Origin of the sequence: Lactobacillus sp. UMNPBX16, from assembly GCF_002553775.1 — a bacterium.
GTDB lineage: Bacteria > Bacillota > Bacilli > Lactobacillales > Lactobacillaceae > Lactobacillus > Lactobacillus crispatus.
In genome coordinates this window covers 1-50,178 of record NZ_PCYU01000036.1, presented here as the reverse complement: position 1 = coordinate 50,178, position 50,178 = coordinate 1, and the positions used below count along the sequence as shown (strand labels likewise).

44 protein-coding genes, 2 pseudogenes and 1 CRISPR repeat array are annotated in these 50,178 nt (G+C 36.7%); of the genes and pseudogenes, 40 read left to right on the top strand and 6 right to left on the bottom strand.

Annotated features, from left to right (window positions below; translation table 11 throughout):
* Nucleotides 1-157: 157 nt before the first annotated feature.
* On the bottom strand, nucleotides 158-1,333 hold the full coding sequence (locus CP367_RS08495) for a cyclopropane-fatty-acyl-phospholipid synthase family protein (RefSeq protein ID WP_089145799.1): 1,176 nt from the start codon (nucleotides 1,331-1,333) through the stop codon (nucleotides 158-160).
* A 123-nt stretch (nucleotides 1,334-1,456) separates the two neighbouring features.
* Nucleotides 1,457-2,071, bottom strand: coding sequence for a 1-acyl-sn-glycerol-3-phosphate acyltransferase (locus CP367_RS08490; RefSeq protein WP_057726517.1), 615 nt, complete (start codon nucleotides 2,069-2,071; stop codon nucleotides 1,457-1,459).
* Between the two features lie 64 nt (nucleotides 2,072-2,135).
* Here CP367_RS08490 and CP367_RS08485 point away from each other — a divergent pair, with 64 nt between their 5' ends.
* From CP367_RS08485 to CP367_RS08360, 26 genes are all read left to right on the top strand, one after another.
* On the top strand, nucleotides 2,136-3,167 hold the full coding sequence (locus CP367_RS08485) for a GIY-YIG nuclease family protein (RefSeq protein ID WP_089145798.1): 1,032 nt from the start codon (nucleotides 2,136-2,138) through the stop codon (nucleotides 3,165-3,167).
* A 164-nt stretch (nucleotides 3,168-3,331) separates the two neighbouring features.
* The gene (gene rpsB, locus CP367_RS08480) at nucleotides 3,332-4,105 is read left to right on the top strand and encodes a 30S ribosomal protein S2 (protein ID WP_005719291.1); all 774 of its coding nucleotides are present in this window, start codon (nucleotides 3,332-3,334) and stop codon (nucleotides 4,103-4,105) included.
* Nucleotides 4,106-4,138: 33 nt separating this feature from the next.
* Nucleotides 4,139-5,164, top strand: coding sequence for a translation elongation factor Ts (tsf, locus tag CP367_RS08475; protein ID WP_013086499.1), 1,026 nt, complete (start codon nucleotides 4,139-4,141; stop codon nucleotides 5,162-5,164).
* Between the two features lie 144 nt (nucleotides 5,165-5,308).
* Nucleotides 5,309-6,034, top strand: coding sequence for a UMP kinase (gene pyrH, locus CP367_RS08470; protein WP_005719286.1), 726 nt, complete (start codon nucleotides 5,309-5,311; stop codon nucleotides 6,032-6,034).
* Nucleotides 6,034-6,591 (top strand): ribosome recycling factor, encoded by a 558-nt coding sequence (gene frr, locus CP367_RS08465; RefSeq protein ID WP_023488788.1) that lies wholly within the window; start codon nucleotides 6,034-6,036, stop codon nucleotides 6,589-6,591. The genes pyrH and frr overlap by 1 nt, the downstream gene beginning before the upstream one ends.
* A 2-nt stretch (nucleotides 6,592-6,593) precedes the next feature.
* The gene (locus CP367_RS08460; RefSeq protein ID WP_057726514.1) at nucleotides 6,594-7,328 is read left to right on the top strand and encodes an isoprenyl transferase; all 735 of its coding nucleotides are present in this window, start codon (nucleotides 6,594-6,596) and stop codon (nucleotides 7,326-7,328) included.
* Between the two features lie 2 nt (nucleotides 7,329-7,330).
* Nucleotides 7,331-8,146 carry a phosphatidate cytidylyltransferase gene (locus CP367_RS08455; protein WP_023488787.1) on the top strand — a complete coding sequence of 272 codons (816 nt, stop codon included), beginning with the start codon at nucleotides 7,331-7,333 and terminating at the stop codon, nucleotides 8,144-8,146.
* Between the two features lie 12 nt (nucleotides 8,147-8,158).
* Nucleotides 8,159-9,415, top strand: a complete 1,257-nt coding sequence (gene rseP / locus CP367_RS08450; RefSeq protein WP_057726513.1) for an RIP metalloprotease RseP — start codon at nucleotides 8,159-8,161, stop codon at nucleotides 9,413-9,415.
* Between the two features lie 27 nt (nucleotides 9,416-9,442).
* On the top strand, nucleotides 9,443-11,140 hold the full coding sequence (locus CP367_RS08445) for a proline--tRNA ligase (protein WP_089145797.1): 1,698 nt from the start codon (nucleotides 9,443-9,445) through the stop codon (nucleotides 11,138-11,140).
* 5 nt (nucleotides 11,141-11,145) lie between these two features.
* Nucleotides 11,146-15,456: a PolC-type DNA polymerase III gene (locus tag CP367_RS08440; protein WP_089145796.1), complete on the top strand. Its 4,311-nt coding sequence runs from the start codon at nucleotides 11,146-11,148 to the stop codon at nucleotides 15,454-15,456.
* 110 nt (nucleotides 15,457-15,566) lie between these two features.
* Nucleotides 15,567-16,043 carry a ribosome maturation factor RimP gene (gene rimP, locus CP367_RS08435; protein ID WP_005722018.1) on the top strand — a complete coding sequence of 159 codons (477 nt, stop codon included), beginning with the start codon at nucleotides 15,567-15,569 and terminating at the stop codon, nucleotides 16,041-16,043.
* Between the two features lie 19 nt (nucleotides 16,044-16,062).
* Nucleotides 16,063-17,256 carry a transcription termination factor NusA gene (gene nusA, locus CP367_RS08430; RefSeq protein WP_089145795.1) on the top strand — a complete coding sequence of 398 codons (1,194 nt, stop codon included), beginning with the start codon at nucleotides 16,063-16,065 and terminating at the stop codon, nucleotides 17,254-17,256.
* A gap of 9 nt (nucleotides 17,257-17,265) precedes the next feature.
* Nucleotides 17,266-17,562, top strand: a complete 297-nt coding sequence (gene rnpM / locus CP367_RS08425; RefSeq protein WP_005719270.1) for an RNase P modulator RnpM — start codon at nucleotides 17,266-17,268, stop codon at nucleotides 17,560-17,562.
* 2 nt (nucleotides 17,563-17,564) lie between these two features.
* The gene (locus CP367_RS08420) at nucleotides 17,565-17,876 is read left to right on the top strand and encodes a ribosomal L7Ae/L30e/S12e/Gadd45 family protein (RefSeq protein WP_005719268.1); all 312 of its coding nucleotides are present in this window, start codon (nucleotides 17,565-17,567) and stop codon (nucleotides 17,874-17,876) included.
* A gap of 4 nt (nucleotides 17,877-17,880) precedes the next feature.
* Nucleotides 17,881-20,484: a translation initiation factor IF-2 gene (infB, locus tag CP367_RS08415; protein WP_061204775.1), complete on the top strand. Its 2,604-nt coding sequence runs from the start codon at nucleotides 17,881-17,883 to the stop codon at nucleotides 20,482-20,484.
* Nucleotides 20,485-20,503: 19 nt separating this feature from the next.
* A complete protein-coding gene (locus tag CP367_RS08410; protein ID WP_013086491.1) occupies nucleotides 20,504-20,869 on the top strand; it encodes a ribosome-binding factor A in 366 nt (121 codons plus the stop codon).
* Between the two features lie 55 nt (nucleotides 20,870-20,924).
* On the top strand, nucleotides 20,925-21,818 hold the full coding sequence (truB, locus tag CP367_RS08405) for a tRNA pseudouridine(55) synthase TruB (RefSeq protein ID WP_089145794.1): 894 nt from the start codon (nucleotides 20,925-20,927) through the stop codon (nucleotides 21,816-21,818).
* Between the two features lie 5 nt (nucleotides 21,819-21,823).
* Nucleotides 21,824-22,774, top strand: a complete 951-nt coding sequence (gene ribF, locus CP367_RS08400) for a riboflavin biosynthesis protein RibF (protein ID WP_023488778.1) — start codon at nucleotides 21,824-21,826, stop codon at nucleotides 22,772-22,774.
* Between the two features lie 137 nt (nucleotides 22,775-22,911).
* Complete coding sequence (hrcA, locus tag CP367_RS08395; protein WP_005719259.1) at nucleotides 22,912-23,961, top strand: heat-inducible transcriptional repressor HrcA; 1,050 nt, start codon at nucleotides 22,912-22,914, stop codon at nucleotides 23,959-23,961.
* A gap of 12 nt (nucleotides 23,962-23,973) precedes the next feature.
* Nucleotides 23,974-24,558: a nucleotide exchange factor GrpE gene (gene grpE / locus CP367_RS08390; RefSeq protein ID WP_005719257.1), complete on the top strand. Its 585-nt coding sequence runs from the start codon at nucleotides 23,974-23,976 to the stop codon at nucleotides 24,556-24,558.
* A gap of 16 nt (nucleotides 24,559-24,574) precedes the next feature.
* A complete protein-coding gene (dnaK, locus tag CP367_RS08385) occupies nucleotides 24,575-26,428 on the top strand; it encodes a molecular chaperone DnaK (protein WP_013086488.1) in 1,854 nt (617 codons plus the stop codon).
* An 82-nt stretch (nucleotides 26,429-26,510) separates the two neighbouring features.
* Nucleotides 26,511-27,662 (top strand): molecular chaperone DnaJ, encoded by a 1,152-nt coding sequence (gene dnaJ, locus CP367_RS08380; RefSeq protein ID WP_005719254.1) that lies wholly within the window; start codon nucleotides 26,511-26,513, stop codon nucleotides 27,660-27,662.
* Between the two features lie 217 nt (nucleotides 27,663-27,879).
* Nucleotides 27,880-29,718, top strand: coding sequence for a translation elongation factor 4 (lepA, locus tag CP367_RS08375; protein WP_023488776.1), 1,839 nt, complete (start codon nucleotides 27,880-27,882; stop codon nucleotides 29,716-29,718).
* A gap of 2 nt (nucleotides 29,719-29,720) precedes the next feature.
* Entirely contained in the window at nucleotides 29,721-30,407 is a 687-nt protein-coding gene (locus tag CP367_RS08370; protein WP_068813264.1) for a class A sortase, read from the top strand.
* A 123-nt stretch (nucleotides 30,408-30,530) separates the two neighbouring features.
* A complete protein-coding gene (gene recJ, locus CP367_RS08365) occupies nucleotides 30,531-32,804 on the top strand; it encodes a single-stranded-DNA-specific exonuclease RecJ (protein WP_089145793.1) in 2,274 nt (757 codons plus the stop codon).
* A 104-nt stretch (nucleotides 32,805-32,908) separates the two neighbouring features.
* Nucleotides 32,909-33,436, top strand: a complete 528-nt coding sequence (locus tag CP367_RS08360; protein WP_065989775.1) for an adenine phosphoribosyltransferase — start codon at nucleotides 32,909-32,911, stop codon at nucleotides 33,434-33,436.
* A gap of 82 nt (nucleotides 33,437-33,518) precedes the next feature.
* Here the strand turns inward: CP367_RS08360 and CP367_RS08355 are convergent.
* A pseudogene (locus tag CP367_RS08355) lies at nucleotides 33,519-34,310 on the bottom strand (ABC transporter substrate-binding protein); the annotation flags it as partial.
* A gap of 165 nt (nucleotides 34,311-34,475) precedes the next feature.
* Between CP367_RS08355 and CP367_RS08350 the strand changes: the two are divergent.
* A complete protein-coding gene (locus tag CP367_RS08350; RefSeq protein WP_089145791.1) occupies nucleotides 34,476-34,715 on the top strand; it encodes a hypothetical protein in 240 nt (79 codons plus the stop codon).
* Nucleotides 34,716-34,808: 93 nt separating this feature from the next.
* A CRISPR array of direct repeats spans nucleotides 34,809-36,060; the repeat unit is 28 nt; unit sequence GTATTCTCCACGTATGTGGAGGTGATCC.
* A 289-nt stretch (nucleotides 36,061-36,349) separates the two neighbouring features.
* Nucleotides 36,350-37,669 carry an FAD-dependent oxidoreductase gene (locus tag CP367_RS08345; protein WP_089145804.1) on the top strand — a complete coding sequence of 440 codons (1,320 nt, stop codon included), beginning with the start codon at nucleotides 36,350-36,352 and terminating at the stop codon, nucleotides 37,667-37,669.
* A 44-nt stretch (nucleotides 37,670-37,713) separates the two neighbouring features.
* Here CP367_RS08345 and CP367_RS08340 read toward each other — a convergent pair whose 3' ends face one another.
* Nucleotides 37,714-38,805 carry a DUF871 domain-containing protein gene (locus tag CP367_RS08340; protein WP_065989786.1) on the bottom strand — a complete coding sequence of 364 codons (1,092 nt, stop codon included), beginning with the start codon at nucleotides 38,803-38,805 and terminating at the stop codon, nucleotides 37,714-37,716.
* A gap of 199 nt (nucleotides 38,806-39,004) precedes the next feature.
* Here CP367_RS08340 and CP367_RS08335 point away from each other — a divergent pair.
* From CP367_RS08335 to CP367_RS11025, 3 genes and pseudogenes are all read left to right on the top strand, one after another.
* Nucleotides 39,005-39,692 (top strand): annotated as a pseudogene (locus tag CP367_RS08335) (Bax inhibitor-1 family protein).
* Between the two features lie 92 nt (nucleotides 39,693-39,784).
* Nucleotides 39,785-39,958, top strand: a complete 174-nt coding sequence (locus CP367_RS11030; protein ID WP_233186471.1) for a hypothetical protein — start codon at nucleotides 39,785-39,787, stop codon at nucleotides 39,956-39,958.
* On the top strand, nucleotides 39,922-40,056 hold the full coding sequence (locus CP367_RS11025; RefSeq protein ID WP_308197601.1) for an Ada metal-binding domain-containing protein: 135 nt from the start codon (nucleotides 39,922-39,924) through the stop codon (nucleotides 40,054-40,056). The genes CP367_RS11030 and CP367_RS11025 overlap by 37 nt, the downstream gene beginning before the upstream one ends.
* Nucleotides 40,057-40,123: 67 nt before the next feature.
* Here the strand turns inward: CP367_RS11025 and CP367_RS08325 are convergent, their stop codons facing one another.
* Nucleotides 40,124-42,397: an HAD-IC family P-type ATPase gene (locus CP367_RS08325; RefSeq protein WP_089145790.1), complete on the bottom strand. Its 2,274-nt coding sequence runs from the start codon at nucleotides 42,395-42,397 to the stop codon at nucleotides 40,124-40,126.
* Nucleotides 42,398-42,525: 128 nt separating this feature from the next.
* Between CP367_RS08325 and CP367_RS08320 the strand changes: the two genes are divergently transcribed.
* The 9 genes from CP367_RS08320 to CP367_RS08280 all read left to right on the top strand — a co-directional run bounded on the left by CP367_RS08320 (nucleotide 42,526) and on the right by CP367_RS08280 (nucleotide 49,860).
* Entirely contained in the window at nucleotides 42,526-43,374 is an 849-nt protein-coding gene (locus CP367_RS08320) for a LysR family transcriptional regulator (RefSeq protein WP_005723104.1), read from the top strand.
* Between the two features lie 73 nt (nucleotides 43,375-43,447).
* Nucleotides 43,448-44,677: an arginine deiminase gene (gene arcA / locus CP367_RS08315; protein ID WP_089145789.1), complete on the top strand. Its 1,230-nt coding sequence runs from the start codon at nucleotides 43,448-43,450 to the stop codon at nucleotides 44,675-44,677.
* A gap of 10 nt (nucleotides 44,678-44,687) precedes the next feature.
* Nucleotides 44,688-45,848 carry a peptide transporter gene (locus CP367_RS08310; protein WP_089145788.1) on the top strand — a complete coding sequence of 387 codons (1,161 nt, stop codon included), beginning with the start codon at nucleotides 44,688-44,690 and terminating at the stop codon, nucleotides 45,846-45,848.
* A 13-nt stretch (nucleotides 45,849-45,861) separates the two neighbouring features.
* Nucleotides 45,862-46,398, top strand: coding sequence for a citrate lyase holo-[acyl-carrier protein] synthase (gene citX, locus CP367_RS08305; RefSeq protein ID WP_013086469.1), 537 nt, complete (start codon nucleotides 45,862-45,864; stop codon nucleotides 46,396-46,398).
* A 115-nt stretch (nucleotides 46,399-46,513) separates the two neighbouring features.
* Nucleotides 46,514-47,680 (top strand): enhanced intracellular survival protein Eis, encoded by a 1,167-nt coding sequence (gene eis / locus CP367_RS08300; protein ID WP_089145787.1) that lies wholly within the window; start codon nucleotides 46,514-46,516, stop codon nucleotides 47,678-47,680.
* A 15-nt stretch (nucleotides 47,681-47,695) separates the two neighbouring features.
* The gene (locus CP367_RS10885; RefSeq protein ID WP_005719234.1) at nucleotides 47,696-47,857 is read left to right on the top strand and encodes a hypothetical protein; all 162 of its coding nucleotides are present in this window, start codon (nucleotides 47,696-47,698) and stop codon (nucleotides 47,855-47,857) included.
* On the top strand, nucleotides 47,847-48,464 hold the full coding sequence (locus CP367_RS08290) for a LysR family transcriptional regulator substrate-binding protein (protein WP_089145786.1): 618 nt from the start codon (nucleotides 47,847-47,849) through the stop codon (nucleotides 48,462-48,464). The genes CP367_RS10885 and CP367_RS08290 overlap by 11 nt, the downstream gene beginning before the upstream one ends.
* A gap of 89 nt (nucleotides 48,465-48,553) precedes the next feature.
* The gene (locus CP367_RS08285) at nucleotides 48,554-49,102 is read left to right on the top strand and encodes a hypothetical protein (protein ID WP_005719232.1); all 549 of its coding nucleotides are present in this window, start codon (nucleotides 48,554-48,556) and stop codon (nucleotides 49,100-49,102) included.
* Between the two features lie 95 nt (nucleotides 49,103-49,197).
* Nucleotides 49,198-49,860, top strand: a complete 663-nt coding sequence (locus tag CP367_RS08280; RefSeq protein WP_089145785.1) for a putative quinol monooxygenase — start codon at nucleotides 49,198-49,200, stop codon at nucleotides 49,858-49,860.
* Between the two features lie 98 nt (nucleotides 49,861-49,958).
* Here CP367_RS08280 and CP367_RS11135 read toward each other — a convergent pair whose 3' ends face one another.
* On the bottom strand, nucleotides 49,959-50,087 hold the full coding sequence (locus tag CP367_RS11135) for a hypothetical protein (protein ID WP_005719230.1): 129 nt from the start codon (nucleotides 50,085-50,087) through the stop codon (nucleotides 49,959-49,961).
* Nucleotides 50,088-50,178 lie beyond the last annotated feature (91 nt).

The following is a 50,178-nucleotide window of genomic DNA, read 5'->3' as shown; positions in this document are numbered from 1 at the left end:
AAGAACTTAAATAACCGTCTAAGTATAACAGTAACTGGGACGGTTTTTAAGTACACTATTTTATTTGACGCTTACTTTTAAACTTTAGATTAGAATGATTTTTACTTTAAATAGAAAACAGACCTGCATCTAATGCAGGTCTGTTAATATTTTTAAATTACTTAAGCATGTAATCTCTAGTCATTGGTAAGTTCTTGCCAGAAGGACCTTTGGTAAGCAAGTATTGGTTGACATCGATATTGCCCGATTCAAATGAAGCAGCACAAGCATTTAAGTACATGTCCCACATACGAGTGAAACGTTCCCCCATTTTATCTTCAACTTGATTACGAACAGCATTGAAGTTCTTGTCCCAAATTTCAAGAGTTCTTTGGTAGTGACGACGAAGAGCTTCCATATCAGTGATTTGCAAGCCACTGTCAACGATGTCGCCGACAATTTCTTGCAAACCTGGAATGTAACCACCTGGGAAGATGTATTTGTTGATCCAAGCATTAGTAGCACCGCCTTGTTGACGAGTAATACCGTGGATCAAAGCAATACCATCTTTGTTTAAGTACTTGTAAACATCTTGGAAGTACTTAGGTAAGTTTTCTGAACCAACGTGTTCAAACATACCAACTGAAGTTACGTAATCCCAGGTTTGATCACCAAGTTCACGGTAGTCTTCAAGTCTAACTTCTGCTACATCTTCTAAGCCTTCATCGTAAATACGCTTTTGAACTAGTTTATATTGTTCTTCACTAAGTGTAACGCCAGTAACTTTGAGACCGTATTCCTTAGCAGCGGTGAGCATCAATGTACCCCAACCACAACCGATATCGAGTAAAGTCTTGCCTTTTTGTGGGTCTAATTTATTTAAAATGTGGTGAACTTTAGCAATTTGCGCTTGTTCAAGATCGTTTTCGTTGCCATTTTCAAAATAAGCACAAGAATAAGTCATAGTAGGATCAAGCCATAACTTGTAGAAGTCGTTACCAATGTCATAGTGACTTTGCACGTCTTCTTCACTTTGCTTTTCAGTGTGCTTTTGTTTTGGCAAGAATTTGCGGAACTTTGAAGAACGCATGAAACTGTCGGCACTTTCGTAAGCACCAAAAATTAATTTTTGAATATCCCCATAGATTTCAATCTTTTTATCCATGTATCCTTCACCAAGTGCGAGTGAAGCATTTCTAGTAATATCGCCCATAGGGATCTTTTCGTTAAAGACAATTTCGATTTCAGGAGTACCATTACCGTAGACTTCGCTTTTACCGTCCCAGTAGGTTACTTTAACGGGAAAAGGGAAGGACTTGCTAAGCATCATTTTGTAAAATGTTTTTTCTAACAATTATCTTTCCTCCAATAATTATTAAACCTAATTATTTATTTTAACACTAAAAAATTTATGCAATAAAAAATACTCAGCTAATGATCATAGTTTAAAAATTTAACCATTAACTGAGCATTGATGTTATTTAGCTACATAGTGGAAATTAGGGTCTAGTTCATCATCCAGTTTATTCCAAGCATCTTCTAATTGCTTATAAATAATTTGTTCATTTTCGTGAGTTAACTTAGTCTTTTTATCAATCGTAATTGGATTGCCGAAGTTAACTTCCATTGGCTTTCTTTTCAATAAACCTTTAAAAGTTAATGGACCCTGGTAAACTACTGGAACCATTGGCTTTTGCGACATTTTAGAAATTAAAAGTGCACCACCTTTTAATTCAGCAGAGTGTCTTGTGCCCGATGGAAAAATGATTAATGATAATTCCCCTTTTCTTAATCCTTTTACTGGGATTTTTAATGCAGATGGTCCTGGATTTTTTCGATCGACAGGAAAGGCATGGGCATGATCTAAAATAAAACGTAAAACCGGATTTTTGAATAGTTCGATTTTAGCCATGAACATAAATTCCATTGGACTAGCACCTAAGGCAAACAAGATAGGTTCCCACCAGGTACGGTGAGGTGCAACTAAGATATAGTTACCTTTAGGTAAACGATTCTTGTGATGAATATGTAAGTGTCCATTTAGTACCCATACGATAAAGCGGGCAATCGGACGAATTATTTTATAAAACATCTTTTTGTTCCTCCAATTGTTGTAATATTATAAAAATAGATAGACGAGAAAGGCAAATATTTTTATGGTTGAGCTTAAAGATAATGAACGAATCGATTATATGTACAGTGATAATTTGCGAATTATCCAAGATAAAACAGCCTTTAGTTTTTCAATGGATACCTTATTATTAGCATATTGGGCTAAAGGATTAATTCGCGATAAGGATAAAGTAGCAGATTTATGTGCGGGTAACTGTGCCGCAACTATTTATATGGCATATTTTAACCGAGCACATTACGATGCAATTGAAATTCAAGATGAAATTTATTCTCAAGCGGTGCGTTCGATTGAATTAAACGATATGGAGAATCGAATTTCAGTTTATCAAGATAATGTGTTAAATGCTCCGCATTTTTTGCGTAAAGATAGTTATGATGTGGTGACGGTAAATCCACCGTATTTTAAAGCTCCAGAAGGTCATGAAGTTAATCCAGATCGCAAAAAGGCAATCGCTCGCCATGAACTTTTGATTAATTTAGAGCAAATAATTGAAGTGGCTAGTGGCTTGCTTAAGATGAAGGGCAAGATGTTCATGGTACATCGACCAGAGCGACTAAGTGAGATTGCTTACTACTGTATAAAGCATGATTTGAGTATTAAAATGGTGCAGCCTTTTGTGCCACATCGCGGTGAAGATGCCAATTTAGTGATCGTTGAAGCTGTTAAACATACAGGGACTGACGGAACTGTTTTAAAAGATGCAGTTGAAGTTCATGAAGCAAACGGTGATTTTACGCCATTAGTTCAGCGAATCTCTCGAGAAACTGAAGAAGATGAGGCTAAGCATGAAGCACAAGGCAAATACTATTTTTATGTATTATTGTGCAATGATGGCAGTTTTTATGGTGGCTTTACCAATGACTTAGAGCATCGCTTAAAAATGCATAATTCTGGGAAGGGTGCTAAGTATACCAAAACGCGGCGTCCTGTACGGATGATTTATCATGAACAGTTTGACGATAAGCGTTTAGCTTTGAAACGAGAATATTGGTTTAAACATCATTCACGTGCTTGGAAGGAAAAATTTTTGCATGAGCATAATATAAAGTTTTAATCCTTGCATACTGTAATCTTTTCTTGTAGAATATTTGAGTATGCTGTGTCAGCATATGAAACTTAAAACACATCAAGAGCGATCATCATCGTGGTGCCCAGGGTAGTGGTTAGATGATGAAATGAACGCTTGAGAGGATATAAAACCATAGGAGGAATTTAAATATGGCAGACGTTGTTACAATGAAGCAATTGCTTGAAGCTGGTGTCCACTTTGGTCACCAAACTAGAAGATGGAACCCAAAGATGGCTCCTTACATTTTCACTCAAAGAAATGGTATCTACATCATTGATTTGCAAAAGACTATCAAGATGTTAGATGATGCTTACAACTTCATGAAGGCTGTTGCCCAAGACGGTGGCGTTTTCTTATTTGTAGGTACTAAGAAGCAAGCTCAAGATTCAATTGCTGAAGAAGCAACTCGTGCAGGTCAATACTACGTAAACCAACGTTGGTTGGGTGGTACTTTGACTAACTGGTCAACTATGCAAAGCCGTATTAAGAGATTAAAGCAATTAAAGCAAATGTCAGAAGATGGTACTTTTGATGTTCTTCCAAAGAAGGAAGTTGCTCTCTTAACTAAGGAAATGGACAAGCTTGAAAAATTCTTTGGTGGTATTGAAGATATGCCAAGAATTCCAGATGTATTGTTCGTAGTAGACCCTAAGAAAGAAAAGATTGCTGTTCACGAAGCTAACATTTTGGGTATCCCAGTTGTAGCTATGGTTGATACCAACACTGATCCAGACCCAATCGACGTAGTTATTCCATCAAACGATGACGCTATTCGTGCTATTCGTTTGATTGCTGGTGCTATGGCTGATGCTGTTGTTGAAGGTCAACAAGGTCAAGATGATGAATCAGTTGAAGTTGACTTCAAGGAAAATGCAGACGGTTCAGAAGAAATCGTTAGCGCTGAAGAAAACCCAGAAGACTAGATTTTACTATTAGTTCCGTAGGAGGATCTATTAATGGCACAAATTACTGCAAAATTAGTTAAAGAATTACGTGAACGTACTGGTGCTGGCGTTATGGACGCTAAGAAGGCATTAGTAGAAGTTGACGGTGACATGGATAAGGCTGTTCAATACCTTCGTGATAAAGGTATGGCTAAGGCAGCTAAGAAGGCTGACCGTGTTGCAGCTGAAGGTTTAACTGGCGTTTACGTTAATGGTAATGTGGCAGCTATTACTGAAGTTAACTCAGAAACTGACTTTGTTTCTCAAAACGACAAGTTTGTTAACTTGGTAAATGAAGCTACTAAGACTATTGCTGAAGGTAAGCCAGCTGATATGGAAGCAGCTAAGGAATTGAAGATGACTGATGGTACTACTTTAGACCAATCATTCGTTAACGCAACTGCTACAATTGGTGAAAAGATTGTTTTACGTCGTTTTGCTTTAGAAGAAAAGAATGACGACCAAGAATTTGGTGCTTACCAACACAATGGTGGTCAAATTGGTGTTATCACTGTTTTAGAAGGTGCAGATGCTGCAACTGCTAAGCACTTGGCTATGCACATCGCTGCTATGAGCCCTAAGGTTATTTCACCAGACGAATTAGATGATCAATTTATCACTGATCAATTAGCTGTGATGAACCACAAGATTGACCAAGACAATGAAAGTCGTGCATTGGTACATAAGAAACCATTACCTCACCTTGTTTACGGTTCAGCTAAGCAATTAACTGATGATGTTTTGGCTAAGGCTAAGGAAGACATCAAGGCTGAACTTAAAGAAGAAGGTAAGCCAGAAAAGATTTGGGACAGAATTATTCCTGGTAAGATGCAACGCTTTATTGACGATAATACTCAAGTTGACAAGCAATTTGCAGTGTTATCACAAGACTACATTATGGACGATAGCAAGACTGTTGGCGAATTTTTGAAGGAAAAAGGTGCTAAGTTAGTTGCTTTCCAACGTTACGAAGTTGGCGAAGGTATCGAAAAGAAGCAAGAAGACTTCGCTGCTGAAGTTCGTGAACAAATGAAGTAGTCATTATTACATAATTATCATAGAAAGGAGGAGTACACCGTGTGCTCCTTCTTTTTTTGTAAAAATTTTGTAGTGTTTTAAGTGTTAAAAGACATTGCGGCATTAGATATGGTAGAATAATTAAAGCTATTAGAGGAGGTCATTATGAGTCAAGTTAAATATAAACGTGTCATTTTAAAAATATCAGGTGAAGCTTTAGCAGGTGACAAGGGTACGGGTATTAATCCTACTGTAATTGGTCACTTAGCTAAAGAAATCAAATCAGTTCATGATTTAGGTGTTGAAATTGGTATCGTCTGTGGTGGCGGTAACATGTGGCGTGGTGAAACTGGCGCTAAGTTGGGTATGGAACGTGCTCAAGCAGATTACATGGGTATGTTAGCAACTATCATGAATGGTTTAGCTTTGCAAGATGGTCTTGAAAAAATAGGTGTTCCTACTAGAATGCAAACTTCAATTGAAATGAGACAGATTGCGGAGCCTTACATTAGAAGAAGAGCTTTGCGTCACCTTGAAAAGGGTCGTGTAGTCATTTTTGGTGGTGGTACTGGTAATCCATACTTCTCAACTGATACTACTGCAGCCCTTCGTGCAGCTGAAATTGGTGCTGATGTAATTTTGATGGCTAAAAACGGTGTTGACGGTGTTTACTCAGCTGATCCAAAGACTGATCCTTCAGCAACTAAGTTCTCAGAATTAACTCAACTTGATTTAATTTCAAAGGACTTGAAGGTCATGGATAGAACTGCAAGTTCACTTTCAATGGATACTGAAATTCCATTAATTGTCTTTAACGTTAATACTCCAGGCAATATCAAGAAGGTTGTATTGGGTGAAAATATTGGTACTGTTATTAGAGGTGATAAATAATGAATAACGAAACTATTGAAAAAGCAAAAACTAAAATGACGGATTCTATTAAGGTTTATCAAAAGAGATTAGCTTCTATCCGTGCAGGTGTTGCTAACGCTGCTCTTCTTGATAATGTCCAAGTAGAATACTATGGGGCACCAACTCCATTGACTCAAATGTCTAGTATTACCATTCCTGAACCACGTGTATTGCTTATTACTCCATATGATCAAAATTCATTAGATGATATTGAACATGCATTGTTGGCTTCAAACTTAGGATTAACTCCGGCAAATGATGGTAAGGTAATTAGATTAGTAATCCCTCAACTCACTGGTGAAAGAAGAGAAGAAATTGCCAAAGAAGTTGGAAAATTTGCGGAAGAAGCTAAAATTGCTGTGAGAAATGTTCGCCGTGATGCCATGAATACTTTGAAAAAAGATGAAAAGAATGGTGATATTACTGAAGACGAACAACGTAGCTTAGAAAAGCAAGTACAAAAAGTAACTGATGATGCTGCTAAGCAGATTGACCAACTTGCTGATGAAAAGCGTAAGGAAATTACTCAAGGTTAAAGATGAGTAATAAGGATAATGAATTAAATCATTTAGCCATTATTATGGATGGTAATGGACGTTGGGCAAAAAAGAGGCATAGACCTCGTTTTGTTGGCCATCGAGAGGGAATGGATAATGTTGAGCGGATTACTTTAGCTGCTGATAAATTAGGAATTAAAGTTTTGACACTTTATGCTTTTTCTACTGAGAATTGGGCTCGTCCTAAAGAAGAAGTAGCTTACTTAATGAACCTCCCTGTTCGCTTTTTTGATAAATACATGCCAACATTGATGGAAAATAATGTTAAGGTAAATATCATGGGCTATTTGGATGAATTGCCTGAAAAGACTTATCGCATTGTTCAACGTGCAATGTCAGAGACGGCCAATAATACAGGCTTAATTCTGAATTTTGCTTTTAACTACGGGTCAAGAAGAGAAATTACGTCTGCTATGCAGGAGCTCGGTGGAATGATTGAAGCTGGTTCACTGAAAAGCAAAGAAATTACTGAAAAAATGATTTCAGACCATTTGATGACTAAAAACTTTGGTCCATATCAAGATCCGGATTTATTAATTAGAACGTCCGGTGAACAGCGAATTTCTAATTTCTTGTTATGGCAATTAGCATATTCAGAACTTGCCTTTAGCGAAAAAAATTGGCCAGATTTTGATGAAAATGATTTAAAAAAATTTGTAGAAGATTATAAGCACCGTAACCGGCGCTTTGGTAAAGTAGACGAATCGGATAGTTAAATATGAAACAACGTACAATTACGGCAATTATTGCCTTATGTCTTTTTATTCCAATTGTGCTCGCAGGTGGCCTTTGGATGGATTGGCTGACTGTATTATTCGCAGCAGTTGGCATTAGCGAAATCTTTTTAATGAAGAAACAAATCTTAGTTTCTTTTAATTTCTTGTTAGCCTTACTTGCAACTTTAACCTGGACAGTTCCAGACTCATTCTTTAAAGTATTTCCTTCAAATATCACTAAATTAGGTGTGTTTTATGGAATTATTATGTTGTTCTTGACTTGGACTGTTCTTTCAAAGAATAAAACCACTTTTGATGATGTAGGTGTATATATTTTGGCTGCACTTTACATTGGAATAGGTTTTCACTATATGGCAGCCATTAGAGCATACCCACAAAACGGTTTAGCATTGCTGGGTTATGTTTTTGTTGTTGTTTGGTCCACTGATATCGGTGCCTACATGATTGGACGTAAGATTGGAAAACATAAATTGTGGCCAGTTATTAGTCCTAATAAAACATGGGAGGGCTCGATCGGTGCAGTTATTTGTGCCTTAATTTGTAGTGCCATCTACATGGCGATTCTTGGCAGCTTTGGTATTAACTTTGGTGTATCTGAATTAACGATGATTATTCTGGCCTTTTTCTTATCAATTGTTGGTCAAATGGGTGATTTAGTTGAATCAGCTTACAAGCGTTTCTATGGTGTGAAAGATTCCGGAAAGATTTTGCCGGGTCATGGTGGTATCCTGGATCGCTTTGATAGTATGCTGTTTGTATTGCCAGTAGTGGCTACAATTTTAGGTATTGTTCATTAGGAGAATTTTTTATTGAAGGGTATACTAATCTTTATCGTCGTCTTTGGTATATTGGTATTTGTCCATGAATTTGGGCATTTTATCGTAGCCAAAAAGTCAGGTATTTTGGTTAGAGAATTCTCAATTGGAATGGGTCCAAAGCTTTTTCAAATTAGACGTAACCCCACCACTTATACCATTCGTTGGTTACCACTTGGTGGGTATGTTCGTTTAGCAGGCGCTGACGATGAAAGCAAGCTGGATCCTGGTATGACGGTTGTTTTACAATTGAATGAACAAAATGAAGTAGTGAGAATTGATGCTTCAGAAAGCGAAATACCAATTGAAGGAATTCCCGTTCAAGTAACAGAGGCTGATCTAGTAGACGATTTAATAATTAAGGGTTACGAAAATGGCGATGAAAATGATCCAGTAACTTATCACGTAGCTCATGATGCAACTATTATTGAAAAAAACGGAACTGAATTAATTATTGCGCCTCGAGATACACAATTTAATCAAGCTAATGTTTGGCAAAAGTTGGCAACTAATTTTGCTGGACCTTTTATGAACATTCTTCTTGGGTTTGTAGTATTTTTAATCTGGACATTTACAGTTCCAGGTCCAGCAACAACTACAGTTGGATCAACTCAGGCTAATTCACCAGCGCGTGATGCAAAAATTGTGACTGGTGATCAGATTGTGGCAATTAATGGACAAAAGATTAATAATTTTGATCAAGTGTCACAGCAGATTAATCAAAGTAAAGGCAAGGCCTTACACTTTGAATTAAAGAAAAATGGTCAAATTAGGAAAGTTACAGTTAAGCCAAAAGCTCATAAAATTCAAAAACAAACAGTTTATCAAATTGGTATTGTAGCTAAGAGCAATGAGAATGCAGTTGTTAAATTAAAACGTGGCTGGGATACAGCTGTTTCAACTACCGGTCTGATTTTCAGAGCCGTAGGTAACTTATTTAGCCACTTTAGTTTGAATAAATTATCAGGTCCAGTTGGAATTTATTCTCAAACTTCACAAGTTTCACAAATGGGCTTTACTTATGTATTAGCCTTTTTAGGAATGATTTCGATTAATTTGGGAATTGTCAATTTAATTCCAATTCCTGGGCTTGATGGTGGTAAACTTTTATTGAACTTAATTGAATTAGTTCGCGGTAAACCGATTTCTGAAGAACATGAGGCAATTGTTGAATTAATTGGTTTCGGCTTATTATTAGTTTTAATTATTGCAGTTACAGGTAACGATATCTATCGCTATTTTATTAAATAATTATATTTTTTACTTTAGGAGATAAGAATGCGTCAATCAAAATTTTTTATGCCAACTTTGAAGGAAGCACCATCAGATGCAGTGGCTGAAAGTCATAAGCTGATGATTAGAGGTGGGTATATTCGCCAAGTCACAGCTGGAGTTTATGCTTATCTTCCATTAGGCTACCGTGTTTTACGCAAGGCTGAGGGAATCATTGAACAAGAAATGGATAAAATTAATGTTCCAGAAATGATTATGCCTCATTTACTTCCTGCAACTTTGTGGCAAGAAAGTGGCCGTTACAAGAAATATGGTGCAGAAATGTTCAAGTTAAAAGATCGTCATGGACGTGAAAGCTTGCTTGGACCTACACATGAAGAAACTTTTACCGAAATTATTGCTAAGAACTTAAAGAGTTACAAACAAATGCCACTTGCTTTGTATCAAATTCAGACTAAGTTTCGTGATGAGAATAGACCTCGTTTTGGCCTTCTTCGTGGGCGTGAATTTGTAATGCTTGATGGTTACAGTTTTGCTGCAACTCGTGATCAATTGGATGAACAATTTGATGATCAAAAAAATGCATATAAGCGTATCTTTAAACGTGCCGGTGTTACTGTTCACCCTGTAATTGCTGACTCAGGTACAATGGGAGGTAAAAACTCTACTGAATTTCAAGCCCCTGCTGCTATCGGTGAGGATACAATTGCTACTAATGAAAAAGGAACATATGCTGCCAACCTTGAAATGGCTAAGAGTATTGATACTTTCAAGCAAGAACCAGAAGATGCTAAGCAATTAACTAAGGTAGCTACGCCAGGCTGCGATACAATTGAAAAATTAGCTAAATTCCTCGATGTACCAGCTACTAGAATTGTTAAAAGTATTTTATACATTGCTGATGAGCAAAAAGTTTTAGTATTAATCCGTGGTGACAAGCAAATCAATGAGGTTAAGTTGGGGCATATCCTTGACGCTGATGAGGTTCATGAAGCAAATACTGCTGATTTAAAGGAAATCACTGGTAGTGAAAAGGGTGGCGTTGGTCCTGTTAATGCAGATTGGGCTGATAAGATTATTGCAGATGAAACTGTTAAGAATCTTTACAACGTTGTAGTTGGTGCAGGTGAAACCGATTATCAATTTGAAAATGCTAACTTAGACCGTGATTTCAAGGTGGATGAATTTGCTGATATTCGGACTGCTAACGAAGGTGAACCAGATCCTGTTGATCATTTACCGCTTAAGTTCACTACTTCAATTGAAGTTGGTCACATTTTCAAGTTGGGTACTTATTACACTAAGACCATGGGTGCAGATTTCTTAGATCAAAATGGTAAAGCAAAGCCTGTCATCATGGGTTCATACGGTATTGGCGTTACTAGAATGTTATCAGCAGCTGTTGAACAACACTTAACTGAACGTGGTGTTGCATGGCCAAAGGAAATCGCTCCATTTGCAATACATATTGTTCAAATGAAGATGAATAAAGAAGATCAGACTGAATTAGCTGAAAAACTTGAAAAGAAATTCAGTGAAAAGTATGATGTTTTATACGATGATCGTAAAGAGCGTGCTGGTGTTAAGTTTGCTGATGCAGATTTAGTCGGTGCACCAATTAGAATTACGATTGGTAAGAAGGCTGCTGATGGCATTGTTGAAATTAAGCGACCAACTGATGACAAAGCAACCGAAATGTCAATTGATGAATTAGATAAGTTTGTAAATCAAGAGTTAGGATAATTTTTGTGGCAAATAAAAACGATCTTTTCTTAAAATTGCTCAAACAGGTTCAATTTCCTGATAGTTTTGAAGACAATGCGCTTCTACAAAAAGGGAAAATTGAAAACGTGGATGTTTACGCTAAAGAACACAGGTGGGATATCCACGTTTTTTTTGATACTCCCTTGATGTATGACACCTATGTAGCATTAAGAAAAGCTGTAGAAGAAACTTTTTCTTCTTTTGTAAATGTAAGATTTTATGTTGGAACAGCTGATGGTTCTGATCAATATTTACCAGATTATTGGCATTATGTAGTTCAAAATTCAAATATTTTGCAACCTGTGGCTCGTGAATTTTTGGCTGGCCAAAAACCTAAAAAAGTTGATGGCCGCTGGGTTATTCCAGTTGATAATAATGTGATTGATGGTTTAATTGAGCAGAAGGCTTTAGATGATTTAGCTGAAGAGATGCGTGATTATGGCTTCTTTAATTTGAAATTTATAACTCAGCTGGATCAGACAAGTTCTAAAAACAATTTAGAAAGTTTGCAGGAGTTGCAACAAGAGCATGAAAAAAGCATGCAGGAAGTCTTTGAGAAGACGCCAGACAAACCTAAACCGCAACAACCTAAACAGTATCCAACTAGACGTACTAATTATGGTAAACGTAAATTAGATGAAAATGCTCCAATTACACAAATTAAAGAGCTGGAAGATGGCGTACGTAATGTAGTAATTGAGGGAAATATTTTTAATGTTGAAACTCGTGAGCTTAAATCTGGTGCAATCATTTTTTCTGGCGAAATTACGGATTATAGTGATTCAATTGCATTTAAGAAATTTGTTTCTAATAAAGATGAAATTGAAGAGTTATCTGCAATTAAACCAGGAACTTGGGCTAAAATGCAGGGGTCAGTTGCTGATGATCAATATATACATGATGTAGTTTTTAATATTAGTAGCTTAGAGACTGTCGAGCATGTTGGGCGAACTGAAAAATACGAAGGTGAGCCTAAACGAGTTGAACTACATGTTCATACTAATATGAGTCAGGTTGACGCAACTAATACTCCGACGGACTTTATTAAAACTGCTAAGAAGTTTGGACAAAAGGCAATTGCGATTACCGATCATGGTGATGTTCAATCATTCCCTGAAGCATATAGCAGTGGTAAAGCACTGGACATGAAAATATTGTATGGTGTAGAAGCTAATATGATTGATGATCATGCTTTACTAGTTTTGAATCCTGCACCGATGACCTATGAAGACCGCGAGTTTGTAATTTTTGACGTTGAAACTACGGGGTTGTCATCTGTTTACGACACAATTATCGAGATTGGTGCGGTTAAGATGAAGAATGGAGAAGTGCTTGAACGCTTTGATAAGTTCATTAATCCGCACCATCCTTTAAGTGAGCAAACTATTAATTTGACTTCAATTACAGATGAAATGGTTGGCGCAGCCGATGATGAAGCAGTTGTCATTAAGCAATTCCAAGACTTTTATGGCGATCGACCACTGTGTGGACATAACGTTCAATTTGATGTTGGGTTTGTTAATGCAGCATTAAGACGTGCAGGGCTAAAAGAAATTACTCAGCCAGTAGTTGATACACTTGAAGTATCGCGTTTACTACATCCAGAGCAGAGTCGTCATACTTTAGATTCATTAGCTAAGAAGTATAATGTTTCTTTGGAACACCATCACCGGGCAAATCAGGATGCTGAAGCAACTGGCTATTTAATGTTTAAATTGTTAGATGCTTTTAATAAAAAGTATCATGAAAATAATTTGAATAATTTGAATGGCTATGCAGCACATGGTGAAGTTTATAAACGAGCCCGTCCTTCCCATATGACAGTTTTGGCAAAGGATCAAGCTGGATTAAAGAATCTTTACAAATTAGTATCAATTGCCAGCACGAAGGACTTTTTCCGTATTCCTCGTACGCCGAAGTCAGATTTGGCTCGTTTGCATGATGGTTTACTTTATGGTTCTGGTTGTTGGCAAGGCGATGTCTTTATCGCAATGATGCAAAAAGGTTACGACGAAGCAAGAGAAAAAGCTAAATTTTATGATTATCTTGAAGTTCAACCTCCAGCAACCTATTCGCAATTAATTGCTGATGGTTTGATTAAGGATGAAGATCAATTACATGAAATTATTGAAAATATTATTAAATTAGGGAAGGAATTAAATAAGCCTGTAGTTGCAACTAGCGATGCCCACTACGTTGACCAAAAGGACGCTATTTATCGTAAAATTTTGATTGCGGCTCAGAGATCAAACCCTAGTCGAAATAAGCCGCAGCCAGATTTGCATTTCTATTCAACACAGGAAATGCTAGATGCATTTTCATTCTTAGGCGAAGATGTGGCTAAGGAAATTGTTATTGACAATACCAATAAAATTGCTGATGAATTGTCAGAAATTCAGCCAATTAAAGATGGGTTATACCCACCACATATTGAACATGCCGATGAAGAAATGAAGAAGTTGACCTATGATAAGGCTTATGAATTATATGGTAAGTCATTACCGAAGATTGTTAAGGATCGAATAGATTTAGAATTAAATTCCATTATTTCGAATGGTTATGCGGTTATTTACTTGATTTCTCAGCGTTTAGTAGCTAAGTCAAATAAAGATGGCTATTTGGTAGGTTCTCGTGGTTCTGTTGGCTCTAGTCTAGTAGCAACGATGTCAGGAATTACTGAAGTTAATCCGTTAGCTCCACACTATCGTTGTCCTAACTGTAAGTATTCACAATTCTTTGAAAATGGGGAATATGGTTCTGGTTTTGACTTGCCTGATAAAGATTGTCCAAAATGTGGAACTCCATTAGTTAAAGATGGACAAGATATCCCATTTGCGACTTTCTTAGGATTTCACGGCGATAAGGTTCCTGATATCGATTTGAACTTCTCAGGTGACTATCAACCAGTAGCCCATAATTTTATTCGAGTAATGTTTGGACCAGATAATTCATATCGTGCTGGAACGATTGCGACTGTTGCGGATAAGACTGCTTACGGTTATGCTAAACACTACGATGAAGAGCATGATTTAAAGCTAAGAAATGCGGAATTAGACCGTTTGGCCGCTGGTGTCCGTGGTGTCAAAAGAACTACTGGTCAACACCCTGCAGGAATTGTTGTAGTGCCCGATGATATGGACATTTACGATTTTACGCCGGTATCGTATCCAGCCGATGATGTAAATGCCGCTTGGTTGATTACTCACTATGACTTCCACTCTATTCATGATAATATTTTGAAGTTTGATATTCTGGGACATGATGATCCAACTATGATTCGTCACTTGCAGGATTTGTCTGGGATTGATCCATTGACTATTCCACCCGATGACCCTGGAGTCATGTCATTATTTTCTAGTCCTGATATTTTAGGTGTTACTCCAGAGCAGATTCAATCAGAAACTGGAACTTTGGGTGTTCCAGAATTTGGTACCCGTTTTGTTAGAGGAATGCTTGAGGAGACTAAGCCAACGACATTTTCTGAATTATTACAGATTTCAGGTTTGTCCCATGGGACTGATGTATGGCTAGGAAATGCTGAGGACTTAATCAATCAAGGAATTTGCAAACTGAAAAATGTAATTGGTTGTCGTGATAACATCATGATGGACTTAATTCACTGGGGCGTTAAGCCAGAAGTTGCCTTTTCAACAATGGAATCCGTTCGTCATGGTCGTGGTATCAGCGATGAAAATATGGCTATTTTAAAGAAAAATAAGAATATTCCAGATTGGTATATTCCTTCTTGTCTGAAGATCAAGTACATGTTCCCTAAGGCTCACGCTACGGCTTACATTTTAATGGCTCTACGAATTGCTTGGTTTAAAGTATATTATCCTGAAATCTATTACACAGCTTACTTTTCAGTTCGTGCCGATCTATTTGATTTGGTTGCAATGAGTCATGGTAAGAATACTGTTAAGGCTGCAATGAAGGAAATTCAGGATAAAGGGAACGATGCATCAGCTAAGGATAAGAGTTTGATGACCGTGCTAGAAATAGCTAATGAATGTCTAGAACGAGGGATTAAGATCAAAATGGTTGATATTGATCAATCTGAAGCAACTGACTTTAAGATCTTAGATAAGCATACAATTTTAGCACCGTTCAATGCTGTTCCTGGTTTAGGGGATAATGCAGCTAAGCAGATTGTAGCTGCTCGTACAGAAAAGAAGTTTTTGTCTAAAGAAGATTTAGCTAAGCGCGGTAAAGTATCACAAACAATTATGAATTATTTCGAAGAAAATGGTGTCTTGGAAGGGATGCCAGATGAAAATCAATTATCACTTTTCTGATAGTTAAATTTTACAAGATCAGGTAAAACATGGTATACTACGTATGAAGTTCGAATAGGTAAATTCGAGTGAGCAGTGATGCTCACTCTTTTTATTACGGAGGAAAATTTTTGTCTAAAGTTATAGATTCTGTTCGTCCAGTTGTCGAAACAATTATTGATGAACATGGTGACATGTTGGTTGATATGGAATACGTTAAAGAAAAGGGGCAAAATTATTTACGCATTTATGTTGATCGCCAACCAAACGGTATTGACATTGATGAGATTGCAGCTTTAAGTGAACTTGTTTCCGAAAAGCTGGATGCTCTTGATCCCGATCCGCTTCCAGATCCCTATGTTTTGGAATTATCATCTCCAGGGGCAGAACGACCAATCAAAACAAAAGCTGATTGGGAAAAAGCTCTGAATGATTACATTCATGTCGGTCTTTATCAAAAGATTGAGAATAAAAAAATGTATGAAGGTACACTCAAGTCTTATAATGATGACGAAGTTGTATTAGAAATAAAAGATAAGACAAGACGAAAAACATTAACTGTTCCCCGTAAGTTAATTGCAAATATTCGTTTTGCAATTGAATTTTAGAAAGGTTGATCAAAAACTTATGTCTAAAGAAATGCTAGAAGCGTTTGCTACTTTGGAAAATACCAAGGGCATTAAGCAAGATGTTATTGTTGATGCAATTAAAGCCGCTTTGGTAGCTGCATACAAAAAGAATTATAATCAAGCACAAAACGTTGAAGTTGATTTTGATGAAAGAAAAGGTAACTTCAAGGTAATGGCAGTTAAAACTGTTGTTGACGAAGTGCAAGATGACCGTCTTGAAGTTAGTTTAAAGGATGCTTTAACAATTAATCGTGCTTATGAGGTAGGCGACGAAATTCGTTTTGAAGTAACACCTAAAAATTTTGGTAGAATTGCCGCCCAAACTGCTAAGCAAGTTATCATGCAACGTCTACGTGAAGCCGAAAGAAAACATATTATTGATGAATATTCACAATATGAAGATGAATTGGTTACTGGTACCGTGGAAAGACGCGACAATCGTTTCGTTTATGTAAAGATTGGTAATGTTGAAGCTGTTATGCCTCACCGTGATCAAATGCCAAATGAGGTTTACAATCCCCAAGACCAGATTCGTGTACTAGTAACTCATGTTGGCTCCGATAGCAAGGGTGCACAAATTACAGTCTCAAGAACTGCTCCTGACATGGTTAAACGATTGTTTGAACAAGAAGTTCCAGAAATTTATGATGGAACCGTTGAAATTGTTTCAATCGCACGTGAAGCAGGTGACAGAACTAAAATGGCTGTTAAGTCAAATGATCCTAACATCGATCCGGTAGGTACCTGTGTAGGCCAAAAGGGTGCTCGTGTACAAAATGTAGTTAACGAACTTGGCGGTGAAAATATTGATATCGTTAAGTATGAAGAAGATCCATCTGACTTTATTGCTAATGCATTAAATCCAGCAGAAGTGATTGCGGTTCAATTTGGTGATGATGAAGAAGAAAAAAGTGCTTTAGTTATCGTACCAGATTACCAGTTATCACTTGCAATTGGTAAGAAAGGTCAGAACGTTCGCTTAGCTGCTCGTTTGACAGGCTATAAGATTGATATTCGTCCTGAATCTGAAGTAGAATTTGTAGATGAAAAAACAAATGATACAGCTGATGCTGCAGATAGTAGCGAAACTTCTGAAAATGTTGAAAGTACAGATGACGCTGCTGACGTTGAAAGCTCAGATGATACAACTACTGTAGAAGATTCAAGTAAAGAAGATAAAACTGAAGAATAGGTGATTTTTTTGAAAAAAAGAAAAATCCCAATGCGGAAGGATTTATTAACCGATACAATGCAGCCCAAGAAGGAATTAGTACGTATTGTTATCGATAAAGAAAAAAATGTGTCAGTTGATCCAACAGGTAAAAAGGCTGGTCGCGGCGCATATGTTTCCCTTGATCCAAGTAAGATTGAAGCTGCTAAAGAGAAGAATGTATTAGAACGTAGTTTAGGTGCGAAAGTTCCAGATACTTTTTACGATGAGCTTTACTCTTATGTTGATCATCAAAAGGCAAGAAAAGAATTATTTGGTGATAAATAAGATTGCAAAATAGACAAAAAGCAATTAATTTGTTAGGTTTAGCTGAGCGTGCTGGTAAGTTAACTACCGGTACAGAGACAGTCATTAATGAACTTAATAAGCATAAAATCAAAGCGGTTATTATGGCTAGTGATGTTCAAGACAACACGGCAGAAAAAGTAAACCGCGCTGCCAGAAAAGACAATATTCCTATGATAACTATGTTTACTGCCATTGAATTGTCAAAGGCAATTGGCAAAAAACGCAAAGTTTTAGGATTAACTGATGCTGGTTTTGCTAAGGCGTTAGTTAAAAAAATAAATGAAGGAGTGTGATTGGATGGCAAAGAAAAGAATTTATGAAATCGCAAAAGAAGTCGGCGTTGATAACAAAGTTGTAGTCCAAAAAGCAAAGGATTTAGGCTTAGATGTAAAGAATCACATGTCATCAGTAGATGATTCACAGGTTGCAAAGTTAAAGAATAGTTTCCAAAACTCCGCTCCTGCTGCAAAATCTTCTAATAAAAAGAATAAAATAAAAATATCTGTTTCTTCTATTCGCAAAAATGAAAAGAAGCAAGAAGATAATAATAGTTCTAAGAATTCTAAGAAACGCAATAATAAACGTCGTTCAAATAATCACGGTCATGAGAATAAAAATGATCGTAGAAATAATACAGGTAAGCCAAAGGCAGCTGCTTTGTTACAACAATTTAAACAAAAGCAACGGGCAGAAGAAGGGCAACTTAATCGTGAAGCCCAAAAAGCCAGAAAAGAATATCATGAGCAATTAAGACATCCAAAACAAGAACAGCCAGTGAAAGATAATAAGAAAACAACCAACCACAAAGATAACAAGAAGAAAGCAGAACCAGTAGAAAAGAAAGTTATTGGTCCTAAGATTTTAAAGCCTTCTCCAGCTCGTTTGAAGAAGCAACAGCCTGAAGCGACTAAAGAACGAGTTCAAGTTACTATTCCTGAGGCTCCTAAGGAAGAAAAACGCGGCAATAATCGTGGTCGCAACATGGGAAAGCCAGGACGCAAGGGTAAAAATCAATTTGGCAATGGTCGTAGTGACCATTCAGATCGTTCAGAGAGAAAGCGGCGTAAGAATAAAAAACGTCAACAAGAGCAAAAACCAAAGAAAACACTTACTAAGCGTAAGGAACGTCCATTACCAGAAATATTAGTTTACGAAGAAGGTATGAACGCTCAAGATATTGGTAAGTTAATTCACCGTGAACCAGCTGAAATTGTTAAGAAACTCTTCATGCTTGGCGTGATGACTAACCAAAACCAATCTTTGGATAAAGATACAATTGAACTTTTAGCTGCTGAATATGGTATCAATGCTGAGCAAAAAGTTCATGAAGACATCTCTGATATTGATAATATCTATGACAAGAGAATGGAAGAGTCAAAGGAATCTAAAAACCAGGTTAAACGCCCACCAGTTGTTACAATCATGGGACACGTTGACCATGGTAAGACCACTTTACTTGATCGTCTTCGTCATACTCATGTTTCAGCTCATGAAGCTGGTGGTATTACTCAAAAGATTGGTGCTTACCAAGTTAGATTAGATGATCGCTTAATTACATTCTTGGATACACCAGGACACGCAGCATTTTCTAACATGCGTGCACGTGGTGCTGAAATTACTGATATTGTTGTACTGGTTGTTGCTGCAGATGATGGTGTAATGCCACAAACTGTAGAAGCAATTGACCATGCAAAGAGTGCTAATGTTCCAATAATTGTAGCAATTAACAAGATGGATAAGCCAGGTGCAAATCCACAACACGTAACTGAGGAATTAATGAAATACAATTTGATTCCTGAAGATTACGGTGGTGATACTATCTTCGTTAATATTTCAGCTAAGACAGGTCAAAATGTTGATGACTTATTACAAATGATCTTGTTGCAATCTGATGTGATGGAACTTAAGGCTAATCCAACTGAAATGGCAATTGGTACCGTGATTGAAGCTCGTTTGTCACGTGGTCGTGGACCTGTAGCAGACGTTTTAATCCAACAAGGTACACTTAATGTTGGTGACCCGATTGTTGTTGGTAACACTTTTGGTCGTGTTCGTACTATGACTAATGATCGTGGACGTCAAGTTAAGAAGGCTACACCATCAGAACCTGTTGAAATTACTGGTTTGAACGATGTGCCTGAATCTGCTGATAAGTTAGTTGAATTTAAGGATGAAAAGACCGCTAGAAGTGTTGGTGAAGCTAGAGCACAACAAGCTTTACAAAAGTCTCGTGAAAATGTTCAACACGTAACTCTTGATAACCTCTTCGATACTATGAAGAAGGAAAACATGAAGGAAGTTGACATTGTCTTGAAGGCTGATGTTCAAGGTTCTGTAGAAGCTTTACAACAATCGCTTGAAAAGATTGAAGTTGAAGGCGTACGTGTAAATATCATTCACTCAGGTGTAGGTGCCATTAATGAATCAGATGTAACTTTGGCTGGTGCATCAAATGCATTTATTATTGGGTTCAACGTTCGTCCAACTGCTACTGCTAAGAGCCAAGCTGAAACCGATGGCGTAGATATTCGTCTTTACAGCATTATTTACAAGGCTATTGATGATGTTACTGCTGCCATGAAGGGTATGCTTGAACCAACTTATGAAGAAAAGGTTATCGGTAATCTTACTGTTCGTGAAACTTGGAAGGTTTCTAAGGTTGGTACAATTGCTGGTTCCTTCGTTGATAAGGGCTTGGTTAAGAATGATTCTAAGATTAGAGTTATTCGTGATGGTATCGTTAAGTATGATGGTGAAATTGCTTCACTTAAGAGATTTAAAGATGATGTTAAGGAAGTTAAGCAAGGTAACGATTGTGGTTTAACGATTAAGGACTACAACGACATTAAAGTTGGCGACGAATTCGAAGTTTACGAAATGCAACAAGTTGAGCCTAAGTAATTACTATTAGGAGGAAAACATGAAGCATAGAATTGGTCGTGTTGAAGGTGAAATTCTACGCGAATTAACCAAGATTTTACAAAAGAATATTCGTGATCCGCGCTTAAGTGGTGTAACTATTACCGCAGTTGAATGTACGAATGATCTTTCATATGCAACTGTTTATTACAGCCTGCTAACTGAAGATGAGCATAAGGAAGAAGAGGTTCAGGCAGGTTTTGAAAAGGCAAAAGGCATGATGCGTCATTTGCTTGGTCAAACATTAACTGTTTATAAGGTTCCTGAATTAATTTTTAAACGTGATAATTCAGTTTTGTATGGTAGTAAGATTGACCGTTTGATTGCAGAAGTTAAGAAACAAGATGCTAAGCGGGAAAACAAATAAAAAAGAGGGCGCCGTGATGGTGCCCTTTTTTTGTTGAAAAGAATAGGGAATAATTATGTTAAACGGAATTTTAGTTATTGATAAAGATAAAGGGATGACTAGTGCAGATGTAGTTTATCATTTGCGCCGCGTATTACATATTAGAAAAATAGGACATGCTGGTACGCTTGATCCTGAGGTGACAGGCGTTTTACCAATTGCTATTGGTCAGGCTACTAAATTAATTGAAATGATGCATACTAGGCCAAAAGAATATATTGGCACGGGACTATTTGGTTATAGCACAGATAGTTATGATGCAACTGGAACTGTTTTAAAAGAAAAAAAGTTGATTCAGCCTTTTTCTGGTGCAGAAATTCAAGAAAATATGAATAAATTTGTAGGAGAAATTGTTCAAGTGCCTCCAATTTATTCTGCTGTTAAAGTGAATGGTAAACATCTTTATGAATATGCGCGTGAAGGAATTGAAGTTGAACGGCCTCAGAGAAGGGTTGAAGTCAAACAATATGATCTAACTAAAGAACCAGTTTTTGATATAAATACTGGGCAAGAAAGCTTTGATTTTAAGATTAAATGCAGCAAAGGCACTTATGTTAGATCGTTAGTTAATGATCTAGGTGAAAAATTAGATTGCCCCGCAACGATGACTTATTTGAGAAGAACAGCTAGTTCTGGCTTTGATATTACACAAGCAGTAAAATTAAAGGAGATTGAAGAGAATCCGAAAAAGGCCACTGAACTTATACAGCCGATTGATGCATTTTTTAAGGAATACACTCAGGTTGATTTAACTGAAGAAAAGTGGCTTAAAGTTAAAAATGGAGCAGGTATTTCGCTTGAAACTAATGCGAAAAAAGTTGCACTACGATACAATAAAAAGGTGAAAGCAATTTATGAAAAAAAAGGAAAGCTTTATCGCCCAAGCTTAATGCTGTTGCAAAATGAATAAATGAAATGAAGGAATTAGCTGTGAAAATCGTTCATTTAACATATCCTGTTAAGGAAAATATTTTATCTACTAGAATTGTGCTTGCCCTTGGCTTTTTTGATGGGGTTCATTTGGGACATCAGCGCTTAATTAATCAGGCTAAAGAAATTGCATTACAGAAGAAATTGTCATTAGTTGTGTTGACCTTTGATCGACATCCTAAGGAAGTTTATGAGTCGAAACGAGATTTTAAATACTTAGAAACTTTGGAAGAAAAAGCTAACAAAATGGCGGAATTAGGAGTAGATTATTTGGCTGTTTTACCATTTACTAAAAATTTCAGTCAAATTTCTGCACAAGAATTTGTCGATAATGTAATTGTCAGATTAAATGCTGATACCGTTGTTGCTGGCTTTGATTACACTTATGGTCCTAAGAATATTGCAAATATGGCTAATTTACCCCAATTTTCCAAAGGGCGTTTTAATATTGTAGTGATGCCAAAGCAAACTTTTAACGGTAGAAAAATTGGCTCAACTGAAATTCGTCAAGCAATTAAGGATGGTCAGATGGAATTAGCCACTGAATTAATGGGGCACCATTATGTAATGAGTGGTATCATTGGGCATGGTAAACGAAATGGTCATAAGCTAGGCTATCCAACAGCTAATTTGATTTGGGCAGACCATAAGGTGATTCCTAAAATTGGAGTTTATGCTACCAAGACTAAAGTAAATGGTAAGTGGTATAACTCCATGACTAGCGTTGGCTATAATGTAACCATTAATCAGGACAAGAAGATATATATTGAATCTAATATTTTTGATTTTAATGAAGATATCTATGGTAAGCCAATGAAGATCAAATGGTATAAATATACCAGAGGTGAGAAAAAATTTGCCGGATTACCTGAACTGAAAGAGCAACTTGAACGAGATGAGCAAGAAATTAGGGCTTATTTTAAGCAAAAGGGTTAAGAAGCTACGTACTTTGAAAAAAGTGCGTATTTTTTTGAATAAAATTAGCAATCTACTTGATTTAGTGCTAATTTCTGGTATCATATTAACTGTTAGCACCTGAGAGATGTGAGTGCTAAAAGTGAGGGCGATATAATATGTTGACCGAGCGTCAAGAGCTTATTTTAAAAACAATAATTACAGACTTTACACAAAGTCATGAGCCAGTAGGTTCAAAGACCGTAATGAAGCAGTTGCCAATTAAAGTTTCAAGTGCAACGATTAGAAATGAAATGGCCGTGTTGGAAGAGCAGGGGTTAATTGAAAAAACTCACTCTTCAAGTGGTCGAATTCCTTCAAGCGAGGGCTATCGTTATTATCTTGATAATTTAGTTGAGCCGTTGCAATTACCAGAGTCTGTTTATAATACAATAGGAAGTCAATTAGATCGACCTTTTCATCAAGTAAATGAAATTGTACAAGAAGCTGCACGAATTCTGTCAGATTTAACTAACTATACCGCATTTGCGGAAGGACCTGAGAGTCATGATGTTAGAGTCACAGGATTTAGAATTGTACCGCTGTCTCAACGACAGATTATGGCAATTTTGGTTACAAGTGATGGTAACATTCAAAATCAGGTATATGCTTTGCCACATAATATTCACGGCGAAGAAATTGAAAAGGCTGTCCGCATGATTAATGATCAGTTAGTCGGAAAGAGCCTAAATGAAATCAACGTTTCGTTGCTAAGTGAATTAGCTAAAAACGAATTAGGCGGCGAACATGTGACTGAATTGCTTAGTTTAGTTGAAGATGTCGTAAAAGATGCAGCTAGTGAGCAGATGTATGTGGATGGACAGATTAATTTGCTCAATAATACTTCTGAACATGATGTAAATGACATTCGTTCTTTGTACGAGTTGATTGATCATAATAATCTGTTCACTAATTTAATGGATGCAAAGGTGGATCCAAAGTCTGGAAATTATCCAGTAAAGGTTAAGTTGGGATCTGAATTACCCAATGATTTATTAAAAAATTATAGTTTGCTGACAGCTGAGTACAGCGTTGGCTCCCATGGTAAAGGAACTATTGCTTTACTTGGACCAACGAATATGCCATATTCACAAATGATTGGGTTGCTTGAATATTTTAGAAATGAACTAGCTAAAAAGTTGCTTGATTATTACGGCAAGTTTCAATAAAGGAGGTTAGCCGTGAGTAAAGAAGAATTTCCAAGTGAAAAAAATCTAGAGCAAAAAGAAAAGACTTCTGAGCCTAAGGCTAAAAAAGAAGCCGATAAAGGTGAAGAAAAGAAGCAAGAAAAAAATAAACAAGATCAAAAATTAGCTAAAGAATTAGCTGATTTAAAAGATAAGAACAAGGATCTTGAAGATAAGTATTTGCGTAGTGAAGCAGAAATTCAAAATATGCAAAATCGCTACACTAAAGAACGTGCTCAATTAATTAAGTACGAATCTCAAAGCTTAGCGAAGGACATTTTGCCAGCAATGGATAATTTGGAAAGAGCCCTAAGCGTTGAGGCCGATGATGATGTGTCTAAGCAGTTAAAGAAGGGCGTGCAAATGACCCTGGATGCACTTGTGAAGGCAATGAAAGATCATGGTGTAGTTGAGATTGAGGCTGATGGCGTTAAATTTGATCCGACATTACATCAAGCTGTTCAAACAGTAGCAGCTGAGAATGATGATCAAAAAGATCACGTTGTTCAGGTTTTACAAAAAGGATATCAATATAAGGATAGAACACTAAGACCAGCAATGGTTGTAGTTGCTCAATAAGAGAGGAAGCTAATATATGTCAAAAGTTATTGGGATTGACCTTGGGACTACTAACTCAGCAGTTGCAGTTCTTGAAGGTAAAGAACCAAAGATTATCACTAATCCAGAAGGTAACCGGACTACTCCTTCAGTAGTTGCATTTAAAGATGGTGAAATTCAAGTCGGTGAGGTAGCAAAGCGTCAAGCTATTACCAACCCTAATACCATTGTTTCAATTAAGCGTCACATGGGTGAAGCTGATTATAAGGTTAAAGTTGGTGATAAGGAATATACACCACAAGAAATTTCAGCATTTATTTTACAATATATTAAGAAATTCTCAGAAGATTACTTGGGTGAAGAAGTTAAGGATGCTGTTATTACTGTTCCTGCTTACTTCAATGATGCTCAACGCCAAGCTACTAAGGACGCTGGTAAGATTGCTGGTTTGAATGTGCAAAGAATTATTAACGAACCAACTGCTTCAGCATTAGCCTTCGGTTTAAATAAAGACCAAGATGAAAAAGTCTTAGTATACGACCTTGGTGGTGGTACTTTTGATGTTTCTGTATTGCAATTAGGTGATGGTGTCTTTCAAGTATTGTCAACTAATGGTGATACTCATCTTGGTGGTGATGACTTTGATCACCGTATCATGGATTGGTTAATTAAGAACTTTAAGGATGAAAATGGTGTTGATTTGTCGAAGGACAAGATGGCAATGCAACGCTTAAAGGATGCTGCAGAAAAAGCAAAGAAGGACTTGTCAGGTGTATCAAGTACTCATATCTCACTTCCATTCATTTCTGCTGGCGAAGCTGGTCCATTACACCTTGAAGCAGATTTAACTCGTGCTAAGTTTGATGAATTAACTGCTGACTTGGTAGAAAAGACTAAGGTACCATTTGACAATGCATTGAAGGATGCAGGTCTTACTGTTAATGACATTGACAAGGTTATTTTAAATGGTGGTTCTACTCGTATTCCAGCTGTTCAAAAGGCAGTTAAGGAATGGGCTGGTAAGGAACCTGACCATTCAATTAACCCTGATGAAGCTGTAGCTATGGGTGCAGCAATTCAAGGTGGTGTTATCTCAGGTGATGTTAAGGATATTGTTTTACTTGATGTTACCCCATTGTCACTTGGTATTGAGACCATGGGTGGTGTCTTCACTAAGTTAATCGACAGAAACACTACTATTCCAACTTCAAAGAGTCAAATCTTCTCAACTGCAGCAGATAATCAACCAGCTGTAGATGTTCACGTATTGCAAGGTGAACGTCCAATGGCTGCAGACGACAAGACTCTTGGCCGCTTTGAATTAACTGATATTCCACCAGCACCACGTGGTGTTCCTCAAATTCAAGTTACCTTCGATATCGATAAGAACGGTATTGTAAATGTATCTGCTAAGGATATGGGTACTGGCAAGGAACAAAAGATTACTATTAAGAGTTCATCCGGTTTATCAGATGAAGAAATTAAACGTATGCAAAAGGATGCTGAAGAACACGCTGATGAAGATAAGAAGCGTAAGGAAGAAGCAGACCTTAGAAACGAAGTAGATCAATTAATCTTTACTACAGATAAGACTTTGAAAGATACTAAGGATAAGCTCTCTGATAGCGATCGTAAGCCAGTTGAAGATGCTCTTGAAGCTTTGAAGAAAGCTCAAAAGGATAACAACTTGGATGAAATGAAAGAAAAGAAAGATGCTTTATCCAAGGCTGCTCAAGACTTAGCTGTTAAGTTGTATCAACAAAATGGTGGTGCTGCTGGTCAAGCTGGTCCACAAGCAGGTCCTCAAGGCCCACAAGGTGGTAATTCAAATAATGGCAACAACGGTGATGCCCAAGATGGTGAATTCCACAAAGTAGATCCAAATAAGTAATGGGTTTATAATTAAACAAAAGGAGAAAAGAACTACCCATTGAGTAGTTCTTTTCTTTTGAGAATACAAGGAGTTCAAATAGATGGCACAAGAAGATTACTATAAAGTACTTGGCGTAGATCGTGACGCCAGTGATCAGGAAATAAGTAGGGCATATCGTAAATTAGCCAAAAAATATCACCCAGATTTAAACCATGAACCTGGAGCTGAAGAAAAGTATAAGCAGGTTAACGAAGCCTATGAGGTTTTGCACGATAAGCAAAAACGTGCGCAATATGATCAATTTGGTTCTGCTGGTGTAAATGGTCAAGGTGGCTTTGGTGGTGGAGCTGGTCAAGGCTTTGGCGGTGCCGGATTTGATACTTCTGGCTTTGGTGATTTTGGCGATATCTTTGGCGATATTTTTGGTCAAGGCCGTCAACAGAGGGTTGATCCAACTGCACCACAACGTGGCCAAGATTTGGATTATCAATTGACAATTGATTTTATGGATGCCATTAAGGGCAAAAAGACCCAGGTCAGCTATACTCGAAGCGAAACTTGTGAGACTTGTGGCGGTAATGGTTGTGAAAAAGGTACACATCCAATTACCTGTGATAAATGTCATGGAACTGGTTATATGACAATTACTCAACAATCAATGTTGGGCATGATCCGTCGTCAAACCACTTGTGACAAATGTCATGGTCGTGGTGTGATTATTGAGCATCCATGTAAAACCTGTGGCGGTAAAGGAACAGTTGACCGTAAGAATACTATTGAAGTGGATATTCCAGCGGGAATCGACAATGGTCAACAACTTAGATATCAAGGCCAAGGCGAAGCAGGTATAAATGGCGGACCATATGGTGATTTATATATTAACTATCGAATTAAACCATCTAAAGATTTTGAGCGTCGTGGCCAGACTATCTATACAGAAGTACCAATCTCATTTGCCCAGGCTACTTTAGGAGATGAAATTAACGTTAAGACTGTGCATGGTGATGTAAAGCTAACTATTCCAGCTGGTACGCAACCTAATAAGAAGTTTACTTTGCGTGGACAGGGTGTGCCATATCTTCGTGGTAATGGCAATGGTGATCAAATTACTACAGTTAATATTGTTATTCCAAAGCACATTAATGATAAGCAAAAGAAAGATTTGACCAACTTTGTTCATGATGGTGGTGGCAATATTACACCACAAGAAAAAGGATTTTTTGAACGCTTAAAAGATAAGTTTAATATGTAAATGCTAAAAAAGGTTTCTGCTAATTGCAACAGAAACCTTTTTTAAGATCAATTAATTTTTTGGTGATTTTTAGAGTTTTTCTTGGAAAATATTCAATGCTGAATTTTCAATTATTATTCTAAAAACTCTGCATTTTATTGAAAATTTACTATGCTACAATTTCATCATTTATTCTAGCTTTGCTATAATTAATACATAGTAAAGGGTGAACGATTTTATGGATTTAAAAAAATTAAAAGACTATCAAAAACACATTCGAAATTTTGCTATTGTGGCGCATATTGACCATGGTAAATCGACTATTGCTGACAGAATCTTAGAGTTAACTGATACAGTTAGTCAACGTCAGCTTAAAAATCAGATGTTAGATGATATGCCACTTGAACGTCAACGTGGTATTACCATTAAAATGAACTCAGTTGAAGTGAAATATCATGCTGAAGACGGTGAAGACTACATTTTCCACTTAATCGATACACCAGGACACGTTGACTTTTCATATGAGGTATCACGTTCTCTAGCTGCCTGTGAAGGTGCTTTAATGGTGGTTGATGCTTCTCAAGGTGTACAGGCTCAAACTTTGGCTAATACTTATTTGGCAATTGATGACGATTTGGCAATCTTGCCAGTAATTAACAAGATTGACTTACCATCTGCCGATGTTCCTAAGACTAAGGAAGAAATTGAAGAAATGTTAGGTTTGGATGCTTCAGAAGCTGCCGAAGTTTCAGGTAAAACCGGTCAAGGTATTAAGGACATGCTGGAAAAGGTAGTTAAAGATATTCCAGCTCCGTCTGGTGATATTGCTGCTCCATTAAAAGCATTGATTTTCGACTCTAAATATGATGATTATCGCGGAGTGGTAATGTCTGTCAAAATTGAAGATGGATCTGTTAAACCAGGCGATCGAATTCAAATTATGAATACTGGCAAGGAATATGAAGTTACCGAGGTTGGTGTTTCTAGTCCTCATCCAATTAAGAAGGATATTTTAATCGCAGGGGATGTAGGATATATTACTGCTAACATTAAGTCCGTTCGAGAAACACGTGTTGGTGACACAATTACTCAAGCTGATAATCCAACGGCTGAACCACTTCCAGGCTATCGTCAAATTCCACCGATGGTTTATTCTGGGATGTACCCAGTTGACAACCGTGATTATGAAGATTTGAAGGAAGCTTTACAAAAACTACAGCTGAATGATGCAGCTTTAGAATTTGAGCCTGAAACTTCAACAGCTTTAGGCTTTGGGTTTCGTTGTGGCTTCTTAGGCTTACTTCATATGGATGTTGTACAGGAAAGATTAGAGCAAGAATTTGACCTTGATCTAATCATGACAGCACCATCTGTTGATTATCATGCAATTATGAATGATGGAACAACCAAGGTGATTGATAATCCATCTGATTTGCCAGATGCTGGTGAATATAAGGAAGTTCAAGAACCTTATGTAAAAGCGGAAATTATGGTGCCAAATGATTTTGTTGGTCCAGTAATGGAGCTTTGTCAACGTAAGCGTGGTGAATTCGTTACCATGGATTACTTGGATAAGTACCGAGTTAATGTAATTTACAACATGCCATTAGCTGAAATTATTTTTGATTTCTTTGATGATTTGAAATCTTCGACTAAAGGTTATGCTTCACTTGATTATGAAATTACGGGTTATCGTGCTACTGATTTGGTTAAGATCGACATTTTGCTTAACAAGGAGCCAATTGATGCATTGAGTTTTATTGCTCACAGATCAGAAGCTCAAGATCGTGCCCGTCAAATGACTTCAATGCTAAAAAAACTAATTCCACGGCAAAACTTTGAAGTTGATATTCAGGGCGCAATTGGAGCTAAAATTATTTCTCGAGCTACAATTAAGCCATACCGAAAAGATGTTACCTGGAAAATTCATACTGGTGATCCAGATCGTCGGGCTAAGCTGCTTGAAAAACAGAAACGTGGTAAGAAGCGAATGAAAGCAGTTGGTAGAGTTGAAGTACCTCAAGATGCTTTCATGGCAGTCTTGAAGATGAACGATGATGACATCAAAGGTAAATAAAAATGGCTAAAAATAAAAAAAATAGTGTAAGTACAATTTTACTTAGAGTTGCTGCTATTATTTTATTGCTTGTTGGTATTGCTTTGATATTTAACAAACAGATCAGTGATCAATTAATTCATCATAATCAACAATCTACTTTAAGTGGAATAAATAGAACGACGATTGAAGAAAACAAAAAGAAAAAAGGAATGTATGATTTTAGTAAAGTTAAGTCTTTAGGCATTGCACAAGCAGCAAGATCACAAGTGAAAAAGACTTCTGGTGCGATTGGTGCGTTAGCTATTCCCGATGTTAATATGTATTTACCGATTATGTTGGGGATGAGTGATGATGCAATGTCGACTGGTGGCGGCACGATGCGAGCCGACCAAGTAATGGGTAAAGGAAATTATCCTCTTGCAGGTCACTACATGACAGCAAAAGGTATTCTTTTCTCACCACTTGAAGATGTTAAAAAAGGTGAGTTAGTTTATTTAACTAATCTTAACAAAGTATATGTCTATCGAATTTATATGAAAAAGATTGTTGATCCAACTGCGGTTTGGCTAGTCGATAATACTAAGAAGAATATTGTAACTTTGATTACTTGTGCTGATGGCGGTAAGAATCGTTGGGCAATTCGGGGTAATCTGATTAAAACCGAAAAGGCTAACAACAATAATCTTAAGGTTTTTAAATTAAAATAAAAATTTACAATCTTTAATCAGATTTAGATTTGCGATAAAATTATAAATAGATTTTGTAATAAAGACACTCAACAATGAGTGCCTTTTCGTTTTGATGAGAGAACATAAGGTGTTTGATAATTAATGAAATGGCAAGAAAGAATAGCTGATGAATTAGCACCAGACTTGATTGAGAAATATCAACTAGGTCCCATTGCAGCCAAACTTTTTGCATTGCGGGGTATTAATACAGACGAAAAACTTGATTTTTGGTTTAATGCAACAGAAGAAAATCTGGCTGATCCAGCGTTAATGCATGACATGGATAAGGCAATTAACCGAATTAATCAAGCAATTGATAGCGGCGAAAAGATTACAATTTATGGCGATTATGATGCTGATGGAATTACTGCAACGACTATTATGACTGAAACCCTAAGCATTTTGGGCGCTGATGTTCATTATTTTATTCCTAATCGCTTCAATGATGGGTATGGTCCTAATATGGACCGCTATCAAGATATTGTAGCTGATGGAACCAGATTGATTATCACTGTTGATAATGGTGTTACTGGGGTCGAGGAAGTCAAATATGCTCAAGAACATAATGTTGATGTAATCATTACAGATCATCATACTTTTCAAGAAAAGAAACCGGCAGCTTATGCTACTGTTCATTGTAATTATCCTGGCCAAAAATATCCTTTTGATGATTATTGTGGTGCCGGAGTAGCTTACACGATTTGTCGTGGTCTAATGCAGGATACTATGCCTGAGCTGCTAGATTTGGCTATGATCGGAACTATTGGCGATATGGTTAAGGTGACCGGAGAGGGGCATATTATCGTTAAGCGTGGTTTAGAGATGCTTAATCAGACAGATCGTCCTGGCTTGCGCGCTTTAATCAAAAATGCTGGTTTGACTTTAGGCAGTATTAATGAAACTGATGTCGGCTTTAATATTGCTCCTCGATTAAATGCTGTAGGCCGATTAGATAATGCCAACTTGGCAGTTGAGCTTTTGCTAAGTGATGATGACCTGGAGGCCCAAAAAATTGCAGATAAGATCGAAGAATTAAACAATAAACGGAAAGAATTAACCACCGAAGTCTATGACAAATGTATGACGTTAATTCATAAAAATAGCTGGCAAAAACAAAATACTTTGGTTTTATATGACCCTGAATTTCACGAAGGTGTGTTAGGTTTAGTAGCTAATAAGATCGTTGAAAAGACACATAAACCCACGATTATTTTGACTAAAAATGATGCAGGTGAGGTTAAAGGCTCAGGTAGGTCATTTGCTGGTTTCAACTTGTTTGATGCTTTAAATCCGATCAAGGATCAATATTTAACCAAATTTGGTGGCCATGATTTTGCCTGTGGTTTATCATTAGAAGAAAATCAGATTGCGCCATTACGGGAAAAATTTGAAGATGACTTTCATGTTGAAGGTGGTCTTGAGACTAAAAAATATGACATGGAATTGCCTATGCAGGGCTTAACTCCGCAGACACTAGCACAAATCAATCAAGTAGGTCCATTTGGGACAGGTGACACGCAGCCAATCTTTAGTATCTCTAATCCAACAATCACTCATTTCTTTAAAATGGGTAAAGATAAGAATCATGTCAAATTTACGGTTGCTAAAAAAGGCGGTAACTTATCAGTTGTTGGATTTAATAAAGGCTTTTTGAATAATAATCTTTTGCCGTTTATTTCTCAAATTTTTGTTCAATTATCATTAAATACTTATCGAAATCAAGTTTCTTTACAAGGAATCATGACCGGACTAGCTTTTGCTTCACCAAAATTGGCAGTGCCAACGCCAGTTGTTGACTTACGCCAAGAGAAATATGTTATGGGCTTCGCGGACCGCTACCTGTTATTTGATCAAAAAAATATTCCGATTGTTCGCAACCGACTACAGATCGATGAAGACAAGATCTCTTTAGTTAAAGATTATGATCAAACTGGTGAAACAGTTGCATTATTAGATGTGCCACGCAATCAGATTGAATTAAATGCTGCATTGGAGAAAGATTATCAACAAATCTATTTACGCTTTTTGCTTGATCAATTGCCTGTTGAACAAATTCCCGCTAAAAATTATTTTGGTGCTGTTTTAAAATATATTTATAGCCACCCTACGTTAAAGCCAGCAGATTACCGTACAGTTGCACCTTATTTGGGACTAGATTATGATAGTGTGCTTTTCATTTTACGAGTTTTCTTTGAATTAGGCTTTGTAAAATTGGATGAAGGTAAATTGGTAGGAGAGCCTTCTCCTAAAAAACAGCCGCTGACAGCTTCTAAATATTTAATGGGAACTTCTTCTCAGATTAAATTTGTTAATCAACTAAGAACTATGCCTAGTCAACGTTTGATTACATATATTAATAATTTGTCAAATAATTAGATAATTATCCTGTTTTCAGTGTTTTTATTGTTAAAATCTGGTAAAATATACTGGTCAAAAGTGTTTGAATACAAACACACAGAATTTGGGAGGTTTTGCTTCTTATGGCAGTTGATTTTAGTAAATATATTGCAAGTGTTCAGGATTTTCCTAACAAGGGCATTGTTTTCCGTGACATCACACCGATTTTGCAAGATGGTGAATTGTATCGTGCCGCTACTCATGAATTAGCAGAATATGCTAAGAGTAAGAAGGCAGATATAATTGTTGGACCTGAAGCTCGTGGTTTTATTGTAGGTTGTCCTGTAGCTACTGAATTAGGCTTAGGTTTTGTACCTGCAAGAAAGCCACATAAGTTACCAAGAGAAGTTGAACGTGCTTCCTATGACTTGGAATATGGCTCAAATAGTTTGGAAATGCATAAAGATGCAATTAAGCCGGGTCAAAGAGTGGTTCTGTGTGATGACTTGATGGCTACTGCTGGTACCTTAAGAGCTTCTAAAGAATTAATCGAAAATCTTGGTGGTAAGCTTGTAGGTGCTGCGTTCTATATTGAATTACCGGATTTACATGGTAGAGAAAAGTTGCCAGATGTTGATATTTACAGTTTGGTTAAGTATCACGGCGCTTAAAATAGAATAATAAAAAGAGGGAATTAAATCGATCTGATTTAGTTCCCTCTTTTATTTGAGCAAGTTGATATTATATTAAGAATTATTTTTTAACAAAGCCGGCGTCATACCAGACATTACTATTGTATTTAACTGACCAGCCAGTGACATTTGCATTAACGGCGGTCAATTCATAACTATTAGAGATTGGTGCGAAATAGGCTTGATCATGCATCCATCTTTGCCATTTTTTGAAGGCTTGAACTCTGTAGTTAGGATCGAAGGCCTTTTGGCTGTCGATATCGTTTAATAGTTTATTATTGGTTTTAGAAGCAAACCGGGCAAAATTCAATTGCGAACTTTGACCATAGAGACTATTTGGTGAAGCATCTTCTAAGCCCCAGGCACCCTCAAGTACATCAATTCTAGGGTCTGCGGCTTTAACTGCTTGAACCCAAAAATTGAATTCCATTGGTCGACCGCCTAAAAAACGTACATTCAAGCCGACCTTCTTCCATTGTTGAATATAATTGGACCAGATAGATTCCGCGTTTGGTGACGATGCGCGAACTGCTAAGTTAATTGTTAATGGTTTACCATTAGGCTGACTACGGAATTTGGCACCTTTTTGATATTTATATCCAGCTTGATCTAGCAATTGTTTTGCTTTTTTAAGATTATATGGATAACCAGGAATACTTCCATCATGAAATTTACCGTATTGTTCTGGAATTAAAGTGTCAACTCGGAAATTAAGATCATGATAGAAGCGGTGGTTGATCATATCAATATTCATGGCTGATAACATTGCTCTTCTTAAAGCTAGGTTATTCATCTTGCTGTGCTTATTCTCAACATTTTTGCCTAATTTACTATCCCAACGGTCGACGCGAAAAGCACTATTGAGTGATAAGAAGTTTGATCAAGCTGTTTTTTATCTGATGGATAATTTGAATTTATTAAAACAATCATTAAGCGCTGATATGGATTATAGTCAATTATTTGAAAAACTGCGAAAGTTAAATAAAAAATTAAAGGTATTTCTAAGCCTTTTCATTATATGCCTAAAAAAACACGTACTATCAATCAGGGAAGGAGAGCAATTAATGCCATAATTAGCAATATTATTGGTGCTGATTGTAAAAAATTACAAAATTTGCAAGATGAACAAATCTTTCAGATGTATCTTGAAGCTAAGCTGCTAAATCAAAATTGGATGAAGCTTAACGATGATCGGGGAGTTAGTCAACGAATCAGAAAAAGAGAATCTTATTTTATTCAATTAACTTTGAATATCTAATTACATAAATTTTGAAAAGTGAGTCTTCTTAAAAGTGATTGAAAATGTTATGATTTGAATTAAGGATCATTGATATAGCGGGATTTGTTTAGTGTATTCTCCACGTATGTGGAGGTGATCCCAAAAAGACTGGTCGAATTGAGCCGTCTAAAAAGTATTCTCCACGTATGTGGAGGTGATCCCAATAGCTATCTTTTTATCAGAGTTAAGATCTAGTATTCTCCACGTATGTGGAGGTGATCCTCACCTTTCATTTGTTCTGCAGTTACTTGAATTGGTATTCTCCACGTATGTGGAGGTGATCCTAATCAATCTTTTATCATCGGATAAATCTGCTAAGTATTCTCCACGTATGTGGAGGTGATCCTACGTTGGTATGGTCGCTACATGGAAGACAGCTAGTATTCTCCACGTATGTGGAGGTGATCCCGGTCGAATTCGTGGCATGACTGATGAACTTGAGTATTCTCCACGTATGTGGAGGTGATCCTAGTGACTTGCCATTTGATTAAAAGAAAGAGTGGTATTCTCCACGTATGTGGAGGTGATCCTTAGGTGCCGCACTACTTATGGTTGGTGGTGCTGTATTCTCCACGTATGTGGAGGTGATCCTAATTCATTTTGTGCCTGCTTTCTATCGGCAAAGTATTCTCCACGTATGTGGAGGTGATCCTAATCTGTTGAAGAATAGCAATGCTTTATTTGAGTATTCTCCACGTATGTGGAGGTGATCCTAATATTTTACAAAGATGGGGTTCTGATTGGTGGTATTCTCCACGTATGTGGAGGTGATCCCTAGTACTGCTTTTATAAATAGAAAACTGAATGGTATTCTCCACGTATGTGGAGGTGATCCTAAAAATGTGATTCTTGCTACAGGATCAGCGTGGTATTCTCCACGTATGTGGAGGTGATCCTCACGATTAACAAGGCTATGGGCGATGGTGGGGTGTATTCTCCACGTATGTGGAGGTGATCCTAGTCGTTTGATCAGTAACACCGTCACTGTTGAGTATTCTCCACGTATGTGGAGGTGATCCTATTGAAGAAACACAAATTGCAGATAAAGCAGAGTATTCTCCACGTATGTGGAGGTGATCCTGCGCCTAAGTTTTGACCACGAAATACGTTGTTGTATTCTCCACGTATGTGGAGGTGATCCCTCATGAGTTTCACCATATCGATTAATTAAGCGGTATTCTCCACGTATGTGGAGGTGATCCTGTTGGTGCATTAATGGAAGATGCATATTTAGAGTATTCTCCACGTATGTGGAGGTGATCCCAAGGCTGTCAATATCACCGTTCCAACGTGGCTGTATTCTCCACGTACGTGGAGGCATCTTACTCTTGTATCAAGGGATTTCTCTAAAAATAAAAAAATAGATAATCGATTAACTTAATCATTCTAAAAATCGTGCTTGATCTAACTTCCAAACATCGTTATACTAAAGAAAGTGTTGCATCGAGAATCCTTATTCACGATGCCCGATCAACAGAAATTTTAGCAAACCTCTTAAAGGCGACTCGCTTTTAGGAGGTTTTGTTTTTTTATTGCCAAACAAAAAAGATGACAAAAATGCTGTAATCATTCACAATAGGGAACAACAAATTGTTGAATTAGAGGATTTAATTATGAAAACAGTAAAGAATATTATTATCGGCTTTGGTAAAGGCGGCAAAACGCTAGCTAAATTTTTAGCGAAAAAGGGCGAAGAAGTCCTAGTCATTGAAAAATCTAATCAAATGTATGGTGGTACTTGCATTAATATTGCTTGTCTGCCATCTAAACGCTTAATTATCGAAGCGGGTAATGGCGTGGATTTCGTAGATGCAGTTAATGGTAAAAACAAAATGACTTCAATGTTACGCGGGAAGAATTACCATATGCTAGCAGATGAGAAAACAGTGACTGTGCTTGATGGTACTGCTAAGTTTACAGGAGACCATGAAGTTGCTGTAACTTTAACAAATGGTCAAGTAGAAGAATACCGCGGTGAGCGAATTTTTATTAACACTGGAGCAGTTCCAGTGATGTTGCCGATTCCCGGTCTGGCAGAAAGTAGTGCTATTCTTGATTCAACTGCTGCTATGGCCCAAGCTGAATTACCTAAGAAGTTGGTCATTATTGGTGCTGGCTATATTGGCTTAGAATTTGCCTCAATGTTTGCAGAATATGGTTCAGAAGTAACCGTATTGGACTTGCACGATAATTTTTTGCCACGTGAAGATGATGATATTGCGGCTGAAATTAAGCGTGATCTGGAACTTAATGGCGTAAAATTTGAATTAGGTGTAAAGATTACTAAAGTTGATGACCATACTATTTATTATGAGAAAAATGGCGAGTCTTTAACAATAACTGCTGATCGAATTTTAGTTGCTACTGGTAGAAAGCCAAATACTGAGAATCTCGGCTTAAAGAATACTAAGATTAAGCTAACTGAACGTGGTGCAATTGTAGTTGACGATTATTTAAAGACTAATGTCAAAAATGTTTGGGCAATTGGAGACGTTAAAGGCGGCTTGCAATTTACCTATATTTCGCTTGATGATTTTCGAATTATTAAGGACCAATTATATGGGGATGCCCAAAGGAAAGTAAGTGATCGAATTAATGTGCCATATAGTGTGTTTATTACGCCAGCTTTATCTCGAGTTGGCCTAAATGAAAAAGAAGCAAAGGCACAGAAAGTTGAATATGAATTGAAAAAGTTGCCGGTAGCTGCAATTCCTAAAGCACAAGTACTGAAAGGCCCACGTGGTTTATTTAAGGCTCTAATTAATCCAGCTAATAACCAGATTTTAGGTGTAACTTTATATGGCGCTGAATCATATGAATTAATTAATCAAATCAGTTTGGCTATGAAAATGAAAATACCAGCACATGTTTTGCGGGATCAAATTTATACGCACCCAACGATGAGTGAAAGTTTTAACGATTTATTCAAGTAAAAAAACAGCTCGTGTCTACAAAATAGTAGATCACGAGCTGTTTTTTACTTACTGGTTAATTTAAATTTAGACCATGGTTTAATGAAGTCGAGCAAGAATAATTCATCTGAACTAATAGAACCAACTTTATTCATGCGCGGTTCTTTATGCGGTTCAAGGACAATTTGTAATTCATTTTTATAATGACCAAAATTATCATTGCCAATAATAACGTCACCGCGTTGAAATTCTACTTCGTTATCATGGATAGGATTAGGAATATCTTTATAGGTAACTCGCGGCATAGTTGAACGAATAACCGCCTTAGTTAGGTCACCTCGGCGGAAGTGTTGTGGCTTTTCAACTATTGTTTTTTCAATTTCGTTAATGTCAGATACATAATTTACGTGTAATTTTAACTGATAGCGATTTACTTCAGAGAGTGCTTTAAGTTCCGCTTCACTAGCATAGGCGTTGCCAATAATTACATCATCAATCATATTTGAAGCAAATAAATGCATTGCTTTTACTTCGATTGGTAAATCGCGGTCTTCTTCTAAAGTAGGGAGGCCATCTTCAACATTCCAAGGACCAACTTTGCCAACTTGACTAGAGACAAAAGCAGCAGAGTGAATGCCCAAATTTTTAAAACGTGTACTACAATCTAAGAAGAAATCATAAGGTAGAGCCGTGCCGCGCTGTGGATAAAAATTATGGCAGCCATAGATGAAAGGTTGGTTGGCTTGATAAGATAAAATATTGTTGAGGTAGTCAGCATTATTACTCATGTTAAGTTCAATAATTAGGCCATAAGGATTGTATGAAAGCATGGCCTCTGTTGCACCGTCAAAAGCTTCATCAAGCCGAATACCAGCTGCACCGATATCTGCAAAAAATTTCAGATCTGAATAATCAATTTCTAATTTCTTAAAGAGCTGAGGTGATACATCAAGAAAAGTTTGGTAGCCTAATTTATTGCCGTAGTCAATAATCTTCTTATATTTAGCTGGAGTTTCTTCAGGGCTACCTTGTACCTCAAGCATACTCATAAAAATACGAGTAAAGCCGTATTTATGACCTAGTTCTAAGTATTTCGTATTATCTTCAAAGTTGGTATGATCTGGATAAATGGACAGACCAAGTGATCTCATTGTCATAAAAGTACCTCTTTCTTATTAATATGTCTATACCAATTAGATCAAGCTTAGCATTATAGGTCTAGTCCAAAGCAAGAAAAGCAGTGAAATAATACGCTCAAAATATAGTATGCTGATAGCAATTCGTCTCGTTACTTTTTCAGTAAACCAGGTGTTATATTAGGTGTACAGAGTATGTTTAAAAAGAGGGAAAATCAAGATGGAAAATTGTGATCAAGAGTCTGAGCGACGACAAGTGGATGCACTTGGGTTAAATCTTTTTTTGAGTAGAATATATGGCCTTGGCGGTTTTTATTTCAGCTACCAGTGCTTATCTAACAATGACGGTTTTTGCTAGATCATTTGCTAGCTTTATTGCGGCTCATCAATGGGAAGTGTGGCTTTTAATTTTACTGCCAATTGCTTTGACTTTTATTATTAGTTTTAGAGCAACGCGTAATCCCGTCGCGAGTTTTGCCTTACTGATGATAACCGCAATTGTTTATGACGTTACTTTTGCTTTTCTTGCCGAGGCTTATAGCGGACACAATGTTGCTTTGGCTACTGTTTTTGTCATTATGGCAATTATCGGAACTGTAACTAAAAAAGACCTGAGTCGAATTGGTTCTTATGCTTCCGCTGCTTTAATCGGCTTAATTGTAGCAATGGTAATTAATTTGTTTTTACATAATCCTATAATTGATTATATTTTTTCAACTATTGCGGTCATTATTTTTACTATATTGACGGCATAGGATGCTCAGCGCATGAAGAATATTTATTTACGCTATGGTGATGATATTTCAACTAATGGACTAGCAGTGCTGGGTGCACTGCAGTTATATCTTGACTTTGTTAACTTGTTTTTACAATTTCTAGATATTTTTAGCGCAAGTGAAAGTAATTAAAATTTGACTTTATGTTAATTCAAATGAAATAAGCACAATCTAATATATAAGCGTATGCTACGAAGATATAGTTATTATTAGGAAGGTTTTTAATGAAAAAATGCAAAAATTTGTTGATGGCAATTGTTGCATTATTAACGTTAGTTGGGGAAATTAGTGTTATACCTGCGAATCTACAGAATACATCTTATCGTAAAAAAGAAGGCGTAAGCAACATGACAGGACTAAAATTGTTGGTAATAAGCGATCAAAAATATTTCATGTAATGCGTGGACATAATTACCGAATGAATCGCGAAAATGCAATTTTCTTTAAGAGCAAAGCAGCGGCTCGTGCGGCGGGATATCGTGAGTCAAAAAGGTAAACGAAAAGCACTTCCAAGAATGTAATTTCTTAGAAGCGCTTTTTTAATGCAAAATTGAATTAATAATTTATCTGTTTTTCATCACCGGTTGGTAAACTAAATCGATCACTACAGCAGCAATTAGTGCGACTAAAACGGTGATTGCTAGATTTTGAATAGAAATTTGGACCATTGCCCAACCACAAAGAGCTAAGATAAAGGTCAATAGAACATCTGCAATTTGAACACTACCAACCAACTTGGATGGGTAATCTTGCCAAAAGTACTTACGAGTTCTAGTAATCAAAACAATCAACATTGCGCTAAGAACTAGGTATACGTAAACCATAGTAGAAACAGCACCGTGACTCCAACCGTGTGTGTTTAAGAACCAAACAAACCCAATACCAATTAAAGTCCAACCAGCAGCTAGTGAAAAGGCGATCTTAGCAAGCTTAGCCATATTCCAGTTTTCTGGCTTATAAGTAATGTGAGTCCGGTCCGTCCCAATCATCATCGTAACCATATTGTTCATAATGGTATAGATAACCATTGCATTCAAGGCCATTGGGATGTAGTCAAAGAAAAGATAGCCAAAAGTTAACAGCATCGTTAATTCAGCAGTTCTAGCAAGCTTGGTTAGTGACCAAGTAGTCATTCTTTGGTATACGCGATGTCCAGCGTCTAAAATTTTAACAATTGAGCCTAGACCATCGTCTAGTAATACCATTTTACCCGAACGCTTAGCTACGTCAGCAGCATTTGAAACCGCGATTCCTACTTCAGCTTGTTTTAATGCAGGTGCGTCGTTAACTCCGTCACCAGTCATCCCTACGATATAGCCTTTTTCTTGGAAAAGCTTTACCATCTTGAGTTTATCTTCTGGTAAAACATCAGCAATACCGGCCAAATCATTAATATCAGTATTTTCATTGAAATCGTGAATCGAAATTACTTCACCAGTTAAATCAACTTGTTCTGCCACTGCAGCAGCGGTCTTTTGATTGTCACCAGTTAACATAATTGGGCGAACGCCACGTTTCTTGAGTTCAGCCAAAGCTGCTTTAGAGTCTGTTCTAACTTTATCTTGTAAGATGAAGACACCAGCTAACTTATCGTCAATCAAGACTGCCACTGAGCGTCCTGCCTTGAAATTAATTCCAGAAATTTCTTCATCGGCATGTTTATCGATCAAGGATAATTGCTTAAATGAACCAAGCTTTACATTATGTCCAGCAACATCAGCCATAGAATAACCAGTGTCAGAAGTAAATGGAGTAAAGTTTTCAGCATTCATGACTGGAATGTTATTTTCTACTAAGTATTCATCGATTGCTGTATCGATAATACCAGCATTACGTTTATCAGTTGCGGCTCCAGCTAAAGCAAGCACGTCTTTATCAGGCAAGTCACTTAGATCAGTCCAAGCGGCTACGGCAGTTTTGTTTTCCGTAATTGTTCCAGTCTTATCAAGTAAAAGCAAGTTCAAGTTAGCTGCGTCCTGAATTCCAGTTAGGTCAGAAGTCAGGACTCCTTCTTTACTTAAGCGGGTTGCTTCAAATGAGTTGGATAAAGCAAAAGTTGATGGCATTGCTACAGGAATTGAAGCAATAAACATCATTGCCAGGAATGGCAACATATTAATAAAGGTATTGAAATTACCGCCTTTGAAGAAGGAGGCGATAATAATAACTAAGGTTAAAACACCATCTAGTAAGCAAAGGTAGTAGATAATCTTAGTCAAAAGTTGTTGTAAGTGACCAGGAGCAGCGGAATTGTTGATCAAATTAATCGTCTTACCGCTTCTAGAATCTTTACCTGTAGCAGTAACAACAGCTAGGCCATCACCTTCAACAACTGTAGTACCGGCAAAGGCAGTGTCATCAATGGCTTTCTTAACTGGTTTAGATTCACCTGTAATTGAGCTTTCATCACAAGCTACGTTACCGTCAACGATTTTAACATCTGCTGCGAGTACGTCCCCGCGTTTAAGTGAGATTAAATCGCCTTTAACTAGTTGTTTAGAATCAAGTTTGATCCACTTGCCATCGCGTTCAACTGACACAGTAGGAGTCAACTTGTGTGAAATATTATTTAAAACTCGTCTTGATTGCTTTTTCTTAGATGCACCGTTAAATGCAGCAAATAAAAGCATCAACAACACGAATAATGATTGGACCCATTTGCCCAAGATACATTCTAGAATTAAAGCAGCTTCTAGAATCCAAGCGGATAGGTTCCATAACTTAGACAAGAACTCTTTAAAGAAATTGTATTCAGGCTCTGGTACTTCATTTAAGCCATCTTCTTTTAAGCGCTTGTCTGCTTCGGCTTGAGTTAAGCCGTGAAATTTATCAGACATTATTTTCCCTCCAAATCTACCTTAATAAGGTAGCACAGATATTGCTATGAATAAAATACTAAAATACAATATAAGATATTAAATATTTTAATATCACTATCAATTGAAATAAAAAAAGGATAAATAATATGAATCTAAAACAGTTACGTTATTTTCTAGTTGTAGCAGAAGAAAAGCAGATTACAGCAGCTGCTAAGCGCTTGTATATTGCACAGCCACCATTAAGCTATCAATTAAAACAATTAGAGAAAGAGTTGGGCGCGCAATTATTTAAAAGAACGGCACATGGTATTGAGCTAACTGATGTGGGACAAATTTTTCAAAGCTATGCCAATGAAATTATTTCTCTAGCTCAAAATGCTGAAAACCAAGTACATAAGACTATTTCCGGTGAATTGGGAACGATTGCAATTGGAATGGCATCTTCCTCAACGGGCTTGATACCAATGAATTCTTTTAATGAATTACGAAAATATTATCCGGAAATTTCTTTTGATATTTATGAAGATAATACTTATGGCATCCTGGATAAATTAGAAAAAAAGACAATCGATCTAGGCATTGTACGAACGCCTTACAACCAGACAGGTTTAAATACTAAGACTTTAACAACTGAAAAAATGATGGCTATTAGTGTAGACCCAGATTTTCAGCAAAAAAAAGAATTACGCATTAAAGATCTAGCAGATCAGCCATTGATTATTTATCGCCGCTTTGAGGATATTTTTAATCAAACTTTTGCACATCATGGGCTTAAGCCATTTTATGCGGTTAAGTGTGATGATTCACGGACAGCAATTACTTGGGCCAAGAGAAAAATGGGAGTAGCGCTAGTACCAGAATCAATTGCGACAACTTATGCCCAAGAAAATATGATCGCAATTAAACATGCTAATTGGATAACACATTTGCAGCTGGTTTGGCGTAAAGATCATCAAGTTACACCTTTAATGAAAAAAATCATTGCTGCAATATGATAATACTGTAACTTTTGCCTAATTGATCCATAATAAATGTAAACGGATACAATGATTAATAGAAGGTGGTTGAATGTCGAGTCCGATTCATGTTTATTCAGAAATTGGTAAGTTAAAAACGGTGATGTTACATCGACCGGGAAAAGAACTAGAAAATCTAGCCCCAGATATTTTGCATCGAATGTTAATTGACGATATTCCTTATCTGAAGATTGCCCAAGAAGAACATGATGCTTTTGCGCATGTATTGAGGCAGCAGGGGATCAAAGTATTATATCTTGAGGATTTATTAGCAGAATCTTTAACAGATGAGAAAGTTCGTCGGGCATTCTTAGATCAGTTACTGGATGAATCAAGTATTAAAAAACAGGATCCTTTGCATCAATTATTGCTGAACTATCTCCAAGAATTGCCAACTAAGGAAATGGTAAAAACGGTGATTGCTGGAATTAGAAAAAGTGCGATTCATAATTCTACCCCATCTTTAGCAGATTTGGCTGAAGACCCAGATTACCCTTTTTATCTTGATCCAATGCCAAATGTATATTTTACTCGAGATCAACAGGCTGCAATTGGTTCAGGGATGACCATTAACCGGATGACTTTCAGAGCTAGACGACGTGAATCATTATTTATGGAAACAATTTTGAAAAATCATCCTGATTTCAAGAACGCAACTATTCCAGTTTGGCGTGACCGTTATCATCATGGTCGCCTTGAGGGCGGGGATGAACTAGTTCTAAATAACCATGTGTTAGCTGTAGGTATTTCACAACGCACTTCTGCAACTGCAATTACTGACTTAGCTCATAATTTATTTGGTCATTCAAGTTATGATACGATTTTAGCGATTAAGATTCCGCACAATCATGCTATGATGCACCTTGATACAGTTTTTACAATGATTAATTATGATCAATTTACGGTTCATCCCTTTATTTTAGATAAAGCCGGCAAAATTGATATTTATGTTCTACAGCCCGATGATCACAACGGTGTAAAAATTACAGAAAAGAATGATTTGGTGCAGGTTTTGAAAGAAAACTTGCATTTAAGCGAATTGGATTTAATTCCAACTGGCGGTGGTGATCCAATTGCCGCACCACGTGAGCAATGGAATGACGGCTCAAATACCTTGGCAATTGCACCAGGTGAAATCGTTACTTATGATCGTAATTATGTATCCAATGATTTGCTAAGAAAACATGGCATCATCGTTCATGAGATTCGGTCTAGTGAACTCTCACGTGGTCGTGGCGGTCCTAGATGTATGTCGTGTCCGTTGATTCGTGAAGATTTATAAGAGGCAAAAAATGAAATATTTACAAAATGTTTTTCAAGGTAGAAGTTTTCTCGATTGTAAAGACTATACTCCAGCTGAAATTTCATATTTAATTGATTTTGCATCACATTTAAAAGAACTTAAAAAAGAGCATATCCCACATGAATATCTGAAAGGTAAAAATATTGCACTACTTTTTGAAAAAGCCTCAACTAGGACGCAATCTGCTTTTGTAGTAGCTTGTAATGATTTAGGTGCTCATCCAGAATATCTAGGCGCAAGCGAGATCCACTTAGGTAAAAAAGAAAGCGTCAAGGATACGGCTAAAGTCCTAGGCTCAATGTTAGGTGTTAATGTACATATTGTTACACCCAAGCCTTTGTTTACACATCCTGATGTACAAAAAATTGCTCAAAATTTTGCCCAAGATTCAGGTTCAAAAAATTTGATCACAGATGATATTGCTCAGGGCGTTAAAGGAGCCAATGTTGTTTATACCGATGTTTGGGTTTCGATGGGTGAAAATGATTGGTCTGAACGAATTAAATTATTAAAGCCATATACGGTCACAATGAAAATGATGCAAATGACTGGTACACCAGATGACCAATTGATCTTTATGCATTGTTTGCCAGCTTTTCATGATCGAACAACTCAGGTGGGAGAAGAAATCTATGAAAAATATGGCTTAAATGAGATGGAAGTAACTGATGAGGTCTTTAATTCAAAGTATGCTTGGCAATTTACAGAAGCTGAAAATCGATTGCATTCAATTAAAGCAGTGATGGCGGCTACTTTAGGAAATTTATTTATTCCGATTGCCTGTGGCGGTGGTGGCATCCCTGTTATTGTGAAAGATGGGCATCTCAGAGGTGTTGCCGGCGTAATTGATAAAGATTTTTCCGCTGCTAAAATGGCAGAAGATATCAACGCTGATGAATTAGTAATTCTAACAACGGTGGATCATGCATTTTTGAATTATGGCAAAGAAAATCAACAAGCAATTGGTAAAATAAAAGTTGAACAGCTCAAACAATATCTAGCAGCAGGTTATTTCGCAGCTGGGAGTATGAAGCCTAAGATAGAAGCTGCAATTGAATTTGTAGAAAAAACAGGTAATTTAGCAATTATCACCTCTTTGAGCAATGCCAACAAACTAGCAGACGGAGTCGGCACAATCGTTTATAATTAACAGGGTGATAAAAATGAATATTTTTAATGAAGGAAAAAAGCAGGATATTGCCCAAGTTTTAGCAGCTAAAGATAGGCGAGTAGCTGTACAACATAAGATTTTTAATAAGTATCCTAATCAAACTCTAGTCGACATTAAGATGAATATCCCAGGACCAATCAAGAATAATCGCTATTTAACTAAAATGTTTATGTTTGGTATCAATGAGCTGGAAAATGCTTGGACTAACCTAGGTTATCATTTTAAATTGGTGACACAGCTTAATGATGATAGTGGCTGTGAAAACTTCTATGTATTATCTTTGTCAATTGAAAAAGTAAAGCGCTCAACAATTGATTTTGAAGATCAGACATCATTGGGACGTCTCTTTGATGCAGACGTGTTGGTAAAAAATAAACAAGCTGCAATTTCACGCAGAGATTTGGGCAGGCAGCCACGTAAGTGCTTTTTATGTGATCGTCCTGCTAAAGAATGTGCTCGCAGCCGGAGACATTCAGTGGAACAGATGCAGGCATTTATCTCTCAGCTTTATCAAGAATATGTTGCGTAAAATAAACCGGGATTTTATGATTCCGGTTTATTTTTATGAAAAATCTAGTTAAAAATTAAAAAAATGAACTAAAATAGTAATGAATAAATTTATAGATGTACGTATAGGAATAAGCATGAAATTAAAGAAAAATAAGAATAATTTAAAGCAAATTACGGCATTAATTCAATATGCATTTTTGAAAAATAATGATTTGACTAAAGATGAAAATTTTATGAGTCGTTATGATCATAGTACAGGTTATGGCTATTTTGATAAGGAAAAATTAGCTAGCTATATTATGGTTAATCGATTTAAAAGTGATGTTTTTGGGCATCATTTACCAATGGCTGGAATAGGTTATGTAGCTTCATATCCTGAGTATCGTGGCCAAGGTCATATTTCCCAATTAATGAAAGAAATTTTGCATGACTTACATAGGCAAGATATTCCGTTTGCTAACCTGGCACCATTTTCGGAGAGCTTTTATCGCCAGTACGGGTTTAGCAATAGTATTTATCAAAAAGAATATCGCTTTGATGGAAGCGCATTGCGCAGTTTTAAATTACCACGTTCTGGTCATATAGTGCGTGGCAAGTGGGACAATTTAGCTGTTCAAAATGGTGTGATTCAACTTTATGAACGTCAACTGCATACTGATGATGAACGTAACACGGTTATACGTGAGGCATGGTGGTGGAATAGACTTGATTCTTATTATCATCACCGCAATGTAGCCGTTTATTTTGACGCGGATGAGCGGCCAATTAGTTACTTGATTTATCGCATTAGAGACAATACTTTTTTAGCTGATGAAATGTACGCAATTACGCCGCAGGGATTACTGAGTATGTTTGGTTTTATGGGTTCGCACGCGGGCAGTGTTAAGCAATTTAAAATGAGCGTACCAGAGAAATCGTTACGAGCTGAACTTTTTCCTGAACAAAACGAACTCCAAGTTGATTTGCGTCCTTATATGATGAGTCGAATTATTGATTTTGAAAAAGTTTTGGCTTGTATGCGGCCAATGCAAGAAGGTGATTTTAATCTGGAAGTCAATAGCGATGAACAGTGTCCTTGGAATATTGGAGTTTGGCAATTAAGTAATCATGGACGTAAGGTAGCGGTAGAACGTAAGGAAGATGCATTGGTTGATTTTTCGGGATCAATTACCGCGTGGACCCAGGTGCTATTAGGTAGACTAACCATGAATGCTGCTGTTAAACTAGGATTAATTACAGATTACCGCATCAAAAAATTAGATTTCGTTAAAGGCGATGTATCATTTTATGATTATTTTTAGTTGTGAGGTTAAAAAATGAGTAAAGAAAAGAAACTCAATTTAATAAAATTATTTGGCATTGTAGTTAGTGGTTTGAATTTGATCTTTTTTGCCTTGATGGCACTTAATAAGCATGAAGATACTAAGGATAAAAGAAGAGTAGCAGAAGAAGGACACGCACCGCTGGATGAAAAATAAAATGACGGAATTAAAGATTGCATATTTTGACCAATTAGGTCGTAAGGAATTAGATCAGGCAGTGCAGCATTTTGTGTTAAAACATCCTAATGTAGATGTAAAACTACTTGCGACTAGTCATGATGGTGCTTTTGCAAAATTGAATGAAGATGAAGCAGACATAGCAATCAATGATTTGCGTGACGAGAATCTTAACTTTGATGAAACAGAATTGACTCAAGCTGGTGTAATGGCAATTTTGCCCAAGGGAATGTATCCTAATGACATTCAAATGATTGAAAAAGACGAGCTCAATGATATGACTTGTTTTATTGTGGCTAAACCTGAAGAAGAGGTTAGTGAGCTACATTTATTTAAAGATTTGTATCAAATTGGCAGTCAATTCATCGCTTCTAACTCGGTTGAAGAAGCAGCACTGTTGGTCGCCTCTGGGTCTGGCTATTTTATTTTAAATGAGAATACGGCTAGGTTAATTAATACTGCAGATTTGCAGCCACTTTTCTTGCTTGATCATGGTCAGTTAATAAAGCAAAAGATAATGGCTTTTTATAAGTCAAATTCAGCGTTAAGTAGTGAGTTTATAAAGCTATTGCAGCAAGAATATTAATCTGTAAAGTTAAAAATATCTTGTCTAAGTACTATAAGATACTGTAAAATATATTATGAAAGCGGATTCATATATTTTACATTCTGGAGATGATTTTTATGCTAAAAAGAACTTTGTTACCTTTAACATCAATGGTACTTGTTTTAGGATTAACTGGTTTGGCTAGTCAAGTTGAGACTGTTGATGCTTCAACTTATGGTAATGGTGTACAGGTTACTATTCCAAAAAAGATGCAGGGTACTTGGTACTCTTATGATCGTAATGCACATAATGGCACAAAGATCACCTTTACTGAACATACTGTTAATGGCAAACCAATATTTACCCAGGAGGCTTCGACAATTAGTGATTACTTCAATGGTAGAATTGCTAACCAGAAGAACTTTGATAAGGTAACGCAAAACTGGATGTCTGGTAAAACTACCAAAATGAAGAATGATACATTCTATGAGATTGATCCGTGGATTACTTTTGAAAATTGGAGTCTTTATCGAGTGGTACCACAAACCATTAATGGTAAAAAGCATAACGTGCTGGTTTATTCTAGTAGATATGATGGTGGTAACTACTTCAGAAGCAAGAAATTAGCTAAAAAAATGAAGGACTACAAGTTTAAGAAAGTTAATTACACGTTATAGTTTTGTGACATCCCTTAACTAAGGGATGTTTTTTACTAATAGACGCGGTAAAATTTAGTATAATAGTGACAAAATTAATTCTTGGAGGAGAAGTTATGAAATTAAAACAAACACCAATTTTGCGTTTATATAAACTAGAAACTAATAAAGAGGATCATGCAAAGTTCGTTAAAGCAGGGCAACATAATATGCTTACTTCTCAAGAAAACGAACCAGGCACATTGTTTATGCAGACAAGTCATGACGAAGAAACTACTAATTTTGTAGTAGAATGCTATCAAGACGAAGCAAGTTATGATACTCATGCTAATTCAAAGCAATTTAAGAATTTTACTGACGTTGCTAAAGATATTTTAACTAGTCGAGTAAAGGTAGAATTGTTTCCGGAATTTATTTCTACAAAGGCAGAAAAACTAGCAGTTACCGGATCAAATGATTATGTTATTTATCTGACTGAAATTGGTGTTTCTTTAGGTAAGGGCGATGAGTTTGCTCATGCTGTAATGAAAGAAATGAAAACGGCAGTCGAAGAAGAAAAAGATATTTTGGCAATGATTGCAGGAACTGTTGCCGATCAACCAAATGAATGGTTAGCTATTGAAGTTTATCGTAATAATGAAGCTTACAAGCAGCACTTGGAAACTAAGAACTTCAAAGAGTATTTGAAAAATACAAAATATTGTGTTGAAAGTAAGAGTTTACGTAAGTTGCAACCAGATGTAATTGTTGACCAAGGTGCAATTTTCTACCAACCATAAAGAATAAGACGAAAAGAAGACCAGGCTATGTGGAGTACATAACCTGGTCTTTCTAGTTAGAGGGGAAAAAGATTTATTAACATATATTATTCTGGTTTTTAGTGGCGATGTTTTACCTTTGCTACTGCTGGTTTATTAATTAATACTGAGCTGATGGCCATTAAACCAAGCGTTAAAAATGATCCACCAATTAAGAGTAGTTTAATCAAGGTTCTCATTCCTTTCATCTTAATTGATCTTATAATAGCGAAATAATATTAAGAATTTATATGTAAAACCTAATGGATTAGTTAAGAAACTAAGTGTATAATTTTTTGC

What these genes read in the sequence shown, in the direction of transcription:
- CP367_RS08490 (WP_057726517.1), bottom strand. Translation starts at nt 2,071, where the DNA reads ATGTTTTATAAAATAATTCGTCCGATTGCCCGCTTTATCGTATGGGTA.
- CP367_RS08485 (WP_089145798.1), top strand. Translation starts at nt 2,136, where the DNA reads ATGGTTGAGCTTAAAGATAATGAACGAATCGATTATATGTACAGTGAT.
- rpsB (WP_005719291.1), top strand. Translation starts at nt 3,332, where the DNA reads ATGGCAGACGTTGTTACAATGAAGCAATTGCTTGAAGCTGGTGTCCAC.
- tsf (WP_013086499.1), top strand. Translation starts at nt 4,139, where the DNA reads ATGGCACAAATTACTGCAAAATTAGTTAAAGAATTACGTGAACGTACT.
- pyrH (WP_005719286.1), top strand. Translation starts at nt 5,309, where the DNA reads ATGAGTCAAGTTAAATATAAACGTGTCATTTTAAAAATATCAGGTGAA.
- frr (WP_023488788.1), top strand. Translation starts at nt 6,034, where the DNA reads ATGAATAACGAAACTATTGAAAAAGCAAAAACTAAAATGACGGATTCT.
- CP367_RS08460 (WP_057726514.1), top strand. Translation starts at nt 6,594, where the DNA reads ATGAGTAATAAGGATAATGAATTAAATCATTTAGCCATTATTATGGAT.
- CP367_RS08455 (WP_023488787.1), top strand. Translation starts at nt 7,331, where the DNA reads ATGAAACAACGTACAATTACGGCAATTATTGCCTTATGTCTTTTTATT.
- CP367_RS08445 (WP_089145797.1), top strand. Translation starts at nt 9,443, where the DNA reads ATGCGTCAATCAAAATTTTTTATGCCAACTTTGAAGGAAGCACCATCA.
- nusA (WP_089145795.1), top strand. Translation starts at nt 16,063, where the DNA reads ATGTCTAAAGAAATGCTAGAAGCGTTTGCTACTTTGGAAAATACCAAG.
- infB (WP_061204775.1), top strand. Translation starts at nt 17,881, where the DNA reads ATGGCAAAGAAAAGAATTTATGAAATCGCAAAAGAAGTCGGCGTTGAT.
- CP367_RS08410 (WP_013086491.1), top strand. Translation starts at nt 20,504, where the DNA reads ATGAAGCATAGAATTGGTCGTGTTGAAGGTGAAATTCTACGCGAATTA.
- truB (WP_089145794.1), top strand. Translation starts at nt 20,925, where the DNA reads ATGTTAAACGGAATTTTAGTTATTGATAAAGATAAAGGGATGACTAGT.
- ribF (WP_023488778.1), top strand. Translation starts at nt 21,824, where the DNA reads ATGAAGGAATTAGCTGTGAAAATCGTTCATTTAACATATCCTGTTAAG.
- hrcA (WP_005719259.1), top strand. Translation starts at nt 22,912, where the DNA reads ATGTTGACCGAGCGTCAAGAGCTTATTTTAAAAACAATAATTACAGAC.
- dnaK (WP_013086488.1), top strand. Translation starts at nt 24,575, where the DNA reads ATGTCAAAAGTTATTGGGATTGACCTTGGGACTACTAACTCAGCAGTT.
- dnaJ (WP_005719254.1), top strand. Translation starts at nt 26,511, where the DNA reads ATGGCACAAGAAGATTACTATAAAGTACTTGGCGTAGATCGTGACGCC.
- lepA (WP_023488776.1), top strand. Translation starts at nt 27,880, where the DNA reads ATGGATTTAAAAAAATTAAAAGACTATCAAAAACACATTCGAAATTTT.
- CP367_RS08370 (WP_068813264.1), top strand. Translation starts at nt 29,721, where the DNA reads ATGGCTAAAAATAAAAAAAATAGTGTAAGTACAATTTTACTTAGAGTT.
- recJ (WP_089145793.1), top strand. Translation starts at nt 30,531, where the DNA reads ATGAAATGGCAAGAAAGAATAGCTGATGAATTAGCACCAGACTTGATT.
- CP367_RS08360 (WP_065989775.1), top strand. Translation starts at nt 32,909, where the DNA reads ATGGCAGTTGATTTTAGTAAATATATTGCAAGTGTTCAGGATTTTCCT.
- CP367_RS08350 (WP_089145791.1), top strand. Translation starts at nt 34,476, where the DNA reads ATGCCTAAAAAAACACGTACTATCAATCAGGGAAGGAGAGCAATTAAT.
- CP367_RS08345 (WP_089145804.1), top strand. Translation starts at nt 36,350, where the DNA reads ATGAAAACAGTAAAGAATATTATTATCGGCTTTGGTAAAGGCGGCAAA.
- CP367_RS08340 (WP_065989786.1), bottom strand. Translation starts at nt 38,805, where the DNA reads ATGACAATGAGATCACTTGGTCTGTCCATTTATCCAGATCATACCAAC.
- CP367_RS11030 (WP_233186471.1), top strand. Translation starts at nt 39,785, where the DNA reads ATGAAAAAATGCAAAAATTTGTTGATGGCAATTGTTGCATTATTAACG.
- CP367_RS08325 (WP_089145790.1), bottom strand. Translation starts at nt 42,397, where the DNA reads ATGTCTGATAAATTTCACGGCTTAACTCAAGCCGAAGCAGACAAGCGC.
- CP367_RS08320 (WP_005723104.1), top strand. Translation starts at nt 42,526, where the DNA reads ATGAATCTAAAACAGTTACGTTATTTTCTAGTTGTAGCAGAAGAAAAG.
- arcA (WP_089145789.1), top strand. Translation starts at nt 43,448, where the DNA reads ATGTCGAGTCCGATTCATGTTTATTCAGAAATTGGTAAGTTAAAAACG.
- CP367_RS08310 (WP_089145788.1), top strand. Translation starts at nt 44,688, where the DNA reads ATGAAATATTTACAAAATGTTTTTCAAGGTAGAAGTTTTCTCGATTGT.
- citX (WP_013086469.1), top strand. Translation starts at nt 45,862, where the DNA reads ATGAATATTTTTAATGAAGGAAAAAAGCAGGATATTGCCCAAGTTTTA.
- eis (WP_089145787.1), top strand. Translation starts at nt 46,514, where the DNA reads ATGAAATTAAAGAAAAATAAGAATAATTTAAAGCAAATTACGGCATTA.
- CP367_RS10885 (WP_005719234.1), top strand. Translation starts at nt 47,696, where the DNA reads ATGAGTAAAGAAAAGAAACTCAATTTAATAAAATTATTTGGCATTGTA.
- CP367_RS08290 (WP_089145786.1), top strand. Translation starts at nt 47,847, where the DNA reads ATGAAAAATAAAATGACGGAATTAAAGATTGCATATTTTGACCAATTA.
- CP367_RS08285 (WP_005719232.1), top strand. Translation starts at nt 48,554, where the DNA reads ATGATTTTTATGCTAAAAAGAACTTTGTTACCTTTAACATCAATGGTA.
- CP367_RS08280 (WP_089145785.1), top strand. Translation starts at nt 49,198, where the DNA reads ATGAAATTAAAACAAACACCAATTTTGCGTTTATATAAACTAGAAACT.
- CP367_RS11135 (WP_005719230.1), bottom strand. Translation starts at nt 50,087, where the DNA reads ATGAAAGGAATGAGAACCTTGATTAAACTACTCTTAATTGGTGGATCA.